Consider the following 42365-nt stretch of genomic DNA (forward strand, 5'->3'; position numbering starts at 1 on the left):
TCTGCATGGGATGCTCCATCGGTTCACATCAGCGACGATGGATGCAATATCCTCGCCGCCGCCCCATAGCATCTCCCTTGGAGGCTTTCGGACGCCGGCCGCCCGGAATGTGCCGCGCCGTCAATCATGCGGCCGGCATCCGAAACCCTTCACACTAGCGGTCCTCGACCGGCCGCGCTCCGCAGGTCAGCTACGGGCCAATCGCGTCGATTTGGCGCTGCGACGGGCGCTCAACGCAGGAACGTCCTCGTAGCTGCCAAGTTGAGCCGCCAAAATCACCTGTGAGGGAGACAAAGTCATGGCCCGCGCAACAGCCCACCCGGATCATCACTGCATCTCGAGCGAAGACATTCAGGGAACCGAGGTGTATGGAGCAGATGGAAAGAATATCGGTGAGATTGATCACCTCATCATCGACAAGGTGTCAGGCCGCGTAGCTTATGCAGTCATGAGCTTCGGCGGATTTGTTGGCTTGGGTCACAGCCACTACCCCATTCCATGGAGCGCTCTGACGTATGATACGTCGATCGAGGGCTTCCGAACCAATATCACAGAGCAACAGCTCAGGGATGCGCCGGAGTTCAGCGATGACTCCTGGCAGGATCGAGATTGGGAAACGCGAACCCACCGGTATTATGGGACACCCACTTACTGGGAAGCGCGAGGTGGCCTATAACGCCAGACGACGCGCCGGAATTTTCCAATCGTGAGTGTCAGCTGAATTGATCGGCGACCCTCGTTGGATGCTGTCGGATCGATCTTCCAATACTAGCATTGAGCTTCGCTGGAAACCGTCCAGCGAAGTTCAGGCGGTTTTGATTGATGAGCCTTGCAGCGAACAACGCCTGCCGCCCGCATCGGAGGCGGAGATGCCGCTCATTGGTTTTGCTCAGCTTCTCTCTAGAGTCAGCCATGGGTCCAAGCGGCCCCCAGCGGGCATTACCGTGAAGGTCCGCTGCGGACCAATTACGGAAGTCCCCAAATTGGGCGCGGCGCTGGGCACTGATCAGGGCGCAGTGGTACCACTCCGTTTGATGATGCCGCGCTCCACGAAGTTCGCTGCATCCTCAGCAGTCATGTTCTGACTACAGAGTCGCCGCACTACGGGGCTTAGCCGCTCGGCGAAGATAACAACCATCATGTTATCCCCGGTGACCTCCCGTTGGCCCATTTGCTCCGCGTGCGACACAGCACGTTGCTCGACCCGCCGGACGCCTCGCCTACGCCGTCCGCAACACCGGCGCCGGCGGCTGCGACGGCCGGATCAGCGCGAATGCGACCTGGATGATGCCGCCGGCCAGCCCCAATGCGACGCCGATGCGCCAGGCCATCGTGTACGAGCCGAGCGCGTCGTAGAGCAGCCCGCCTCCGTACGCACCGAGGAAGCTGCCGATCTGGTGGCTCATGAAGGCGAGGCCCTGGATCATCGCCTGCCAGCGCAGGCCGAACATTTCGGCGACCGCGCCCGCGACCAGCGGTCCGACACCCATCCACAGGAAGCCCATGATGGCGCCGAACAGCAAGGTCGAGGCAGGCGTCGCCGGCAGCATGAAGTACCAGGCCAGCGCCAGCGAGCGCAGGACGTAGATGCCGCCGAGCAGCGCCAGCTTGTTCCAGCGCTGGCCGGCCCAGCCGAAGAACAGCGAGCCGAGCACGTTGAAGCCGCCGATCATCCCGAGCGTCTGCGCGCTCAGCATCGGATCGAGGCCGCAGATCGCGAGATAGGACGGCAGGTGCGTGGTGAGGAACACGAGCTGCATGCCGCAGACGAGATAGGCGCAGGTCATCACCACGAAGGACGCATTGCCGAAGGCGGTCTTCGCTGCAATCATCGCCGTGGCATCGACGATTTCGTCACTCGCGGGCTTCGGCAGCGGGACCGCGTCGACGCGCCCGGCATACCAGGCCGCAGGGATCATCAGCACCGACATCACCACGAAGCCGGCGAGCCCGATGCGCCAGCCAAAGCCCTCGTTGAGCATCTGCCCGATCGGTGCCGACAGCAGCGCGCCGAGCGAGCCCGCGCCGGAGACGATGCCGAGCACGGTAGAACGCACCGTCGCGGGTACCGCGCGCGCCGCCACCGACATCGCGATCGCAGCCGCGGTGCAGGCGAGCGAGGTGCCGATCAGCACGCCAGCGCCGATCATGATGGCGACGAGGCCGTTCGCGGTTGCCATCAGCACCAGGCCCGCGATGTACATGAACGAGCCTGCGATCATGATGGGACGGAAGCCGTAGCGCGTGGTCATCGCGCCTGCGAGCGGCTGGAGAAAGCCCCAGGCGAGGTTTTGCACGGCCAGCGCCAGCGTGAAATCGGAGATCGACAGATGGATGTCGTGGGTCAGCGGCTGCATGAAGATGCCGAGGCTCTGCCGCAGCCCCATGCTCAGCGTCAGCATGATCGAGGCGCCGATCAGGATGGGCAATGTCGGGCGCAGGACCTGCAACAGGGGCATTTTTGTCTCCCTCATCGGCGCGGCGCGAGCGCCGTCGTCTGCAATATCAGTTGATTTTGGTTACACAGACCTGTGTACTTAGGCTATGAATAGCGTGCGCTGTCAAGCAAACAGGACATTCACCGCCGCATGGCTCCCCCGCCCGCCCCACAGACGATGAAAGAGCGGATTCTCGAGACCGCCGACAAGCTATTCTATCTGCAGGGCATTCGCGCCATCGGCGTCGACACCATCGCGGCCGAGATCGGCATCTCCAAGCGCACGCTCTACAACCATTTCCCCTCCAAGGACGCGCTGATCGCGGCCTATCTGGAGCGCCGCTTCGTGCAGCCCCGCCCCTCGGACAAACCCGCGGCCGAGCAAATCCTTGCCACCTTCGATTCGCTGGAGCGCCGCTTCGCCGCAAAAGACTTTCGCGGCTGCCCGTTCGTGAATGCGGTCGCCGAGCTTGGCCCGGCCGACCGCGCCGTGAAGAAGATCGCAATCGCCTTCAAGGAAAGCCGCCGCATCTGGTTTCGCGACCGCCTCAACGAGCTCGGCGTTGCGAACGCGGAGGCGCTCGCAACGCAGCTCGTGCTGCTGGTCGACGGCTCGATCGCGCAGGACCTCGTCCGCGACGACCCCGCAATGGCCCGCGCCGCGAAGGAAGCGGCGACGGTGCTGCTGCGGAATGCGGGGGTGCCGGTGGGAGATCAGACTACGGTGAAGCGAGGCAAGCGGCCGGCCCGGCATCCCTGAAGCAGCTGCAACATCAGAACCCGCCGCTCGCCGCAAGAAGCCCGGATCGGAAAGCACGCACCGCAAGGTCCGTTTGCCGTGCTTCACCTTCGATCTCTTGAAGCGAGTGGACTGAGAGGAACCATCGTCATTTCGGCGTAGTTGACCTTCTTTACACCGGAGAAGGTCATGAATCGAAAATCGCTTCTTCTTACAGCCGCACTGTCCTTCGCTGTTGCCGCTCCCGTCTTCGCACAAGGCGGCGGCGGAGGTGGTGGCGGCGGTGCCGGCGGAGGCGCGGGTGGCGCAGCTGCGAGCGGCGGCGCGTCCGGATCATCCGCCAGCTCAGGCGCAGGCACTGGCACGTCTGGCGCCGCCAATGGAGGCCCCTCGGCGCCATCCGGCATGGGCACAAACGGAACCTCAACCGGCGCTCACACCAACAGCTCTCCAACCAACCCGAACGTTCAGCCCCCGACGCCGAACGGGAATACTGCGAGCACACCGACCACCACCGGCGCGGGCAACACCGCGTTAGGATCGACACAGGCGGGCACGCCAAACGGGACCGACAGGTCCGGTATCACGGCCACCAACGGCGCCAACAGCGACAACAAGGGCCAGATGAGCCCCGCGGAGCAAGCAAGAACGGGGATCAAGACGCTGCCACAGGATCAAACTCCAGGAGCCGTCAGTGCGCCGGGCGTTGGCGTCGGTCATGCGGCGAACGGCTTGCCGATCGGCACGCCCGGTTCGGGGACCAGCAACGTCGATCAGAAGTGACCCGGACTTTCTCCATCTCCACAAGGCCCGCTACGGCGGGCCTTTCGGTGACGTCGTGAAGGGAGTGGACGAGGCCTAGGGCTGCGAGGGCGAGACATGGGGTAAACTTGGCATCAGGCGGCCCTGCCGATACACTGGTTTCTTTTTGGGGCGTGCCCATGATTAGATTTTCGTCGTTGCTGCCAATTTCATTTCTGATCATCTGCACCCCGGCCTGGGCCGACGAGATGAAGATCCAATTCACGTTTGGACCTCCGCGGCCCTGCACCACGGTCTTTCCCAATCCCGAAATCAAGATGAAGAGTGTTCCGCCCGGCACGCGCACGATCGTCGTCAAGTTTCGCAGTGAGAAGAACTACGAGATGGGCGGCCAGGAGATCCCATTTCCCTCAGATAACATCGTGAAGCCGGAGAGCTTACGAACCTGGGGCCCCTGCAATTCCGGCCTGTACACTTACGAGATCATCGCAAAGTCCAGCACCGGCGCGGCCCTGGCCAAGGCAGAATGGTCGGAACCGTATCCTCCCTGACGCGAAGGTGGACGCCCGCTTGTCCGTCGTGGTGTGCGGATTCCTCGCTTGCGGGATGACAGCAGAGTTTGTGGATATTCGGGATGCTAGCAGGATGCTCCTGTTTTGCCCGCCGAGTCAAAGGGCAATGCTGTGCGCATCAGCCGTTTTACAACCGCGTAAGTCATTGATCCGACTAGTGTCGGCTACTGTGCATGGGGTTGTTTTCGCGTTTTTTTTGCGTCGGCCGGTGCGAGCGGCCTCACGCCGCGTGCGACACCACGCGATTGCGGCCGTCGTGCTTGGCGCGGTAGAGCGCGGTGTCGGCGCGCTTGAGCACGTCGCCAACCGCCTCGCCCTTCTGCTCCAGCGTGGTCAGGCCGATCGAGATCGTGACCTCGATGCGCTTGGTGCCCTTGTGGATCGCAAAGGGCTCGCCGGCGATCGAGCGGCGCAGGCGCTCGGCGACCATGCCGGCGACGTGGAGATCGGTCTCCGGCATCACGATGACGAATTCCTCGCCGCCGTAGCGACAGGCCAGGTCGATGCCGCGGATCGACTTGCGCACCCGCACGGCGAATTCGCGCAGCACGTCGTCGCCGGCGTCGTGGCCGTAATTGTCGTTGATCGACTTGAAGTAGTCGATGTCCAGGATCATCAGCGCCAGCGGCTTGCCGCGGGTCGCGGCCTGCTCGGCCAGCGTCGCGAGATGGCTCTCCATGTAGCGGCGATTGTGCAGCCCCGTGAGCGCGTCCGTGATCGCCATCTCGATCGAATTCTGCACGTTGTCGCGCAAATGGTCGGTGTAGCGGCGGCGGCGGATCTGGGTGCGGGCACGTGCCAGCAGCTCGATCTGGTCGATGGGACGCAGGAGATAGTCATTGACGCCGATCTCGAGCCCGCGCAGCAGCCGCGTCGCGTTCTCGGGGTCGGCGATCGCCAGGATCGGCACATGCCGCGTGCGCTCCAGCGAGCGCGCCTGGCTGCACAGCCGCAGGCCGTCGAAATTGTTGAGGTCGAGCGAGACGATCAGCAGATCGTAGTTGCCCTCGGCGGCGTGGAACAGCGCCTCCGTCGGGTTCGGCTCGACGTCGATGGTGTGCTCGGCGGCGAGGATCGTCGCCAGCCGCTCATAGGAGGACTGGCGGTCGTCGACCAGCAGGATACGGCCGCCCTTGCCGGTGTCGGAGATCGCACTGCGCTCGGGCGCCTGCATGCCGATCTCGAGCGAGGTGATTGCGCGCATGCGCAGCTCGTCCGTCATCATCTTCAGCCGGGTCAGCGAGCGCACGCGCGCGATCAGCACGACATCGGAGACGGGTTTTGTCAGGAAATCGTCGGCGCCCGCTTCCAGCCCGCGGTTGCGGTCGGACGGGCTGTCGAGCGCGGTGACCATCACGACGGGAATGTGATGCGTGGCCGGATCGGTCTTGAGGCGGCGGCAGACCTCGAAACCGTCCATGTCCGGCATCATGACGTCGAGCAGGATGATGTCGCATTCGGCGCGGGCGCAGATCGCCAGCGCCTCGGTGCCGTTCGCGGCGGTCATCACGTCGAAATATTCGGCGGACAGGCGGGCTTCGAGCAGCTTGACGTTGGCAGGGACGTCATCGACGACGAGAATACGCGCGGACACTGTGAACTCACTTCCTATCCGATGAAACGTCGGACCGTCTCAATGAATTTGCCGACCGAGATCGGCTTGGACAAATAGGCCTCGCAGCCGCCCTCGCGGATGCGCTCTTCGTCGCCCTTCATCGCGAACGCCGTGACGGCGACGACGGGAATGCTGCGCAGCTCCGGATCGTCCTTGATCCAGCGCGTCACCTCCAGGCCCGAGACCTGCGGCAATTGGATATCCATCAGCACGAGGTCGGGCCGCATCTTGCGAACGAGGTCGAGCGCCTCGTAGCCGTTGCTGGTGCCGGTGGTCTGGTAGCCGTGCGCCTCCAACAGGTCGCGGAAGAGCTTCATGTTGAGCTCGTTGTCTTCCACGATGAGGACGGTCTTAGCCATCCCGCCCTCCTGATTGGTCCGCAGACCGATGCATATGACGCCTCAGGCGCCGGTCGCCGGCGCTTCGAAAACTGGATTCAAACTAGCCTCGAATTCGCTTGAGTTTCGTTAAACCCGAGGGCCGACTTTCTGCGATGTGGTTTCCAGTTGCTTGTCGGGGGTCGCAAGACTTGGGCAAGAGACTTGGGAACGAGACTCGGGCATGGTGGCCCCAAAGTAGACACCGAAAGTTAACGGAAAGGCAAACCGGCCACGTGAAAAAGCCTGTTCACAACCCGCGCGAAGTCGCTGAAATCGTTGCGCTTCAGGCGCTGTCTTTCGTCGCGGGCGAACCCGAGCGGCTGGGCCTGTTCCTGGCCGAGACAGGGGTCGGCCCGGAGATGCTGCGCAATGCCGCCTCGGACCCCAATTTCCTGCTGAGCGTGCTCGATTTCGTGATGCGCGACGACGCCACCGTGCAGGCCTTTGCCAGCGCTGCGGAACTGCATCCGACCAACGTTGCCGCAGCGCGGCAGGTTCTCGGCGACGCGCTCGGCGACCCCAATTGGGAGCGCGACGTGCCGTGACCTCCCTGGAGAGGGCCGGGCCCCGCTGCTTCTGCCGGGATTGTTCGGCCGATCTGGATATGGGCGTGCGGCGCTGTTCCGCCTGCGGTTCCCCCCGCCTCGCCCGCCACCGCGCGCTCGCAAGCCTGACCATCGCCCATATCGACTGCGACGCCTTCTACGCGACCGTCGAGAAGCGCGACAATCCCGACATCGCCGACAAGCCCGTCATCATCGGCGGGGGCAAGCGCGGCGTGGTGTCGGCCGCCTGCTACATCGCCCGCACCTACGGCGTGCGCTCGGCCATGCCGATGTACAAGGCGTTGGAAGCCTGCCCGCATGCCGCCGTGATCCCGCCGGACATGGCGAAATATGTCCGGGTCGGGCGCGAGGTGCGCCAGGCCATGCAGGCGCTGACGCCGCTGGTCGAGCCGCTTTCGATCGACGAGGCGTTCCTCGATCTCTCCGGCACCGAGCGGGTGCACGGCATGATCCCGGCCAAGGTGCTGGCGCGGTTCGCACGCAACATCGAACGCGACATCGGCATCAGCGTCTCGGTCGGCCTCTCCTGCAACAAGTTCCTGGCGAAGATCGCCTCCGACCTCGACAAGCCGCGCGGCTTTGCCGCGCTCGACCAGGAGGAGGCGCGCTTGATGCTGGCGGAAAAGCCGGTCGGCTTCATTTTCGGCGTTGGACCCGCGACGCAGGAGCGTCTGGTGCAACGCGGCTTCCGCATCATCGCGGACCTGCAGAAGGCCGACGAGATCGAGGTGATGCGGCAGTTTCCGAATGACGGCCGCAGGCTGTGGCGACTCGCGCGCGGCATCGACGACCGCCGCGTCGAGCCCGATCGGGGCGCCAAGACGATTTCGAGCGAGACGACGTTCGAGACCGACATCCGGGACTTCGCGACGCTGGAGAAGATTTTGTGGCGGCTGTGCGAAAAGACGTCGTCTCGCCTTAAGAGCAGCGAGCTCGCCGGCCTGACCGTCACGTTGAAGCTGAAGACCGCCGATTTCCGCCAGCGCACCCGCTCGCAGTCGATCACGGCCCCGACGCAGCTTGCCGCGAAGATCTTCGCGATCTGCCGCGAGATGCTGGCGAAAGAGATCGACGGCACCGCCTTCCGCCTGATGGGCGCCGGCGTCAGCGCCCTGCGCGAGGGTTCAGTCGCCGACGACACCGACATGCTCGACCGCCGCGCCGCCCATGCCGAGCGCGCGGTGGACAGCTTGCGCAAGAAATTCGGCAGCGCCGCAGTGATCCGCGGCATCGCGTATGAGGGGCCGGAAAAGGCGCAGGAGTGATGACAGGCGAACGCGACCTCCACGCACTGCTGAGACACATGAAGCCGGAGATGCGGCCGGGCATCTTCGTGTTCTGCACGATCCCGACGAACGAGCCAGTTCCCGCAGCGCTCAGTCCACTGCTGACGTTTTGCGAGCAGGAAGGAACGACGCTGGTGCTCCTGCGCGAAGAGGCCGAAGCGGCAGGACTACGCCACGCATTTGCATCGTGCCTGATCACCCTGACCGTTCACTCCGCACTCGATGCGGTCGGCTTCCTGGCGGCGATCACGGCACGTCTCGCCGCAGCCGGCATCAGCGTGAACGCCGTGTCGGCGTTCCACCACGATCATCTGTTTGTGCCGGCTGACAGGGCGGACAACGCGATGGTTCTTCTGCAGGAGATGTCGCGCACGAGGGAAGTGTAGCCGGATGGAGGATCAATCCGCGACAGCCACCGCTTCGATCTCGATCATCCATTCCGGCGCGGCGAGCGCCGAGACGCCGACCAGCGTGCTCGCCGGCGGCTCCATACCTTCGAAGAAGGCCGAGCGGGCCTTGCCGATGATCGGGCGCAGCTCCGGCTTGTAGTTCACGACGAAGGTCGTGATCTTCACGATATTGGCGTAGCTCGCGCCGGCCGCCTTCAGCGCATGCCCGAGATTCTGCATCACCTGCGTGGTCTGCGCCGCGAGATCGCCCTCGCCGACAATCCGCCCCTCCTCGTCCACCGACACCTGGCCGGAGATGTAGATCGTCCGCGCCCCCGTGGCGGTGACGACATGCGAATAGGCGGGATTGTGATGCAGGCCGCTGGGACGGAGATGATCGAGCTTGGGCATGACGAGCCTCCCGGATGTTTGTGTGGGAGGAGCGTAGCCAGAGACCGCGTTGCAGGCCAGCCCTCAATTGCAGGGCTTGCTGTCCTTCGCGTCGAACTTGCCCATCGCGCCCGAAATCACAAAATCGTTGTAGTCCAACACGAGCTGGCGCGAGACGCCGTTCTCGTAGAGCTCGAACGCCATCGCATAGACCGGCGTCTGCTCGCCTTCTTTCTGCTGGGCCTCGCGGTCGAAATAGCTGACGGTGACGGGCCAGCGCTTGAGCGACTTCATGTGCTCGTCGGACGTCGAGGGATCGGGCGAGCCTTCGCGTTCGGCGGGGATCGGCTGGCCGATCACGGTCAGCGTGTTGTAGACCTTTTGGCCATCGTCGGAGCCGTCATAGACGGAGAGTTCGAGCAGCGACTTGCCGTCCTTGGCGGCGGCAATGATGCGCTGGATCTGTTCGGTCGGGAATACGATCTTGCCGTCGAGCGTAAAGCTCTTCGGGGCGGGCAGCTTCAGCTTGACGTTGATGTGGTCGCCGTCGCGCTCAGCCGAGCCGTCGACCCGGCCGGCATCCGCCTCGTTCATCCGCGTCTCGATCTTGAAGCGGTAGCTTTTGCCGCCGGCGTCCTCCCAGGAATTGGAGCGGAGGTCGCTGAGCGTGACCTTGCCCTCGCCGCTGTCGAGCTCGGAAACCTGGCGGAATTCGGAGGTGTAGCCCTCGCACGAACTTCCGGTGAAATTGTAGAGGATGCGGCCGCGCGCGCTGTTGATCGAATTGGAGCGCGATTTCACCAAGCTCAAATCATAGAGTGCCTGATGCGCGAGAAACGGACCGTTCGCGGCCAACGCCCCGCCTCCGGGGCCGAGAGCGGCCGCCGCGAGCACCGTCACACCGAGCGAAGTCCGGAAAAGGTGCAGCATGTCTGGTTCCTGAGGAAAGCGCAGATTCGACATTTTAATGACCGTTCCATTGCGTCGCAACTGAGGCCGTTTCACGTAAAGTTGCGGCCTTTGCGTTGAACCTCCTGCCCTGCCTCAACAAAATGCCACCCCCGACGGTTGCTTGCATGTGGCGGCACGATGGGCGAAACAGGGCCCGCCAGGCTGCGACGGATTGCCCGGCGGATGGATTTTTGGACAATGAGGTCGGACATGGCGGGCACGGTCGAGCAGAAGCTGGCGGAACAGGGCATCAAACTGCACGAGGCCCCCACCCCCGTGGCCAATTACGTCCCGTTCGTGCGCACCGGTAATCTGCTGTTCGTCTCGGGCCAGGTTTGCTTCGATCCCGCCGGCAAGCTGATCGCCAAGGGCAAGCTCGGCGCCGGCGTGACCGTCGAAGACGGCGCCGCGGCTGCCCGCGGCTGCGCCGTCAACCTGCTGGCCCAGGTCAAGGCGGCGCTGGGCGACCTCGACAAGGTCGTGCGCGTGGTGCGCCTCGGCGGCTTCATCAACTCGGCGCCGGACTTCCTGGATGGCCCGAAGGTCCTCAACGGCGCCTCCGACCTGATGGTCGCCGCCTTTGGCGACAAGGGCCGTCATGCCCGCACCACTGTCGGCGTCGCCTCCCTGCCCGCGGATGCGGCGGTCGAGGTCGAAGGCGTGTTTGAGGTCGCCTGAGGCGAATGCGCGCTCCTGATTGGCTGACAGCCCGCCCGGTCGCCCATCGCGGCCTGCACGACATTTCCCGCGGCATCGTCGAGAACATGCCGGGCGCGGTCCAGGCTGCAATTGCGGGCAATTTCTCCATCGAGGTCGACATCCAACTCGCCGCCGACGGCGAGGCCATGGTGCATCACGACCATGCGCTCGGCCGCCTGACCGAGGCCACCGGCCCGCTGGTCGAGAAAACCGCCACTGAACTGAAGGCGCTCACGTTCAAGGACACGGCCGAGCGGATGATGTCGCTCAGCGACCTCTGCGCCCTTGTTGGCGGCCGCGTGCCGCTGGTGATCGAGGTTAAGAGCCGTTTTGACCGCGACCGCAAGCTGGTGAAGCGGATGGCCGAGGTGCTCGCGTCCTATGATGGCCCAGCGGTCGGCATGTCGTTCGACCCGGACCAGGTGCTGGCGCTGCGCGAGCTGCTGCCATCCCGCCCCCGCGGCATCGTCGCGCAACGGAGCTATCAGGACGACTACTGGGCTCACCTGACGCAGCAGCAGCGCGACAGCATGCTGTACCTGCGCCACGGCTTTCAGACCCAGCCGCAGTTCGTCGCCTTCAGGGTCGACGACCTGCCCGCCCCCGCCCCCTGGATCGCCCGCAATGTGTTCGGCTGCGCTCTACTGGGCTGGACCGTGCGTACGACCGAGCAGCGGACGCGGGTCGCGCAATATGCGGATCAGATGATCTTCGAGGGCTTCGTACCCTAGGCTTGATGTTTCCCACTCTTGAAGTCGCTGCTGCAATGCACGATCTTGGGCACGATGGCACCATCCGAAATCACCCTTGAGGCCGTACCTTCCATTGGCGAAGTATCGCCGGACGACTGGGACGCCTGCGCTAATCCCGGCGGCAAGTCTTGTAATGGGCATGGCAAGGGAACCTCATCCGGACTTCCAGGGGATTCCCTCGGCCTCTCAAAGCCCGGCTATAACCCCTTCGTCTCCCACGCGTTTTTATCGGCCGTTGAGAAATCGGGTTCGGCCACGATCCGCACCGGCTGGGGACCGCGGCATCTCGTGGCGAAGGTCGACGGTCGCGTCGCCGGCGTCGTGCCCTGCTATCTGAAATCGCACTCGCAAGGCGAATATGTCTTCGACCGCGGCTGGGCCGATGCCTATGAGCGCGCCGGCGGGCGGTACTATCCGAAGCTGCAGGTTTCGGTTCCCTTCACGCCGGCGACGGGACCGCGGCTGCTGGTCCGCGACGGCGTTGACCGCGAGCACATCATGGAAGCGCTGGCGAGCGGGCTGGTGGCGCTGTGCGGTGTCAGCAAGGCTTCCTCGGTGCACGTCACTTTCGCCCGCGAGGCGGAGTGGAAGCTGCTCGCCGAGCACGGCTTCCTCCAGCGCACCGACCAGCAGTTCCATTGGCACAACGAAGGCTTTGCGAGTTTCGACGATTTCCTGGCGACGCTGAACTCCCGCCACCGCAAATCGATCAAGCGCGAACGGCGCGATGCGCTGGCTGCCGGGGTCACCATCCGCTGCCTCACGGGCAAGGACATCACCGAAGATGCCTGGGACGCCTTCTTTCAATTCTACATGGAGACCGGCTCGCGCAAATGGGGCCGCCCTTATCTGACGCGGGAATTCTTCTCGCTGATCGGCGAAACCATGAGCCAGGACGTGCTGCTGGTCATGGCACGCCGCAACGATCGCTGGATCGCAGGCGCGATCAACTTCATCGGCTCGGACACGCTGTTCGGCCGCAACTGGGGTGCGGTCGAGCATCATCCCTTCCTGCATTTCGAGGTCTGCTATTACCAGGCGATCGACTTCGCCATCAAACGCGGTTTGGCGAATGTCGAAGCCGGCGCGCAGGGCGAGCACAAGATCGCACGCGGCTACCTGCCGCGGACCACCCACTCCGCTCACTTCATCGCCGATCCCGGCTTGCGCCGCGCCATCGACGATTACCTCAAGCGCGAGCGCGCCTATGTTGCGGAAGCCGGACGGGAGCTGGCCGAGCTCGGCCCGTTCCGCAAAGGCGCCGACGAGGCGCCTTGACGGTTCGTTGCGGCTGGTGACAGTAAGCGCAAAATTCCAGGGAGCCGCCGCCATGACCGCCTACGACCCCGACAACATCTTCGCGAAGATCCTCCGCGGTGAATTCCCCTGCCACAAGGTTTACGAGGATGAGCACGTGCTCGCCTTTCTCGACATCATGCCGCGGGTACCGGGCCACACGCTGGTGATTCCAAAAGCTCCTGCCCGCAACATCCTCGACATCAAGCCGGACGACTACGCCCACGTCGCCCGCGGCGCACACAAAATCGCTGCCGCAGCGATGACGGCGTTCAAGGCCGACGGCATCACCGTGCAGCAGTTCAACGAGGCGGCCGGCGGACAGGTGGTGTTTCATCTCCACATGCACGTGATGCCGCGCCACGACGGCGTGGCGATGCTTCCGCCCGCCAGCCGCAAGGAAGACGTCAAGGTGCTGGAAGAGAACGCGACCAAGCTGATCGCGGCGTTGAAGGCGGGCTGACGCTCTCCACTCGTCATTCCGAGCGCAGCGAAGCAATCCAGACTGCCTCCGCGGCTACAGTCTGGATTGCTTCGTCGCAAGAGCTCCTCGAAATGACGGAGGAGACACTTCACTCCGTCTGAAAATCTCCCGGCTGCGGGGCGGCCAGCGGCGTGAACTCGCAACGATCTGGTTTGATGTCGATCAGCGGCGTGTTGTCGAGGCAATCGAGCCCGCGCACCAGAATCGCGTTGCGTTCGATGCCGACCAGCTTCACGATCGACGTGCCGATCGGATTAGGGCGTACCGGCGAGCGCAGCGAAAACGTGCCGCGGGTCTTCTCGTTGTTCTTAGGGCTTTGCAGGACGATGTCGCGGCGCGACTTGTCGAGCCAGTAAAGCACTTCGAGATTGCTGTAGAAATCGACGCCCTTGATCGCCGGCACGAACGGCTCGAAGATCTCGAGCCGACATATCGGGCCGTCTGTCCGGCCCTGCCGCGGGGTCTCCATCCGCGAGCTCCAGGGCGTGCGGATGCGGCCGATGAAGACGAGGCCGGCATCTTGCGTCGGCGGCAGCTCGATGGAGACTTCACCCTCGCGGAGCTGGTTTTCGCGAACCATGTGTCCAATTCCCTGCTGTTCGCCGGCGGTTTTAGCCCAACCACCACTTGCCGGCCAGCATGAAGACTTCGCCCGCGACCACGCCCGCGAAGATCGAGCGGCGGGCCAGCAGGAAGACGACGAGGCCGGCGCCGACCGCACCGTAGCGCAGGGCGTCCGGCACGCTCGCAAGCGCCCCGGGGGGCTCGACCACGATCTGGGCGATGACGCCGGCCAGGATCGCCGTGGCGACCGCCCGTACCCAGACCAGAAGCTCGGAGCCCTCGTCGATGCCGCCGCCGAACCACAGGCCCAGCATGCGCCATATCTGGTTGGGAACAACGCCGGCGACGAACAGCACCGCCAGCGCGTGCCAGTCGCCGATGAGCTGCGCAAAGTTCATGCCCGCACCTCCCGCCACCAATGCACGCCATAGGCAATCGTGCCCGCTACGAGCCCGCTGACGAGGATGTCGAGGCCGGAATTGATCTTCGCGGCCAGTGGATACAGCAATATGCCCAGCGCGAGGGCGACGACATCGGCGACCTCGCGGCTGTTGCGTGCGGTCGAGAACAGGAAGGACAGCGGCGTCAGCAAAAGGATCGCCGCGCCAAGCGTCTGAGTCAGATTGGCGGCAAGGAAATAGCCGACCGCATTGGCGGTGAGACACACCGAGACAAGACCGAAGCCAAGTCCGTTGACGAAGGCGATCCGGCGTTCACGCGGTACCTGCGGCAGGAAGCGATGGCATTCGACCCACAGTGTCACCGCGGTGAGATGCGCCGCGAAAAACAGCTCGCGCCGTTTCGTCGTCGGCGTGCGCATCAACGGCAGCACCGAGACCACCATCGGAAACAGCCGGATCGCACTGACGGTGACCGCGATCGCGGACTGGACGATCGTCGCGCCGGAGCCAAGCGTGGTGATCAGGATGATCTGCGCCGGACCTGCCCAGACGAACAGCGTCGAGCAGAGCGCCCAGAGCAGGCTGAAATGTGTGTCGTGGGCGAGCGCGCCGATGCCGAGATAGGTCACGAACAGCACGAGCGTGAGGATGGTCTGCGTGATCGAGCGCAGCCCCCACGCAAAGGCGCGCCAGGGACTTTGCCATTGAGGTGAATCGAGCGGAGGAAGCGCCACGGGGAGTCTTGGCCGGATGAGGAATCGTGCCCGCATAACGGGCAATGCGGCGCCTCGCGTCAAGAAAGCGCACGGCGGGGCTGGCATGCACGCTGGGACAGATGCCCTACCCGCTCACACCGCGATTCTTCAGCACGAAGCACGCCCCGCCGGCCTTGCGGATGCGACCGCAGAGTTCATCCGCCTCGCTCCGCGTATCGGCGCCGATGCGCACCTGGTAGAAGGCGCGCGTGCCGCGGCTGCGCATCACCGAGCTGAGCAGGCTCGGATCACGTTCGCCGATCGCGGCGCTCAGCCGCGTGACCGCGCGGGAGTACATTGCCAGCGCCCGGTTGCGGTCAAAGCCCGCGGCGAGCTGCACGCCCCAGATCTTTGCAGCCGCAAGCTCCACATGCTGCTCGAGCTCGGCGACGAAGGCATTCGGCGCGCGCTTCAAAAGTGCCATCAGATCGCGGCAGCTTGTCGGTGGCGCGCTCGGCGGCCCCTTGCCGGTCGCGCCTGCCTTGGCCCACGCATCGACGCTCGTGCCGGTGATCGCAAGAACGTAATTGCGGGTCTGCTCGGGCATGCCGCCGGTGCCGGCGAGCCATTCCTGCACCCGGCGCGGCCCGGCATTGTAGGCGGCCGCCGCCAGCCCGAGATTGCCGAACTGGTTGCGCAGCTCGTTCAGGAATTCCGCCGACTTCGGCAGCGCCTGCACCGGATTGAAGGGATTGAGCAGCCCGCGCTCGCTCGCGGTGCCCGGCATGAATTGCGCGATCCCCTGCGCCCGCTCGCCGCTGCGCGTCACCGGCCCGACCGCATCGGTCTGGAAGTGGCTTTCCTGCCAGATCACGCGGGCGAAGAACTCCAGCGGAAGATTGGCATCGCGCGCCGCGGCCTCGATGATCAGGCAGATCGATTCCCGCGTGTCGCTCTCCCGCGCACCGGGCTTCTCCGGCTGCACAGCGAGTTCTTCGACGCTGGGGATGGCAACGTCGGTCTTGGCGGGCGAACTGTCCCATGCCGCGGCCTGGGTCGACGAGACAAGCAGCGCGGAGATGATGCACATCGCAATCTGCACCCATCGCGCGCAGGCACGGCGGTAGCGCGCCTCGGCGCGGCATGCGACAGTGTGATCAACAATGTTGTGGCATCGTGCCATGGTTCGAGGGTCGCCAATATTATGCTGCCTGACCTGCTTCTCCCAATGCGTTACCCCGCCAAACGGATCCGCGCGATCCTTGTCCTCGCCGCGCTCATCCTGAGCGTCGCGCCAGCCGCCGCGCAGGTGACGTCTCAAGTCGCGTCTCAAGTCAATTGGCGGATGACCACGGAATACCCTGAGAATAACATCTCCGGGATTGGGCTGGCGACTTTCGCCAGCCGCGTCTCCGACCGTACCCACGGCTTCGTGACCGTGACTAACGCCTTCGACAACCAGCTCAAGATCAACTCGGGCGAGATGCCGCGCGCGGCGCTGGACGGCCGGATCGCGGGCGGCGATGCCTTCGCGGGCGCGCTCTCGGGCCTCGACCCTGTGCTCGGATTGTCCACCCTGCCTTTTCTCGTGCAATCGGTGGATCTCGCCCGGGCCACCAATCTGCGGGCGCGACCGCTCTATGAGAAGGCGCTGGCTGCGCGCGGCCTCAAGCTGCTCTATGTGACGATCTGGCCGGCCACGGGCCTCTGGTCGGAGCAGTCGCTCGACGGTGCTGACGACCTGCCGAAACTGAACCTGCGAACCTACGATGCCAATTCCACCGAGGTCATGCGCGCAGCCGGCGCGAACGCGCAATTCCTGCCGATGGATGCGGCGCTCGCCGGACTGAGGGAACACCGGCTGAATGCCTTCCTCACCTCCGGCGACGGCGGCGCGGGACGCAAATTGTGGGACTTCCTGCCGCATTTCACGGCCATCAACTACGCGATGCCAATCTCGATCGCCTTCGTCCGCAGCGACGCCTTTGCCGAACTGTCCGAACCGATGCAGCGCGAGGTGCTGGCGGCGGCGGCCGAGACTGAGCAGAGCCAGTTGGCGCTATTGAGCCACCGCACCATCGAGAACTATGCGCGCATGCGCGACAATGGCGTCCATATCGCCGAGCCGGCGCCTGCGTCCCTTGTCACGGAGCTGCGGAAGGCAGCAACGGGCGCGATCACCGCCTGGGAAACCCGGGCAGGCGCGGAGGCGACCGCCATCGTTGAATGGGCGAGACAGCAATGAGGGAGCGGTAGCGGCGCTCCGCTGGTCTCGCTGCCTACCGCCTTAGTTTTTGACCGCAACCGGGATTTCGCCCCGGATGGCGCGGTCGAGGGCATCAATCAGCGCCTGGATCTCGATAAACTTGTTGCGCGCTCGCTCGGCCGTGTCGCGCACAAAGGGGGCGGCCAGCACTTTCGCATGCGCGTCCCTGTCCTCGATCATGCGCTCACGGGCCTTCTTCAGGGTTTCAAGTCGCTCGCTCATCCGGCCTCTCCTGAAAAAATCGTCTCGATCCCTCGTCCGGACTCGTTGATCGACGAGCGCGGCGAACGAGCAACCCTCAACAGCCCCGGCAGATGTTCTTCAGCTTCGCCGCGGTTCTGGCCTCTTCCGCCACGAACGGGTCCTTGTAGGCAGCACGGGACCCATCGCCTTCCGCAGCAGCGGGCTTTTTTTCCTTCGGAGGAAACGCAGCATCGTAGCAGGCGAGACGTCCGCTCGTGCTTTCGATCGCCCGGCAGTCCGGTCCTGCCGCGACAGCGCCTTGCGACAGTGTGCCAAGTATCAATGTGCCAAGCATCAATGCGACGAGAAGCGCTCTCCGGCGGATCCAGTCGACCAGACGAAATCGAGTCATGCACGCTCCTGCTCAGTCGGCGGGAGCGCTGGTGACCCTCAGTCACCGGTCGATGCCAATGGAAGGCGGTGATGGCGCGACTGTACGCTTCCCTCCCGCGAATAGCGAGCTTTAAGGGATACGCGGTATCGGGGAAGGCGATTTTCGGCGTGACAATGGTTGCGCGTTTGCCTTGGCCCCCGGCCTCGTTTAGGTCAGGCAATAGGCGGCGGTATCAACACAGGCGCGACAATATGGTGACCATTTATTTCGATCTCGACGGCACGCTGACCGACCCGAAGCCCGGGATCACGCGCTCGATCCAGTACGCCCTGGAGCGGCTCAACGTTGCGGTTCCGAGCGAGGACGAGCTGACCTGGTGCATCGGGCCGCCACTGCATGCCAGCCTGCAAAAGCTCACGGGCAGCGCGGAACTCGCCGACCGGGCGCTGCTGCTCTATCGCGAGCGCTTCAGCGACGTCGGCCTGTTCGAGAACGAAGCCTATGCCGGCATCACAGACACCCTGACAACGCTTGCCGCGACAACACCGCGCATGTTCGTGGCGACCAGCAAGCCCGCGGTCTACGCCACCCGTATCGTCGAGCATTTTGGCCTGAAACCGTATTTCGAGCGGGTGTTCGGCTCCGAACTCGACGGCACGCGCGTCGACAAGCGCGACCTGCTGCGCTACGCGCTCGACGAAGCCAGGGTCGATCCCGCCAGCGCGATCATGGTCGGCGACCGCAGCCATGACGTGGTCGGCGCCCGCACCAACGGCATGACCGCGATCGGCGTGCTCTATGGCTACGGCAGCGAGACCGAGCTGCGGGACGCCGGCGCGCATCACATCTGCGCCGCGCATCCCGAGCTGCTCGGCCATTGCGTGATCTAACTCTATCAAGCGGCGACGCTCTCCACCGCCGCCAGCATGCCGGTCTTGGCGTGACAGTTCAGGTACTCGAAGAACTGCTCGTCGGCAGCAGCCACGGTGACCTCGTGGTAGAGCCGCAGTTTTGCCGAGGGGCCGAGCGTCGACAGGTACTTCATCGCGGCTCCGAATATCTTGACGTGAGTCGGATGCGACTCCGCCCACCGCTCCAGCGCCGCCAGGCTCTTCCACCAGCTTTGACCGTAGGACTTTTCACTCGCGTCCCCGCCGGCTGCGAGCACGCGCATGTAACGGTTGGTGTAACAGCCGATGCCAAGCCCCTCATCGCGCAGGAAATCCATGCCCTCGCGCAACACCGGTTCGACCTCGTCGAGATAGAGCTTTCGCTCCGAGGCCTCGGTATCGCTCCAATCCTGGCCTGATCGGATCAGGCAAAGATTGTCGTGCGCCTGCACGCGCAGTCGCGCGCCATCGCGGATCAGCTCGGGATTGCCGCCCGGCGACATCGGATCGGTCTGTGACAGCGGGATGCGGTCGCGCATGCCGCCCCAATAGGCGTGCTCCTGCACCTCGCCGCTCATGCCGCCGGCGATTGCGGCGACGCCCTCGGGCCGGCCGAGCGAGGAAAACAGCGTCTCGTGCCGCGCCACCGTAGGGCGCAGCACCTCGATGAAAGTGCCGATGCCCTCGGGCTGCGTTCCGGTCCATGCCTCGCGCGCCGCTGCAAACCATTTGTCGAACCGCGCAATGTCGTCCCAATAGGCCACCGAGATGACGTTCTCGTAGCCTGCCTGATCAACATATTGCGCCCGGTCCCAATGCGAAGGACCGCCTTCCGCGGCAAACCGCGCCGCGATTTCGGCGAGAGCGTCCGTTGCAGCAGCTACCGCCGTGCCGCGATATTGAAGGCCGAAATAGGCCATCACGACCCGGTTCACGGCAGGCTTATAGCGCGCCACGAAAGACGGGTATGGCGGCTGGTAATCGTCGGGCACGCGCTTGTGGCGCGTGCGCGGGCTCTCGAGATGCAGAGGAATTGCGGATTCCATGATCGTGCCTCCCCTCGATTGCGGCGATCAGCTCGCCGCCGCGGCAATGTCCGTGGGCTCGACGGTGTCGACCGGCAGCGCAAACTGCTCGACGCGCTGGTATCGCTTCTTGTTGAGCAGGAGCCGCGTCACGTCGGGGCGCGAATAGTGCCCGGCTGGATCAGCGGCGTTCTTGGCGACGCCGATGGCGCCAAGATCGATCTCGGCGATCAAGAGGCCCTCCTGGTCCGGCGCGAGCTTGTCGCCGATCTGGCTGCCATCGGGGCCGTAGATCGCAGCGAAGCCGCCGCCGGCATGCAGCAGCGCGTGCTTGTCCGGCCGATCACAGAGCTCGTCGATCATGGCTTGCGAGACCGTCGCGCAAGGCGCGAGCACGAAGCAGGAGCCCTCGACCGCATAGACGCGCGAGGCGGCGTTATTCACCTCGGCGCCGAGCGCCGGCGCGAAAGGATCGTAGAGCGAAAAGCTCGGCCAGGCCGCGACATGGACCTGCTCGTTCTGGGCATACATGGCGTATTTCGACAGCGGCTGGAGATGCTCCCAGCAGCACAGGGCGCCGATGCGGCCGATGTCGGACCGCGCGTGCACGGCGAGATCGCTGCCGTCGCCCTCGCCATAGACCGTGCGCTCGGCATGGGTCGGCCGCAACTTGCGGCGCTTTGCGATGGTCTCGCCATCGGGCCCGATCAGCCATTGCGCCAGATAGAGACTGCCGCCGTCGCGCTCGGACAGACCGAGCACGGCAGTGAGCTTGGCCTTGCGCACGGCGTCGCGCAGCCGCTCGGCCTGCAGACTGTCATAGGACAGCGAATTGTCGAAATAGCGCTGCACGAAGCCACGACCGATCGCCCAAGCCGGCGAATCCATCCAGATGTGCCAGGGGTAGCCGGGGATGAAGGCTTCCGGAAAAGCGATCAGCTTGGCGCCCTTCTCGGCGGCGTCCCTGATCAGGGCGATCGACTTGTCGATCGAGGCGTCGAGATCGAGCCAGGCGGGCGCCGCCTGCACCACCGCGACCTTGTATTTCGGATGTTCGATGCCCATTCCCGCCTCCCTTGCCGGTTGATCGGAAGCCAGGTCCGATGCAGTCTATTTGACCAAGCCGGGCGGCGGGCGCTCGACCGCGGCGGAACAAAAACTCGACCGGACGGGATTCACCGACCCGGTACGGGATTTGCCTTCGTCAGTCGGGACCAGCGCCGACACGCGATTTTGCGGGATGTGAAAGGGAGGCTCTGCAGATGCCAATCCAGTTCACCACGGACGACAGCCCAGGCCACCGCCGGCTTGCGCTCTGGCAGGATATCGTTTGCGACGTCTTCGTCGGGCTCGACTGCAGGTCCGATCTTGGCAGCGCCTTTCGCGGCACGGTCACCCGGGCGCCACTGGGCAAGGCGGAATGCTCCGAGGTCTGCTCCGACCGTCAACACGTGTTGCGCACGCCGTCGCGCATCGCGCGCTCGGATCAGGACTTCATCCTGATCGCGCTCGGCAATCGCGGCGCCGGCGGCGTGGTGCAGGACGGCCGCGAGGCCGTGGTCAGTCCGGGAGAGTTTGCGCTCTATGACACCACCCGTCCCTACGAGCTGAAATTCGACGGCATCTTCACGCAGACCATCTTCAAGGTGCCGCGCGAGATGCTGCAGCGCCGGCTCGGCGCGACCGAAACTCTTACTGCCACCTCTTTCGGGCCGGACTCGCCACTGCAGAGGATCGCCTACGATTTCATCTACCGGCTCTGCCAGAGCGCGGATCAGATCGATCCGCACCACGCCGCCGCTCTGTCGGAACAGGCCGTCGATGTCCTGGCGATGGCGCTGGGCGAGCGGCTGGGCAAGACGCCGCTGCCGTCCTCGACGCATCGCTCCGCCCTGCTCTACCGATTGAAGGCGCATATCCGGGCTCATCTTGCCGATCCCGACCTCTCGCTGTCAGAGACCGCAGCGGCGCTCGGCATCTCGTCCCGCTATGTCAACGATCTCCTCGCTGACGAGGACACCTCGTTCCAGCGCTACGTCCTCGGTGAGCGCCTCGCTCAATGCAGGCGCGACCTCGCCTCCCCCGTGCTCGCTCACCGCCACATCAGCGAGATCGCCTTCGCCTGGGGCTTCAACGACCTCTCGCATTTCGGCCGCGTCTTCCGCGAGCATTTCGGGATGTCACCGCGCGACTTCCGGCAGAGCCAGTCGCGGCATTGACGTCCGGGCAGCCAATGGCCCGAGCCTTCGCTTCAGGCGAAGGCCGTGCTCGTGAATTCCAGATTGTCAGGTGCTGCAGCCGGGATCAGGCTCTGCACATGAGAACCAACGCCACGATAAGCGGATCGGAAGTCTTGCTCGGCGTGATCGCGATCCGGCTCGCGGTGCTTGTTGCGGTGGGCTGGAGCCTGACGCTCCTGCCGCGGCCGGCGCGCGAGAGCGAGGCCACCTGCCTTCAATCACCAGTAACGAGGGGCGCGGCTCGGCTTCCGGCGACGACGGCCAGCCCGCGCGTGACTGACGCGGCATTCGATGACATGCGTCTGCACGACTAGGCCGTTTCCAAGCAAGGCCGGTATGTGAGCGCGAGGTAGGACACGGCGCAGCCTTGCATTACGATCCGGCACAGAGGTCGCGGGGATCAATCAGCGGCCAGCCGAGGAGCAAATCGATGGAATACCGACGCTTGGGCCGCTCGGGCCTCATGGTGCCCGCCTTGAGTCTTGGGACCGGCACCTTCGGCGGCGTGGGCCGCCTCGCTGCGTGGGGCACCACCGACGCGACCGAAGCCCGGCGCCTTCTGGATATCTGCCTCGATGCCGGCGTGTCGATGTTCGACACCGCGAACGTCTATTCGCTCGGCGAGTCCGAGCGCGTTCTCGGCGAAGCCATCAAGGGCCGCCGCGACAAGGTTTTGGTTTCGACCAAGGCGACGTTCCGCTTCGGCGACGGCCCCAACGACATCGGGTCGTCGCGGCAGCATCTGCTTACAGCCATCGACGCTTCGCTGAGCCGGCTCGGCACCGACTACATCGACCTGTTCCAGCTTCACGGCTTCGACGCCTTCACCCCGCCTGAAGAGGTGCTCGCGACTCTCGATGTGCTCGTGCGCGCCGGCAAGATCCGCTACGTGGGCGTGTCGAACTTTTCGGGCTGGCACCTGATGAAATCGCTTGGCGTTGCCGACAAGCATGGCTTCCCGCGTTACGTCGCCAACCAGACCTATTATTCACTGATCGGGCGCGACTACGAATGGGAGCTGATGCCGCTCGGCCTCGACCAGGGCCTCGGCGCGGTGGTCTGGTCGCCGCTCGGATGGGGACGCCTCACCGGAAAGATCCGCCGCGGCCAGCCAAAGCCTGACGTAAGCCGCTTGCCCAAGACGGCCGAGTTCGGCCCGCCCGTGCCGGACGAGCACGTCTATCGCGTCGTCGATGCGATCGACGAGGTCGCCAGGGAAACGGGCAAGAGCGTCTCGCAGATCGCGCTGAACTGGCTGCTGCAGCGTCCGACCGTCTCGACGCTGATCATCGGCGCGCGCAACGAGACGCAGCTGCGCGAAAATCTCGGCGCGGTCGGCTGGTCATTGACCAAGGACCAGATCGCCAAGCTCGATGCGGCGAGCAAGGTGACGCTGCCCTATCCTTACTGGCACCAGCGCACAACTTTCACCGACCGCAATCCGCCGGCGGTGTAGAGACCGGCACGCCGGCGCAGTCCGGCTTGAGCTGCATCAAGCCGGCCCGCGCCGACAGTGGCATCGTGCGCTCACGCGAGGCAGCCGATGCGCCGATTTGCCATGAAGGCCCTGTTCACCGCTCTCAATCTCAACCGCGCCGAGCGGAGCGGATCGATTGGGAGCGCACCATCCTGATCGTCTCGACCGCGGTGACGGTTGGGCTCGGCGCGCTCTATGTGTTCGGGAAGTCGACCTCCCGCTGGTGAGCCGCGAGGCCGTGCCGACCCATGCCCGCGGTGCCGGGAGACCCGCTCCCGGCGCAGGAACCGCCCGTATCCTGCCGGGTTGCGATGCATCTCGCAATTTCCTAATCCGGAGACGAACCACGGCTCGAATCAAGCACGCCGCCATCATGTTGCCAGCCTCCATGGAGCACGCCGACGGCCTGCCGCAGCCGCAGCGTGGCCAGGCGGTCCTGACCATTGCGCTCGGCATTATCATGGCAGTGGTCGACAGCGCCATCGCCAACGTCGCGCTGCCGACGATCGCGGCCGACCTCGACGCCAGCCCGGCGTTCTCGATCTGGATCGTCAACGGCTACCAGCTCGCGATCACGATCTCGCTGCTGCCGCTGGCTTCGCTCGGCGAGATCGTCGGCTATCGCCGCGTCTATCTGGTCGGCCTGGTGCTGTTCACATTTGCCTCCGCACTCTGCGCGCTGGCGCACACGCTGCCGCTCCTCACGATTGCACGCATCGTGCAGGGGTTCGGCGCGGCCGGCATCATGAGCGTCAACGCAGCGCTGGTGCGTTTCACTTACCCACGCAGCCAGCTCGGCCGCGGCATCGGGCTCAACGCTCTCGTCGTCGCCTTCTCAGCCGCGGTCGGCCCGACGCTCGCCGCCGGTATCCTGGCGTTCGGCAGCTGGCCCTGGCTGTTCGCCATCAACGTTCCGCTCGGCGTGGTGACATTGGTGCTGGGCCTGCGCAGCCTGCCGCACACCAGGCCTGCGAGCCATTCCTTCGACTGGCAGAGCGCGGGGCTGTCCGCGATCACCTTCGGCGTCGGCATCGCGGCCGTCGATAGCGTCGGTCATGGCGAAGCCGCGATCACCTGCCTCGTGCAGTTCGCCATTGCGCTCGTCGCCGGCGCGCTGCTGATCTACCGCGAGACCCACATGGCCTCGCCGCTGCTGCCGATCGACCTATTGCGCATCCCCGTGTTCGCATTGTCGATTGCGACCTCGATCGCCTCGTTCTGCGGGCAGATGCTGGCCTTCGTCGCGATCCCCTTCTATCTCCAGAGCCGCTTCGGCTATTCGGCGGTGCATATGGGCCTCTTGATCACGCCGTGGCCGATCGCGGTGGCGTTCGCAGCCCCCCTCGCCGGCCGCCTGGTGGAGCATTATCCGGCCGGCCTGCTCGGCGGCATCGGCCTTACGCTGTTCGCCTGCGGCCTCGCTGCGCTCGCCTTGCTGCCGGCTGCGCCCACGCCGCTCGACGTAGTCTGGCGGATGGCGCTGGCCGGCGCCGGCTTCGGCTTGTTCCAGACCCCCAATAACCGCACCATGATCGCGGCCGCCCCGCGCGAGCGTGCCGGCGGCGCCAGCGGCATGCTGGGGACCGCGCGGCTGCTTGGGCAGACCACCGGCGCAGCGCTGGTGGCACTCTTCCTCGGCCGCTATCCGATCGAGGGAACCAGGATCGCGTTGCTGACCGGCGTCGGCTTCGCGCTCTGCGGCGCGGCGCTGAGCATGTTGCGGCTGTCGTCCGCGGGTGCGCGCGGCGCCGAACATGTTCGCGTGCAGGACGACCAGCGCCTGCGCGGCGAATAGCGCGCGACCATTTGGGAAGGCCGATTTCGGCTGCGTTCGCCGCGCCTCATATCTTCACCATCTCGGTGCGATATTTCGGCAGCAGTGCTGCGATCAGCTTGCCTTTCTCGGCCATCTCTTCCGGGGTCGGCTTCGGCGGTGGCGATGTGCGGCCTTCGACGGGAAAGCCAACCGCCAGGAAGAATTCGTCCTGTCCCGCTGGCGCGCACATGCAGAGCATACGGGCCGTCTTGCCGGACACGTTCTTGAACGCGTGCGGCGCGTTGGCCGGGACGTTGACGGTCGACCCCGCACTTACGGTATGGGACTTACCGCGAAAGGTGAATTCAAGTTCGCCTTCGAGCAGCGTGAACATTTCCTCGAAGTCGTGGCGGTGCGGCGGGGGCCCGCCGCCGGCGGGCACCAGCATGTCGACCAGGCAATAGCGTCCTGCGGTCTGCGCGCCCGACACCAGAACCGTGTAGGTGCCGCCGGCCACAGAGATATGCGGCACGTCAGCGCCGTCGGGATCGGCGACCGTCAGGGCGCGGCCGGGATCGTCGGCGGGGATCGAGGAAGCTGACGACGAGTTTGCAGAAGGCGTGTTGGTCATATCGGATCTTCTTGCTTATATTTGGCTGCCAATGAGAAAGGCCGGCTTCTCAGCCGGCCTTTTCAATTCATCGCGCGCAGATCAAGCCTTGACCAGCGGGCTCTTGGTCGGCCCCTTCGAGCCGCCGGGGCCACCGGGCTTGGACTTGCCCGGCGGGCGCTTGCGGGCACCGGGGAGCTTCTCCTGCTTCGGCGTGACCGGACCCTCGACGAACTCGAAGCCGATCTTGTCCTTGGTCTCGTCGGCCTCGTCCTTGACCAGAACGACGCGGACATGGCCGCCACCCTTGAGCTTGCCAAACAGCACCTCGTCGGCCAGCGGCTTCTTGATGTGCTCCTGGATCACGCGAGCCATGGGACGTGCGCCCATCTGCTCGTCGTAACCATGCTTCACCAGCCAGGTCTTGGCGGGGTCGGACAGCTCGATGGTGACGTCGCGATCGCCGAGTTGCGCTTCGAGCTGAAGCACGAACTTCTCGACCACCGTACCGATCACCTCGACGCTGAGATGGCCGAACGACACGACGGCATCGAGACGGTTGCGGAATTCCGGCGCGAACTGCCGGTTGATCGCCTCGTGGTCGTCGCCTTCCCGCTTCGAGCGCGTGAAGCCGAACGCCTGCTTGGCGAGATCGGACGCGCCCGCATTCGTGGTCATGATCAGGATCACGTTGCGGAAGTTGACCTGCTTGCCGTTGTGATCGGTGAGCCGACCGTGATCCATGATCTGGAGCAGGACGTTGTAGAGATCGGGATGCGCCTTCTCGATCTCGTCCAGCAGCACCACGCAATGCGGATGCTGGTCGACACCGTCGGTGAGCAAGCCGCCCTGATCGAAGCCGACATAGCCGGGAGGCGCGCCGATCAGGCGCGAGACGGTGTGCCGCTCCATGTATTCGGACATGTCGAAGCGCAACAGCTCGACGCCGAGCGACGCCGCGAGTTGTTTCGCGACCTCGGTCTTGCCGACGCCGGTCGGACCCGAGAACAGGTAGCAGCCGATCGGCTTCTCCGGCTCGCGCAGGCCCGCACGCGCCAGCTTGATCGAAGCGGCGAGCGATTCGATCGCCTTGTCCTGACCGAACACCGTGCGCTTCAGGGTCTGCTCGAGATGCTTGAGCACCTCGGCATCGTCCTTCGACACGCTCTTCGGCGGGATCCGCGCCATCGAGGCGATCGTGGTCTCGATCTCCTTGATGCCGATGGTCTTCTTGCGCTTGTTCTCGGCGACCAGCATCTGCGCCGCGCCGGATTCGTCGATCACGTCGATCGCCTTATCCGGCAGCTTGCGGTCGTGGATGTAGCGCGAAGAGAGCTGCACCGCGGCCTCGATCGCCTCATTGGTGTATTTCAGCCGGTGGTAGTCTTCGAAGTACGGCTTGAGGCCCTTGAGGATTGCAATCGCGTCCTCGACTGTCGGCTCGTTGACGTCGATCTTCTGGAAGCGCCGCACCAGCGCGCGGTCCTTCTCGAAGTGCTGGCGGTATTCCTTGTAGGTGGTCGAGCCCATGCAGCGGATGGTGCCGGAAGCGAGCGCGGGCTTGAGCAGGTTCGAGGCATCCATCGCCCCGCCCGACGTCGCGCCAGCACCGATCACGGTGTGGATCTCGTCGATGAACAGGATGGCGTTGGGATGCGCCTCGAGCTCCTTCAGCACCTGCTTCAGGCGTTCCTCGAAGTCGCCGCGATAGCGCGTACCGGCGAGCAGCGTGCCCATGTCGAGCGAGAACACGGTCGCAGCCGCCAGCACCTCCGGCACCTCGCTGTCGACGATGCGCTTGGCCAGGCCCTCCGCGATCGCGGTCTTGCCGACGCCGGCCTCGCCCACGAACAGCGGATTGTTCTTCTGCCGGCGACACAGCACCTGGATCGCGCGGTTGATCTCGGAATTGCGTCCGATCACCGGATCGATCTTGCCGTCGCGCGCCTTCTTGTTGAGGTTGACGCAATAGGTCTCGAGCGCCTCGCCCTTCTTCTTGGCGTCCTCGCTGCCCTTGGTCTCGGTCTCCTCGTCGACACCGCGCACCGGCCGCGCCTCGGAGACGCCCGGCCGCTTGGCAATACCGTGGCTGATATAATTGACGGCGTCGTAGCGCGTCATGTCCTGCTCCTGCAGGAAATACGCGGCATGACTCTCGCGCTCGGCAAAGATCGCGATCAGCACGTTGGCGCCGGTCACCTCTTCGCGACCGGACGACTGCACGTGGATCACCGCGCGCTGGATCACGCGCTGGAAGCCTGCAGTCGGCTTGGCGTCATCGGCGCCGTCCGTCACCAGGTTCTCGAATTCGGTCTCAAGATAATTGACGAGGCTCGTACGGAGCTTGTCGAGGTCGACGCTACAGGCGCGCATGACGGCGGCTGCATCGGAGTCGTCGATCAGGGAGAGCAAAAGATGCTCGAGCGTCGCGTATTGGTGATGACGCTCGTTTGCGATCGCCAGTGCACGATGCAGGGATTGTTCAAGGCTTTGGGAAAAAGTCGGCATTCGCGTCCTCTATGGCCCCCACCATCATGATCGCCATCGCCCGGTCAGGCAACAACAACCTTTGTCACATATAGTTATACAAGATCGCGGCGAAAGACCGGTTCCGCGACTCAGGCGGCTGCACAGCTGCGGTATTTTCGATGCAAAACCCGTTCCGGTTTGGGCACGATCAGCACCGGTCCGAAATTCCGTGGTTTTGCCGTCTGCAACGAACATCGCCCGCAGACATCACGCGGCAATCACACTGCGACATGCACAAGAACCGGCTTCGAACGTGCCGTAACGTGTCGTGTCTTACTTCTTTTCCATCACGCATTGCAGCGGATGCTGGTGCTTGCGAGCGAAATCCATCACCTGCGTCACCTTGGTCTCGGCAATCTCGTAGGTGAACACGCCGCACTCCCCGATCCCGTGATGATGAACGTGCAGCATGATCTTGGTTGCGGCCTCGGCGTCCTTCTGGAAGAATTTCTCCAGCACATGAACGACGAATTCCATCGGCGTGTAGTCGTCGTTCAGGATCAGCACACGGTACAGGTTCGGCCGTTTGGTCTTCGGCTTGACCTTGGTGATGACGGACGTGTTTGGCGCGGAAGGACCGCCGGAACGGTTCTCGTCGTTGCTCATCAGGGCAGCGTGGGCGGCGGCGGCCGCGGACGGATCTGGTCTGGAAGACAGTTGCGGCATGGCTCAGGCGTTCAAATTCCCCACGGAAGCGTATGACGGTTCGCCGCGCAGCCCCGGCCTTCGGAGCTTCGCACAGGCGCACCGCCTTGTTGGATCGCCGCTTCCAGCCGGTCCGGTCCAAGCCGGATCGGCCTCACCGAATATGGGCCTGCCCCCGGCTCGCCGCAAGCGTGCGGCAGCTCGGCCGATGCGGCCATGGCGCTCCCGATTCCCGGTCCGGGCGATCCTCACCAAGGTTAATCAATTCGGACTGATTTGACAAAAGCTTCCGCCCCGCCGGTTTAGAAGATGTTGACCAGGAACCCGGCCAGCAACGCGGCTGCGGCGGTTTCGCGCGGGCTATCTCCGGTTTTCTACGGACCAATTTACCCTGCGTTCAATGGCGTGGCGCGAAAACGGGCAAAGTCACAGATTCCGGGGATCGTCACGTCTGGCCTGACCCTCGTCAGCCGTATTGTTGGTCGATACGTCGCCCGGTTTGCAGCGGCCGAACAAGGCAATATCGCCGTGATCTTCGCCATCGCGCTGCTCCCGGTTTTGGGCTTCGTCGGAGCCGCGGTCGATTACAGCCGCGCGGCCCAGGCTCGTTCCGCAATGCAGGCGGCCCTCGATTCCACTGCGCTGATGGTTTCCAAGGATCTGTCGTCCGGCACCATCACGACGTCGCAGATCAGCACCAAGGCGCAGGCTTATTTCAACGCCCTGTTCACCGCCACCAACGCCCTGCCGTCGGTCAGCATCGCGGCCACTTACACCGCAAGCACCAGCATGGGCTCGACCATCGAGGTCACCGGCACCGGCACCTACACGACGGCCTTCATGAAGGTCGCAGGCTTCCCGACGCTCGACGTCGGCGCCAATTCCACCAGCGCCTGGGGTCTGGTGCGAATGCGCGTGGCCTTGGTGCTCGACAACACGGGCTCGATGGCTGACGACGGCAAGATGGCGGCGATGCAGACCGCCGCGAAGAGCCTGGTCGACCAGCTCAGCCCACTCGCCAAGACCAATGGCGACGTCTACATCTCGATTGTTCCGTTTGCCAAGGACGTCAACGTCGGCGCCAGCAACTACAACAAGTACTGGGTCGATTTCAGCGATTGGGACGCGGCCCGCGGCACCAGGTCCGCCAACCACAACACATGGACAGGGTGCGTGGTCGACCGCGACCAGGACTACGACACCAAGAACACGACGCCCACGAGCGGCAACGCGGGAACGCAGTTCCCGGCCGAACAGTACTCCTACTGCGACACCGGCAGTTCGTCCTATCTGCAGCCAATCATGCCGCTGAGCTACGACTGGAACTCACTGAAGAGCCGTATCGACGCCATGAAGCCCACCGGCAACACCAACCAGGGCATTGGCCTCGCCTGGGGCTGGATGACGCTGTCGACCGGCGATCCCATGAACGCTCCGGCCAAGGACACCAACTACACCTACAAGGATGCGATCGTGCTGCTCTCCGACGGTCTCAACACGCAGAACCGCTGGTACAGCAACGCCTGGCAAATCGACGCGCGGCAGAAGAAGCTGTGCGACAACGCCAAGGCGGCGAACATCACGATCTATACGGTGCAGGTGAACACCGGCAGCGACCCGACCTCCAGCGTGCTGCAATATTGCGCGAGCGGCAGCGACAAATTCTATCTGGTGACGAAGGCGGATCAGACCGTCTCGGTGTTCAAGGACATCGGCACGTCGCTGTCGAAGCTGCGCGTGGCGCGCTGAGATCGACACGCCGCGACAAACAAAAAAAGCCCGGCTACTGCAGCCGGGCTTTTGATTCCAGGACGTCAGGAAACGTTAGCTGGCGGCCGGGGTGAACTTCGACACGATGGTCTCGACCGGCTTGAACGCCTGCTTGGCGAGGTCGCTGTAGAGGCCGGCGATCTTCTGCGATTCCGCGACGAAGGACTCGTAGGCGGAACGGGCGAATTCGGTCTGCGCTTCGACGGCCTTGTCCAGCGACTTCACGCCGGAAAGCTTCTCGACGAAGGACTTGGTGTCTTCGAACGACTTCTTGGTGTAGTCGCCATAAGCGCTGGCGATCGCCTGAAGGCCGTGCTGCATCGAGGTCGCGGAGGCGACGTACTGCTCGAAGTGCTCTTTCCCGTAGCCTTGAAAGTCTTCAACCTTGAACATTCGGAATCCTTTTCCCTAGCCTTGTCGGAAGCCCCGGCTCCCTGACTCTGCTCACAATTAGTGCAACGCACAAAAAAGTCAAGAATTTTGTGCGTCGCACAAAATCGCAGGCAAATTTGCCAAGATTCCCGGGGTTTCCCGCAATGGTTCCTTAAGCTTTTGGAAACCGCGGCCCCCTACCTTGATTCCCTGGACGTGTTCAACTTCCACAAGCGGCCAAAAGCCGTTGGGGAACATCACCTTAGCCAGAACAGCGGCTCAGGTCCAACGTCCCCCGCGGCGAACATCTGCGGAGGACAGCCTGAGCAGGTAATGATCCCGGGTCCCTTGGGCACAATTTCGCCTCACGAGCCGGTGATCAAGTCAGAAACGGGGACGGGGTTTCATGCTTCGTAAAAACTTGTCTTCCTCGCGCTTGGCGCGGGTTGGCGTTTTTGGGCTTCTTGCGGTCACGAGTGCAGTCATCTTCACCACCGATGCTGCCGAGGCGCGGCGCCACCGGCGTCACTACGCGCAACACCGCGTGCAGCGCGATGTGTCCGAGAGTTCCAGCCCGAAATTCGCGTCGATCATCGTCGACGGCAACTCCGGCTCCGTGCTTCAGGCCACGAGTCCCGACGGGATCCGCCATCCGGCCTCGCTGACCAAGATCATGACGCTCTATCTCCTGTTCGAGCGCCTCGAGTCCGGGAAGATGAAGCTCGACACCGAGATGCCGGTGTCGCAGCACGCCGCCGATCAGGATCCCACCAAGCTGAACCTGCGTGCCGGCCAGACGATCCGCGTCGAGGACGCGATCAAAGGTCTCGTCACCCGCTCCGCCAACGACGCAGCCGTTGTGATCGCGGAAGCGATTGGCGGCGACGAGGACGACTTCGCCCAGATGATGACGCGCAAGGCGCGTTCGCTCGGCATGTCCAGGACGGTTTACCGCAACGCCAACGGTCTTCCCAACGACGAGCAGGTCACGACCGCGCGCGACCAGGCCACGCTCGGCCGCGCCATCCAGGAGCGCTTCCCGCGCTACTATCGCTATTTCGCGACCTCGACGTTCAACTGGCGCGGACAGTCGATCCGGAACCACAATCATCTGCTCGGGAATGTGGAGGGCGTGGACGGCATCAAGACCGGCTATACTCGCGCCTCCGGCTTCAATCTCGTGACCTCGATGCGCCGCGGCAACCGCCACCTGATCGGCGTGGTGCTGGGCGGCCGTAGCGGCGGCTCGCGCGACGCCATCATGCGTAACCTGCTCGCGGAGAACCTCGATAAGGCCGCGACCACCCACACCGTCGCCGCGGTCACCGAACGCAACGGCTCCGACGCCGCTGCCGAAGTCGCCGATACATCGGACACCCCGGCCCGTTCCGCTCCGCAGGTCCAGGCGTCGGCTGCCCCTGCTCCCGAAGCAGCCCCGTCGCGTCTCGCCGCGCGCCTTTCGACGCTTGCGGCTGCGGCTGCCGCGGTGCCGCCGGCTCAGCCCAGATCTGAAGCCAATAGGCCTGAAGTTCGGCCGATAGAATCCAAGATCGAGCCTGCGCCGCTCACCAATGGCGTGATCTCGAGCCAGCCGCTCTCGATCATCCCCGGTTCGTCCGAACCGATGAAGCCGGTCCGGGTCAAGACCGTCCAGGTCAAGGCCGGCGCGGTGAAGGTCGCCTCCGCCGCCCCGGCTCAGATCGCACCGCAGGTCACGAGCACGATCGCATCCCGCTCCGAAGTCGCCGAAACCTCCGGTGCCGTCGTCGCCCGCGCAGACCTCATCAACAAGCCCGAGGCCAGCCAACCGGAAGCTCCGAGAGCCGAGATCACCCGTGCCGAGCTGCCGCGGCAGCCGGCGGGCTTCGGCACCGGCAACGGCATCCTCGGCGTCTTGCCGGCCGCCGCCGCACCCGCCCCGGCTGCTGCGAAGCTCGCATCAGCCGACCCGGCGCTGCAGCCGATCCAGATGAGCGCCACCACGAAGCCGGTCGCTACCCACAGCGGCTGGATCGTTCAGGTCGGCGCGCTCGAGAGCGAGAACGAAGCCCAGCAGCGTATCGACGCGGCGCGCAGCTCGGCTCGCGGCCTGCTCAGCAAGGCCGACCCATTCACCGAGCCGGTCGTCGCGAAAGATAATCGCAAGCTCTACCGCGCCCGCTTCGCCGGGCTCGACCGCGACCAGGCCGAAGCCGTCTGCCGCACCCTGAAGCGCGCCGATATCTCCTGCATGACCGTCCGCAACTGAACTTTCGCACCGCTCCAATGAAAATGCCCGCGCCTTGCGCGGGCATTTTCATTTTCGGGATGCGGTGACCGACGAGGCTGTTCCACGACAACCTCTCGTCAAGGATTTACGGTTAAAACTTTACGCAAGGGATCGACCACGCCGACAATGGCGGGCATCGGGGCGACGGCAAACAGAGCAAGCAGAGCTCACACGGGACGAGCGTTTGTAGCGTGGTGCCGGAGTTAGCCGTTATGCGTGCGAAGCAGAGTATCCTTGGCCTCGTTTACACGGGCAGCGAGATACGTCGAGCCCCCCTGGTCGGGATGCAGTTTCTTCATCAGGGACTTGTGAGCCCGGCTGATGTCGTCACGCCCCGCCCCCGGCTGCAGGCCAAGGATCTGATAGGCCTCCTCCGTCGTCATTTTACCGCTCGCCACCGTGCGGCGCTGCCCCCCTGCCGCGTCGCCCTGCGCGTTCTGACGCCAAGCGGGAAACCGGCGGTCCAGATAGCTTTCAAGTAGGGCCACGCTCTCGGCGTCGAACGCCGGGACCATTGCCAGCAGGGCCGCGAGATCAAACTCATCGAGATCGCGCCCGGCGTGAGGCCCGGCGACGATCTGGCCTCCGAGCTGGCCGGAATCGTGATCGAGCCGCATATCCAGGAATTGCGAGCGCACGCGCGAGGCCTGACCGGCCGGGCGCGTCGCGCCCCCGCCGAACAGCCCGCCGATATTGCCGAAGCCGGCGTTTGCCATCGGTGTCCAGCCCAAGAGCCCGGCGCCGAATATCCCGAGCGGGATCGCCACCACCAGTTCGCCCTTCAAGCCCGTGAACGCTGCGACAGCCAGCGCCACCACGCCGCCACCGAACCTGATCGCGCGTGCCAGCACGGCCGGATTGGCCGAACGGAACATCTGGAGCAGCAAATAAAGGGTGATAATTGCGATAGCGCCGGCGATCAGGGTCATGGCCGGAATATAGTCGGCCTACCGCCAAAAAGCATCGTGTCCTTGCGCCAGCGCTACTTCATCTGGCCGATCAGCCTGGCCGCGCCACTGGCGCTCTTCGCCAATTGCAACAGCGCCTCGCGTCCGCCGGCCGCGTAGGCGGCGGCTGCGCGCAACAGCTCGCGCAACTGCGCCGCCGCGCCCGGATCGAACCGGCACCAAGCGCCGCCGGTCAGGCGCGCGATCTCGCGAAAGGCCTTCTCGGCCACCGCGTCATGGCCTTCCTGAAAGATGAACACAGGCACTTTGAGCATGCCGAGCTCGCCTGCCTTGGCGCAGAGCTGGTCGACGTTCTCCTCCATGGCGTCGCCGACGAAGACGACGGCGCGCACGCCGGATGCGACGGCCTCGCGCCGGGCCTCGCTCAGCACCTTGCCGATCTGGGTGTCGCCGCCACGGCAATCGATCTTGCTCATCAGCGCCGCCAGCCTGGCGCTGTCGGAGATCCATCCCGTGGCGCGGCACTCGTCGAAGCCGCGATAGTAGACGAGCCGGATGTCGAGACTGCCGAGCGCGGCGGTCTCACGGAACATGTCGGCCTGAAGCGCGCAAGCCATGTCCCAAGTCGGCTGCCGGCTCATCGTCGCATCCAGCGCGAAGATCAGCCGCCCTTTTGCACCGGGCGCATGCGGTGACAGCGCGCGCGCGTTGGCAACGAAGGCGGCGATGTCCTCCGAGGTCGAGGTCCCCGCCTGCGGCACAGCGTCGCCTGGTTGCGCCGAGACGGCATCGCGGCCGCGCGGTTTGATGGGTTCGCCGGACATTTCCTTGACCCTTGCGTGAGCGGCTAATGTGGTCAGCGGATGTAGCCCGGTCAATGTGCAAAGCCCCCGCAGGCGGCAGCCGGCGGAGGCTTTGAAAATCGGTATCGACGACGAGGAAGGTGTCAGCTCTTGGCAGGCGCCATCAAAGCGACCGGCCCGGGCTCGAGAATCTTGGGCGGGGACGATTGCGTGTCGACCGGCGCCACTTCGCTGTCGGTCGCGCTCAGGAACTTGTCGAGCATGCCCTGGATCGAGTTCTTGGCAGCGTCCGGACCCGTGTCGCGCATGTCGTTGTGCTGGAATTCGGTCTTCACGACCTGGATGCCGGCCTTCTCGCATTCTTCGTCGGTCGGGATCACACCCGCATCGGCCTTGAACTGCGGATCGGTGGAGCGGAACGACAGGATCTTGAACTTGCCGGCGGTGACGAAGGGCACGCGAAGATTGTCGAGTGTGACGACCTTCTTGACCTCATCCGGATACTGCTTGGCGAAATACATCGTGATGTCGCCGCCCATGGAGTGGCCGACCATCGTCACCTTTTCATAGTCGGCGTTGGGCTGAACCTTCTTCATTTCCTGCATGGCGAGATGGATGTTGGCGACGCCGCGCAGGATCTGCGGCAGCCGGCCGACATAGATCTCGCCGGGCTTGGTCACCATCGGTGGATCGGTCGGCAAATCATGCTGCGGGCTGACGACGAGGTAGCCGCGCGCGGCGAAAATGTTGGCGAGGAAGCCGTACTCGGTGTTCTTGACGGTGTTGCCGTGGTTGATCACGGCGACCGGCATCGTGATCATGCCGGCATTGGCCTGCATTTCCTTGTCACGACGGATCGCGACATCGACGGGCACCGCACGGTTGTCGCGCGAGGCATCGTAGAAGGTGATGGTCTCGTGCCTGATCGCCCACTTGCTCGCCGTGAAATAGGCGACGCCACAGAGGGCACTGACCGAAACCAGAACGGCAATTCCACGCTTCATTTTCGTCCTCAGCCTCAGGCTCTTGCGGCCTGAATCCCTGTTGAAAATCGTGTTCTTCCGGAACTCTTCGGCCCCTGGTCGCCTATTCCCTAATATATGTCACAGCCGCGTGACAGGAAGGCCAAATATTGTCAACCGGCAGCCCTTTCATTGTGCGGCGCACACGTTTCTTGGGCATCTCGCTCTCACACGGCTACGTCAGGGTGCACGTCACCATCCGACGCAACCTGTCTCGATCGGTTCCGTTTTGCAGTAAACACGGGGTGAAAACGGTTGAGCGCGGGCTCGGTTCCCCGGGGAGACCGGCCTCTTGATCGACTGGAAGTAGCGATGTACCGCCGCCTCAAGCGCCGAGGATGTCGTGGACCTCGAGCGGCTTGTCGACCTGGTTGAACCACTCGGCGCGATTGGCCGCGCGGCGACGTCCGCGCTCGTCGAGCGGAAGCTTGAGCTGGCGGAGCAGGCTCGTCACCTCCTCCCGTGCGGTGAGATGGCCGAGATTTGGCCGCATGCCGAGCGTGGCCTCGTCGATCTCGTCCAGCGCGGTCAGACCGCGCGGGAAGAACTCGCGATAGACGACCCGTTCGGCGAAGCCGTCGACGTAGCGGAAGCCGAGCCGCAGCGACAAATCCTTCAACCCATCGGCAACGAGCTGCTTGTTGCGGGAGCCGAGCATCGACAGGCGGTTGCGCACCACGATCCAGTCGGTGGTCGCACCGTCGAGCTGGCGGCGCTTGCGCCTGACATCCCGCACCATCTCCGCGTAGTGGCTCTCGCCTGTCACCGCGTAATTGGCGGGATCGACAGTGCCGAGCACATCGAAATCGAGGAAGCTGTCATTGATCGGGGTCACCAGCGTGTCGGCCATCGAGTGCGCAAGCCGCATCAGGTAGCTGTCGGTGCCGGGCGTATCGATGACGATGAAGTCGAAGCTGCTCTCGACCGCCGAGACCGCCTCCATGAACTGAAGGAACTCCGAATTCTCGTTCTCGGCAACCTGCATCGTTTCGCCAAGCTTGATGCAGCGATGCAACGGCAGTTCGAGGTCGAGCTTGGTTCGGCGCGCCCAGGCGGAACGGTTGTTGATGTAGTGAGTAAAGCTCTGCTGACGGCAGTCGAGGTCGATGGTGGCGACGCGCTGGCCGGCTTTGAGAAGCGCGACTGCGATGTGCAGGGCGGTGGTCGACTTGCCGGAGCCGCCTTTCTCGTTGCCGAGCACGACCACATGCGCCGAGCCGGACTGGCCTTGGCTAGCTTGCACAAGCATCGCGATCCTCAACACCCCTAACGAATATCTTCGAGTTGGCCGCGTCTGCGGTCAAGTGAAATGCGTGACAGGCAAGACAAATCGCGGCGCGCTGACCTTCATCATGAATCGCGGCGCCGCTTCGCGTCTGTGATCCAGCCCACAATGCCGCGACGCTTGCGCGGCTTTGCGCGGGATGCTGTGCCGCATCCGGATGCATGGCGTCCATGGTCGCCGCTTGTTAAGGTTAGCCTGCCGGGCGCCGGAACGCGCCCGTCGATTCCCGATCGCGTCGAGTTCTGATGTCACGCAGCCCCTTGATCGCCCGCACGGTCCCCGCCTTGCGACGCGCCGTCGACAATCTTCGCAAGCGAAAGGCGACGATCGCGCTGGTCCCGACCATGGGAGCGCTCCATGACGGCCATGTGTCGCTGGTACGCCTCGCCAGGCGGCGCGCGAGCCGCGTCGTGGTGTCGATCTTCGTCAACCCGACCCAGTTCGCGCCGACCGAGGATTTTGGCGCCTATCCGCGAACCTGGAAGGCCGATCTCGCCAAGCTAGCCGCCGAGGACGTCGATATCGTCTGGCATCCCGGCGCCGAGGCCATGTACCCGGAGGGCTTTGCCACCCGCATCGTGCCGGAGGGACCGGCGCTGGCTGGCCTCGAAGACCGCTTCCGCCCGCATTTCTTCGCCGGCGTCGCCACTGTCGTCGGCAAGCTGTTCACCCAGTGCCGGCCGGATGTCGCGATCTTCGGCGAGAAGGATTTTCAGCAGTTGCGGGTGGTGGCGCAGATGGCTCGCGACCTCGAGCTCGGCGTCAAGGTGATCGGCTCCCGCACCGTGCGCGAGCGCGATGGGCTCGCGATGTCCTCGCGCAACGTCTATTTGTCGCCACAGGAACGGCAGACCGCAACCACGCTATACCGCGCCATGAAGGAGAGCGCCGGGCGCATTCGCGCCGGCGAAGCGGTCGCGCCCGCAATGGCGCGCGGTGCCGCGATGATCACGGCGGCCGGCTTTGAGCTCGACTATTTCGAAGTGCGCCATGCAGCGACCCTGGCACAGGTCAGCTCGCGCAACGACGGACCGTTGCGCATCCTGGTCGCGGCCAAGCTCGGCACCACCCGGCTGATCGACAATATCGCGGTTTAGAGCAGCCCGAGATCGCGCAGCTCGCGCCGCATCGGCTCAGGCATCGCCGCGATCGAGCCGGCGGCGGACCTGCCGAGATCGGGCGGCACCGAATCGTCGGCAAGATAGCGCCAGCCCTGGAACGGGCGCATCGGCCGCGGCGACACCGGGATCACCTTCGGCTGCATAACGATCCGGCAGCGCCCGATGCCGTCCTTGTCGCGGAACGGCTCGATGCCGATGATCTTTTCGCGCGCGGCGACCTCGCCCTTGATCACCCAATAGAGCGACCCGCCCGACAGGATCTCGGCGTCGCGCTTGGGCACCATGCGGGTGATGTGGATGTGATGTTGCGGCAGCCCCTTCTTCTTGGCGGTCTGCATCCGTTCGGCGGTCCACTCCTTCAATTCCTTGACGGATTCGCAGCCGACGGCGAGCTTGATCAGATGTAGTGGCATGCCCCAGCATTAGCCGGACAGCCACGCATTTGGAATGCCGATCTACTCGTTATCCGCAGCCGGGGCAGCCGCGGCCGGCGGCGTGAGCGGAACCGGTGCTGCCGCCGGCGCCCGCGCAGCCTTCGGCGCAGGCGGCTTCTTCGCGGCGGGAGCTGCGGCCTGCGCCGAGGCCGCTGCGGGGGCGCGCGGAGCCGCCGCGTTTGCGGTGGGCGCCGCCTGACGCGTCGGCGGCTCGGGATTCATGATGCTGACCGGCGGCGTCGACGAGGCACTCGGGAACTCCGCATTGGTCGGCTTGCCCGTCGGCATCGACGGCGGCAGCCCCGCAAGTGCGGCAGTGGCCGGCAACGATTGCGCTGCTGCAGGCGCATTCCAGGTCGGGGCGTAGCGCGCGACCAGCGTGTCGTAGAGATGGGAATCCATGTTGGCGGCGACCCGCTGCTGGTCGGTCAGCGAGCGGAAGGCCGCGCAGTCAAACTGCGTGCAGCCATCGCGCGCGACCAGCACATGCGCGACCAGGCCGTAGCGATCACGCTCCAGCGACTTGCGCAGCACCTTGATGTCGGGCGTCAGGCTCTTCTCGGCGGTCGCGGCATCGCCGAGCGCCGTCAGCCGGTCGATCCTGGCCGCGGTCGTGGAGACGGCCGCAGCCGCCGCGTCAGGCGCGCCGAACAGCGCCTTCTCGCAGCCCATGGCCACGGCATCGCCCGCGAGATCGTCGAGACAGGACAGCGCCGGCAGGCTCGCGGTCATCGCCGCCTGTGCGCGCGCCTCGGTCGGCGTGGTCTGCCCCGCCGGTCCATCGACGCGCACAACAGCAGCCAGCGCGATGGCAATGGCGAGCAGCGCAATGACGGTCAGCGCGCCGTTGGCGACCGATCGTTCGGCGCGCAGCAGCGTGACCAGGAGAATCAGTCCGAAGAAGCCGGCAGCCGCCAGCATCATCCACATTGGAAGGGCCGGCGAGCTCCAGATTTGGTCAAACGACGAGGCCCATGCCCAGTTCATGCGCGACGTCCCCTCACGCGAGCAGAGAGCGAATGGTCAAAGCGAGTACCGAGAGTCGGCAACTGCCCCCGGCCCACCTTTTGAAGGTGAAGCGGGCCTTTTGACGGCGGCAGAATACAAATTCCCGGGGACGCGCCGATGCGCGGATAGCGTCGGCCTTCAGGACAGCGCGAGCTGGCTTTCCTTGGCGACGCGTTCGAAGGCTTCGGTCGAGCTCTTGATCCGGTACTGACAGTCGTCACCATCGGTCGGCAGGAGGCGGATGACCTCATACGAGCCGCTGGCAGCGGGGCGTGCGACATTGCTGGCGGTGAACAATACGCGCGCGCCAATAGGGAATTTGTGCTTCAACACCCTCTCCATCACTCAAACAACGCCTGCCACGCCCGTGGTCCCACTGCGTCGGCCGGCCGGAAACCCGGCCGCTGTATAGCATGCGACGAGCGTTTTTGGCCAGCAGTATGCGACATGGCAAACGTGCGAATTTTGCAGTTATTTCAGAGTGATGCCGTCAGCCGACGATACCGCTGGAACCGGTTCTTCCGGGGGGTATGGGGCAAACGGCCGTCGGGGCTGGCGTGATCCACCACCTTGGGCGGTTCCTGGGCCGTGAGGTCCCTCTCCCTGCCGACCATCCTGGCATGGAGCGCCGCCGGCTTGCTCGACGTCGAGCGAGGCCGATCACCGCAGATTACACGTTCTCGAACTTTTCGATGACCAGCGTTTCGGCGAGCGCGTCCCGGGTCCATTCCTGGAACGCCGGAAGCGCCAGCATTGTGTCCATGTAGGCCTTGGTCTCCGGCGTGACCTCAATCGCGTAGGTGCGAAAGCGGTGCACGACCGGAGCATACATCGCATCCGCCGCGCCGAAGCGCCCGAACAGGAACGGTCCATTGGCGCCATACCGGGCCCGGCATTCGCGCCAGATCTCCTGCACGCGCGCGATATTGGCCTCGGCGTCCGCCGACAGCGTCACGGGGCGCACCGGGCGGTGCAGGTTCATGCCGCATTCGTTGCGAAGGGCCATGAAGCCGGAATGCATCTCGGCGCACACCGAACGGGCATGGGCGCGCGCGGCGGCCTCGTCCGGCCACAACTTCACTTCCGGATAGCGCTCGGCGATGTATTCGATGATGCTGAGCGAATCCCACACCGTGATGTCGCCATCGACCAGCACCGGCACCTTGCCGGCGCGGCTGAACGAGATGATCTGCTCCTTGTCCGCGGGATTGTCGGTGTAGAGCGGGATGAGGGTCTCCACGAACGGAATGTCGTTGGCGCGGAGCGCGAGCCAGGGCCGCATCGACCATGACGAGTAATTCTTGTTGCCGATTGCGAGTTTCAGCGCAGCCATGTCATCAGTCCTTCTCGATACGCCTTGAAGAGAGCCGCTTTTAACGCCATCGCCTGCCGCCAATCAATCGTTGCTGCACCTCGCCATGCGTGGCAAGCGTTGCGATCCTCTCCAGGAGACTGACATGAGCAGGCATTGGGTCGACATCACAGCAGTCGGCTTCTTCATCATCGAATGGCTGGTCTACGCCCTGACGCTGGAGCATTCGGCCTATGGCCGCGACAGCCTGTCGGCGCGCATGAACCGCTACCGCGAGGTGTGGGTGCGCCGGCTGCTCGACCGCGACGCGCGCATGGTCGACATGCAGATCATGGCCTCGTTGCAGAACGGCACCGCCTTCTTCGCCTCCACCAGCCTGATCGCGCTCGGCGGCGCGCTGGCGCTGCTGCACGCGACCAACGACGCGATCACGATCTTGAGCAAGCTGCCGATCGATCTCAGTACCTCGCCGGCGATGTGGGAGCTGAAATGCGTCGGCCTCGTCCTGATCTGCGTCTATGCCTTCTTCAAATTCGCCTGGTCGTACCGCCTGTTCAACTATGTCGCGATCCTGTTCGGCGGCATGCCGGCAGCCTCGCAGCGTGACACGCCGGAGGCCGAAGCTCATGTGATCCGCACCTCGCGCCTGTTCGAATCCGCCGGCCGCCATTTCAACCGCGGCCAGCGCGCCTTCTTCTTCGCACTCGGCTATCTCGGCTGGTTCGTCAGCCCCTGGGTGTTGTTCGTAACCACGGCAACCGTGGTAATCGTGACTTGGCGGCGGCAATTCGCCTCGAGCGCGTGGGAAGCGATGGCGCCGGAGGTGGTGAATGGCGAGGAGACGCGGCGCGGTCCCTGACGCGCTCGTGTTGCGGCTCTGCAGTGCACCGCTGAGTAGCGGTGCGTCCACAAGAGCGAATGTGGCGCACCCTCTCTCCACATCGTCATTGCGAGCGCAGCGAAGCAATCCAGAATCCCTCCGCGGCGGCAGACTGGATTTGGTAGCTGCGCGCGCAAATAAGGGGCAAGAGGCGGCCGCGCCACATTTTCACCACGCAAAACGAAATT

General features: G+C 64.6%; 47 protein-coding genes. 22 read left to right on the forward strand and 25 right to left on the reverse strand.

The window, feature by feature from the left end:
• The first annotated feature begins 298 nt into the window (after positions 1-298).
• A complete protein-coding gene (locus AC0L23_RS17790; protein WP_018455153.1) occupies positions 299-676 on the forward strand; it encodes a PRC-barrel domain-containing protein in 378 nt (125 codons plus the stop codon).
• Positions 677-1220: 544 nt separating this feature from the next.
• Here AC0L23_RS17790 and AC0L23_RS17795 read toward each other — a convergent pair.
• Positions 1221-2459: an MFS transporter gene (locus AC0L23_RS17795; RefSeq protein ID WP_018455154.1), complete on the reverse strand. Its 1239-nt coding sequence runs from the start codon at positions 2457-2459 to the stop codon at positions 1221-1223.
• 129 nt (positions 2460-2588) lie between these two features.
• Between AC0L23_RS17795 and AC0L23_RS17800 the strand changes: the two genes are divergently transcribed.
• The 3 genes from AC0L23_RS17800 to AC0L23_RS17810 all read left to right on the forward strand — a co-directional run bounded on the left by AC0L23_RS17800 (position 2589) and on the right by AC0L23_RS17810 (position 4489).
• A complete protein-coding gene (locus AC0L23_RS17800; RefSeq protein WP_026232890.1) occupies positions 2589-3197 on the forward strand; it encodes a TetR/AcrR family transcriptional regulator in 609 nt (202 codons plus the stop codon).
• Between the two features lie 168 nt (positions 3198-3365).
• Positions 3366-3959, forward strand: a complete 594-nt coding sequence (locus AC0L23_RS17805; RefSeq protein WP_473357174.1) for a hypothetical protein — start codon at positions 3366-3368, stop codon at positions 3957-3959.
• 158 nt (positions 3960-4117) lie between these two features.
• Positions 4118-4489, forward strand: coding sequence for a hypothetical protein (locus AC0L23_RS17810; protein WP_473357175.1), 372 nt, complete (start codon positions 4118-4120; stop codon positions 4487-4489).
• A gap of 241 nt (positions 4490-4730) precedes the next feature.
• Here AC0L23_RS17810 and AC0L23_RS17815 read toward each other — a convergent pair whose 3' ends face one another.
• The gene (locus AC0L23_RS17815; protein WP_085360959.1) at positions 4731-6104 is read right to left on the reverse strand and encodes a PleD family two-component system response regulator; all 1374 of its coding nucleotides are present in this window, start codon (positions 6102-6104) and stop codon (positions 4731-4733) included.
• A gap of 14 nt (positions 6105-6118) precedes the next feature.
• Entirely contained in the window at positions 6119-6484 is a 366-nt protein-coding gene (locus AC0L23_RS17820; RefSeq protein ID WP_007603272.1) for a response regulator, read from the reverse strand.
• A gap of 254 nt (positions 6485-6738) precedes the next feature.
• On the opposite strand from AC0L23_RS17820, the gene AC0L23_RS17825 reads away from it, so the two are divergent.
• From AC0L23_RS17825 to AC0L23_RS17835, 3 genes are read left to right on the forward strand one after another with little or no spacing between them, the layout of a single operon-like run.
• Positions 6739-7050 (forward strand): DUF3572 domain-containing protein, encoded by a 312-nt coding sequence (locus AC0L23_RS17825; RefSeq protein ID WP_018455159.1) that lies wholly within the window; start codon positions 6739-6741, stop codon positions 7048-7050.
• Positions 7047-8336, forward strand: a complete 1290-nt coding sequence (locus tag AC0L23_RS17830) for a DNA polymerase IV (protein WP_026232892.1) — start codon at positions 7047-7049, stop codon at positions 8334-8336. Before AC0L23_RS17825 ends, AC0L23_RS17830 begins: the two co-directional genes overlap by 4 nt.
• Positions 8336-8743, forward strand: coding sequence for an ACT domain-containing protein (locus tag AC0L23_RS17835; RefSeq protein ID WP_018455161.1), 408 nt, complete (start codon positions 8336-8338; stop codon positions 8741-8743). Before AC0L23_RS17830 ends, AC0L23_RS17835 begins: the two co-directional genes overlap by 1 nt.
• Before the next feature lie 12 nt (positions 8744-8755).
• Here AC0L23_RS17835 and AC0L23_RS17840 read toward each other — a convergent pair whose 3' ends face one another.
• The gene (locus AC0L23_RS17840) at positions 8756-9157 is read right to left on the reverse strand and encodes a RidA family protein (RefSeq protein WP_007603265.1); all 402 of its coding nucleotides are present in this window, start codon (positions 9155-9157) and stop codon (positions 8756-8758) included.
• Between the two features lie 63 nt (positions 9158-9220).
• On the reverse strand, positions 9221-10066 hold the full coding sequence (locus tag AC0L23_RS17845) for a cell envelope integrity EipB family protein (RefSeq protein WP_161494861.1): 846 nt from the start codon (positions 10064-10066) through the stop codon (positions 9221-9223).
• A gap of 231 nt (positions 10067-10297) precedes the next feature.
• Here AC0L23_RS17845 and AC0L23_RS17850 point away from each other — a divergent pair, with 231 nt between their 5' ends.
• From AC0L23_RS17850 to AC0L23_RS17865, 4 genes are read left to right on the forward strand one after another with little or no spacing between them, the layout of a single operon-like run.
• On the forward strand, positions 10298-10765 hold the full coding sequence (locus AC0L23_RS17850) for a RidA family protein (protein WP_085360953.1): 468 nt from the start codon (positions 10298-10300) through the stop codon (positions 10763-10765).
• 5 nt (positions 10766-10770) lie between these two features.
• Entirely contained in the window at positions 10771-11517 is a 747-nt protein-coding gene (locus AC0L23_RS17855) for a glycerophosphodiester phosphodiesterase (RefSeq protein ID WP_085360951.1), read from the forward strand.
• Positions 11518-11571: 54 nt separating this feature from the next.
• A complete protein-coding gene (locus tag AC0L23_RS17860; RefSeq protein WP_085360971.1) occupies positions 11572-12816 on the forward strand; it encodes a GNAT family N-acetyltransferase in 1245 nt (414 codons plus the stop codon).
• Between the two features lie 52 nt (positions 12817-12868).
• On the forward strand, positions 12869-13297 hold the full coding sequence (locus tag AC0L23_RS17865) for an HIT family protein (protein ID WP_018455165.1): 429 nt from the start codon (positions 12869-12871) through the stop codon (positions 13295-13297).
• A 109-nt stretch (positions 13298-13406) separates the two neighbouring features.
• Here AC0L23_RS17865 and tsaA read toward each other — a convergent pair whose 3' ends face one another.
• From tsaA to AC0L23_RS17885, 4 genes are all read right to left on the reverse strand, one after another.
• Positions 13407-13898: a tRNA (N6-threonylcarbamoyladenosine(37)-N6)-methyltransferase TrmO gene (gene tsaA / locus AC0L23_RS17870; RefSeq protein ID WP_085360949.1), complete on the reverse strand. Its 492-nt coding sequence runs from the start codon at positions 13896-13898 to the stop codon at positions 13407-13409.
• A 31-nt stretch (positions 13899-13929) separates the two neighbouring features.
• On the reverse strand, positions 13930-14280 hold the full coding sequence (locus AC0L23_RS17875; protein WP_085351380.1) for an AzlD domain-containing protein: 351 nt from the start codon (positions 14278-14280) through the stop codon (positions 13930-13932).
• On the reverse strand, positions 14277-15017 hold the full coding sequence (locus tag AC0L23_RS17880) for an AzlC family ABC transporter permease (RefSeq protein ID WP_085351379.1): 741 nt from the start codon (positions 15015-15017) through the stop codon (positions 14277-14279). The genes AC0L23_RS17875 and AC0L23_RS17880 overlap by 4 nt, the downstream gene beginning before the upstream one ends.
• A gap of 106 nt (positions 15018-15123) precedes the next feature.
• The gene (locus AC0L23_RS17885; RefSeq protein ID WP_162496523.1) at positions 15124-16068 is read right to left on the reverse strand and encodes a lytic transglycosylase domain-containing protein; all 945 of its coding nucleotides are present in this window, start codon (positions 16066-16068) and stop codon (positions 15124-15126) included.
• 114 nt (positions 16069-16182) lie between these two features.
• Here AC0L23_RS17885 and AC0L23_RS17890 point away from each other — a divergent pair, with 114 nt between their 5' ends.
• Positions 16183-17223, forward strand: coding sequence for a TRAP transporter substrate-binding protein (locus AC0L23_RS17890; RefSeq protein ID WP_085360945.1), 1041 nt, complete (start codon positions 16183-16185; stop codon positions 17221-17223).
• A 42-nt stretch (positions 17224-17265) separates the two neighbouring features.
• On the opposite strand, the gene AC0L23_RS17895 is transcribed toward AC0L23_RS17890, so the two are convergent.
• Together AC0L23_RS17895 and AC0L23_RS17900 are read right to left on the reverse strand one after the other, a co-directional pair.
• The gene (locus AC0L23_RS17895; protein ID WP_018455171.1) at positions 17266-17466 is read right to left on the reverse strand and encodes a hypothetical protein; all 201 of its coding nucleotides are present in this window, start codon (positions 17464-17466) and stop codon (positions 17266-17268) included.
• A gap of 76 nt (positions 17467-17542) precedes the next feature.
• Positions 17543-17839, reverse strand: a complete 297-nt coding sequence (locus AC0L23_RS17900) for a hypothetical protein (protein ID WP_085351377.1) — start codon at positions 17837-17839, stop codon at positions 17543-17545.
• A 233-nt stretch (positions 17840-18072) separates the two neighbouring features.
• Here AC0L23_RS17900 and AC0L23_RS17905 point away from each other — a divergent pair, with 233 nt between their 5' ends.
• Entirely contained in the window at positions 18073-18711 is a 639-nt protein-coding gene (locus AC0L23_RS17905; protein WP_018455173.1) for an HAD family hydrolase, read from the forward strand.
• Between the two features lie 5 nt (positions 18712-18716).
• On the opposite strand, the gene AC0L23_RS17910 is transcribed toward AC0L23_RS17905, so the two are convergent.
• Together AC0L23_RS17910 and AC0L23_RS17915 are read right to left on the reverse strand one after the other, a co-directional pair.
• Positions 18717-19757: a phenylacetaldoxime dehydratase family protein gene (locus AC0L23_RS17910; RefSeq protein WP_085360943.1), complete on the reverse strand. Its 1041-nt coding sequence runs from the start codon at positions 19755-19757 to the stop codon at positions 18717-18719.
• Between the two features lie 27 nt (positions 19758-19784).
• Positions 19785-20801, reverse strand: a complete 1017-nt coding sequence (locus AC0L23_RS17915) for a carbon-nitrogen hydrolase family protein (protein WP_018455175.1) — start codon at positions 20799-20801, stop codon at positions 19785-19787.
• A 197-nt stretch (positions 20802-20998) separates the two neighbouring features.
• On the opposite strand from AC0L23_RS17915, the gene AC0L23_RS17920 reads away from it, so the two are divergent.
• From AC0L23_RS17920 to AC0L23_RS17940, 5 genes are all read left to right on the forward strand, one after another.
• Entirely contained in the window at positions 20999-21955 is a 957-nt protein-coding gene (locus tag AC0L23_RS17920; RefSeq protein WP_085360941.1) for an AraC-like ligand-binding domain-containing protein, read from the forward strand.
• Positions 21956-22053: 98 nt separating this feature from the next.
• Positions 22054-22290 carry a hypothetical protein gene (locus AC0L23_RS17925; protein WP_026232896.1) on the forward strand — a complete coding sequence of 79 codons (237 nt, stop codon included), beginning with the start codon at positions 22054-22056 and terminating at the stop codon, positions 22288-22290.
• Positions 22291-22406: 116 nt separating this feature from the next.
• The gene (locus AC0L23_RS17930; RefSeq protein WP_085351373.1) at positions 22407-23432 is read left to right on the forward strand and encodes an aldo/keto reductase; all 1026 of its coding nucleotides are present in this window, start codon (positions 22407-22409) and stop codon (positions 23430-23432) included.
• 26 nt (positions 23433-23458) lie between these two features.
• Positions 23459-23680 carry a hypothetical protein gene (locus AC0L23_RS17935; protein ID WP_162496372.1) on the forward strand — a complete coding sequence of 74 codons (222 nt, stop codon included), beginning with the start codon at positions 23459-23461 and terminating at the stop codon, positions 23678-23680.
• 146 nt (positions 23681-23826) lie between these two features.
• A complete protein-coding gene (locus AC0L23_RS17940) occupies positions 23827-25248 on the forward strand; it encodes an MFS transporter (RefSeq protein WP_051112982.1) in 1422 nt (473 codons plus the stop codon).
• A gap of 46 nt (positions 25249-25294) precedes the next feature.
• Here the strand turns inward: AC0L23_RS17940 and AC0L23_RS17945 are convergent, their stop codons facing one another.
• From AC0L23_RS17945 to clpS, 3 genes are all read right to left on the reverse strand, one after another.
• The gene (locus AC0L23_RS17945; protein ID WP_085360939.1) at positions 25295-25840 is read right to left on the reverse strand and encodes a cupin domain-containing protein; all 546 of its coding nucleotides are present in this window, start codon (positions 25838-25840) and stop codon (positions 25295-25297) included.
• An 81-nt stretch (positions 25841-25921) separates the two neighbouring features.
• On the reverse strand, positions 25922-28327 hold the full coding sequence (clpA, locus tag AC0L23_RS17950) for an ATP-dependent Clp protease ATP-binding subunit ClpA (RefSeq protein WP_018455181.1): 2406 nt from the start codon (positions 28325-28327) through the stop codon (positions 25922-25924).
• 294 nt (positions 28328-28621) lie between these two features.
• Positions 28622-28954 (reverse strand): ATP-dependent Clp protease adapter ClpS, encoded by a 333-nt coding sequence (gene clpS, locus AC0L23_RS17955; RefSeq protein WP_018455182.1) that lies wholly within the window; start codon positions 28952-28954, stop codon positions 28622-28624.
• Positions 28955-29302: 348 nt separating this feature from the next.
• Here clpS and AC0L23_RS17960 point away from each other — a divergent pair, with 348 nt between their 5' ends.
• Positions 29303-30742: a vWA domain-containing protein gene (locus tag AC0L23_RS17960; RefSeq protein ID WP_473357176.1), complete on the forward strand. Its 1440-nt coding sequence runs from the start codon at positions 29303-29305 to the stop codon at positions 30740-30742.
• A gap of 75 nt (positions 30743-30817) precedes the next feature.
• On the opposite strand, the gene AC0L23_RS17965 is transcribed toward AC0L23_RS17960, so the two are convergent.
• Complete coding sequence (locus AC0L23_RS17965; RefSeq protein ID WP_007603238.1) at positions 30818-31156, reverse strand: phasin family protein; 339 nt, start codon at positions 31154-31156, stop codon at positions 30818-30820.
• Between the two features lie 385 nt (positions 31157-31541).
• Between AC0L23_RS17965 and AC0L23_RS17970 the strand changes: the two genes are divergently transcribed.
• Positions 31542-33383: a serine hydrolase gene (locus AC0L23_RS17970; RefSeq protein WP_473357177.1), complete on the forward strand. Its 1842-nt coding sequence runs from the start codon at positions 31542-31544 to the stop codon at positions 33381-33383.
• 224 nt (positions 33384-33607) lie between these two features.
• On the opposite strand, the gene AC0L23_RS17975 is transcribed toward AC0L23_RS17970, so the two are convergent.
• From AC0L23_RS17975 to AC0L23_RS17990, 4 genes are all read right to left on the reverse strand, one after another.
• Entirely contained in the window at positions 33608-34333 is a 726-nt protein-coding gene (locus AC0L23_RS17975) for a DnaJ domain-containing protein (protein ID WP_018455184.1), read from the reverse strand.
• 53 nt (positions 34334-34386) lie between these two features.
• The gene (locus tag AC0L23_RS17980) at positions 34387-35136 is read right to left on the reverse strand and encodes a vWA domain-containing protein (RefSeq protein ID WP_085360935.1); all 750 of its coding nucleotides are present in this window, start codon (positions 35134-35136) and stop codon (positions 34387-34389) included.
• A gap of 122 nt (positions 35137-35258) precedes the next feature.
• On the reverse strand, positions 35259-36119 hold the full coding sequence (locus tag AC0L23_RS17985; protein WP_085360933.1) for an alpha/beta fold hydrolase: 861 nt from the start codon (positions 36117-36119) through the stop codon (positions 35259-35261).
• A gap of 343 nt (positions 36120-36462) precedes the next feature.
• Positions 36463-37386 carry a division plane positioning ATPase MipZ gene (locus tag AC0L23_RS17990; protein ID WP_018455186.1) on the reverse strand — a complete coding sequence of 308 codons (924 nt, stop codon included), beginning with the start codon at positions 37384-37386 and terminating at the stop codon, positions 36463-36465.
• 281 nt (positions 37387-37667) lie between these two features.
• On the opposite strand from AC0L23_RS17990, the gene panC reads away from it, so the two are divergent.
• Positions 37668-38519 carry a pantoate--beta-alanine ligase gene (panC, locus tag AC0L23_RS17995; protein ID WP_026232898.1) on the forward strand — a complete coding sequence of 284 codons (852 nt, stop codon included), beginning with the start codon at positions 37668-37670 and terminating at the stop codon, positions 38517-38519.
• On the opposite strand, the gene AC0L23_RS18000 is transcribed toward panC, so the two are convergent.
• From AC0L23_RS18000 to AC0L23_RS18015, 4 genes are all read right to left on the reverse strand, one after another.
• Positions 38516-38956: a DUF1489 family protein gene (locus tag AC0L23_RS18000; protein WP_018455188.1), complete on the reverse strand. Its 441-nt coding sequence runs from the start codon at positions 38954-38956 to the stop codon at positions 38516-38518. The two genes, panC and AC0L23_RS18000, sit on opposite strands and share 4 nt — an antisense overlap.
• Before the next feature lie 42 nt (positions 38957-38998).
• Positions 38999-39964: a hypothetical protein gene (locus tag AC0L23_RS18005; RefSeq protein WP_085351366.1), complete on the reverse strand. Its 966-nt coding sequence runs from the start codon at positions 39962-39964 to the stop codon at positions 38999-39001.
• 159 nt (positions 39965-40123) lie between these two features.
• Positions 40124-40327, reverse strand: coding sequence for a hypothetical protein (locus tag AC0L23_RS18010; RefSeq protein WP_007611353.1), 204 nt, complete (start codon positions 40325-40327; stop codon positions 40124-40126).
• Positions 40328-40655: 328 nt separating this feature from the next.
• On the reverse strand, positions 40656-41318 hold the full coding sequence (locus tag AC0L23_RS18015) for a glutathione S-transferase family protein (RefSeq protein WP_018455191.1): 663 nt from the start codon (positions 41316-41318) through the stop codon (positions 40656-40658).
• 124 nt (positions 41319-41442) lie between these two features.
• Between AC0L23_RS18015 and AC0L23_RS18020 the strand changes: the two genes are divergently transcribed.
• Positions 41443-42156 (forward strand): DUF599 domain-containing protein, encoded by a 714-nt coding sequence (locus AC0L23_RS18020; protein WP_085351440.1) that lies wholly within the window; start codon positions 41443-41445, stop codon positions 42154-42156.
• Positions 42157-42365 lie beyond the last annotated feature (209 nt).

The sequence above is a fragment of the Bradyrhizobium sp. MI1.4 genome, from assembly GCF_055811315.1.

What these genes read in the sequence shown, in the direction of transcription:
- AC0L23_RS17790 (WP_018455153.1), top strand. Translation starts at nt 299, where the DNA reads ATGGCCCGCGCAACAGCCCACCCGGATCATCACTGCATCTCGAGCGAA.
- AC0L23_RS17795 (WP_018455154.1), bottom strand. Translation starts at nt 2,459, where the DNA reads ATGCCCCTGTTGCAGGTCCTGCGCCCGACATTGCCCATCCTGATCGGC.
- AC0L23_RS17800 (WP_026232890.1), top strand. Translation starts at nt 2,589, where the DNA reads ATGGCTCCCCCGCCCGCCCCACAGACGATGAAAGAGCGGATTCTCGAG.
- AC0L23_RS17805 (WP_473357174.1), top strand. Translation starts at nt 3,366, where the DNA reads ATGAATCGAAAATCGCTTCTTCTTACAGCCGCACTGTCCTTCGCTGTT.
- AC0L23_RS17810 (WP_473357175.1), top strand. Translation starts at nt 4,118, where the DNA reads ATGATTAGATTTTCGTCGTTGCTGCCAATTTCATTTCTGATCATCTGC.
- AC0L23_RS17820 (WP_007603272.1), bottom strand. Translation starts at nt 6,484, where the DNA reads ATGGCTAAGACCGTCCTCATCGTGGAAGACAACGAGCTCAACATGAAG.
- AC0L23_RS17835 (WP_018455161.1), top strand. Translation starts at nt 8,336, where the DNA reads ATGACAGGCGAACGCGACCTCCACGCACTGCTGAGACACATGAAGCCG.
- AC0L23_RS17840 (WP_007603265.1), bottom strand. Translation starts at nt 9,157, where the DNA reads ATGCCCAAGCTCGATCATCTCCGTCCCAGCGGCCTGCATCACAATCCC.
- AC0L23_RS17845 (WP_161494861.1), bottom strand. Translation starts at nt 10,066, where the DNA reads ATGCTGCACCTTTTCCGGACTTCGCTCGGTGTGACGGTGCTCGCGGCG.
- AC0L23_RS17850 (WP_085360953.1), top strand. Translation starts at nt 10,298, where the DNA reads ATGGCGGGCACGGTCGAGCAGAAGCTGGCGGAACAGGGCATCAAACTG.
- AC0L23_RS17855 (WP_085360951.1), top strand. Translation starts at nt 10,771, where the DNA reads ATGCGCGCTCCTGATTGGCTGACAGCCCGCCCGGTCGCCCATCGCGGC.
- AC0L23_RS17860 (WP_085360971.1), top strand. Translation starts at nt 11,572, where the DNA reads ATGGCACCATCCGAAATCACCCTTGAGGCCGTACCTTCCATTGGCGAA.
- AC0L23_RS17865 (WP_018455165.1), top strand. Translation starts at nt 12,869, where the DNA reads ATGACCGCCTACGACCCCGACAACATCTTCGCGAAGATCCTCCGCGGT.
- tsaA (WP_085360949.1), bottom strand. Translation starts at nt 13,898, where the DNA reads ATGGTTCGCGAAAACCAGCTCCGCGAGGGTGAAGTCTCCATCGAGCTG.
- AC0L23_RS17875 (WP_085351380.1), bottom strand. Translation starts at nt 14,280, where the DNA reads ATGAACTTTGCGCAGCTCATCGGCGACTGGCACGCGCTGGCGGTGCTG.
- AC0L23_RS17885 (WP_162496523.1), bottom strand. Translation starts at nt 16,068, where the DNA reads ATGTGCATCATCTCCGCGCTGCTTGTCTCGTCGACCCAGGCCGCGGCA.
- AC0L23_RS17890 (WP_085360945.1), top strand. Translation starts at nt 16,183, where the DNA reads ATGCTGCCTGACCTGCTTCTCCCAATGCGTTACCCCGCCAAACGGATC.
- AC0L23_RS17895 (WP_018455171.1), bottom strand. Translation starts at nt 17,466, where the DNA reads ATGAGCGAGCGACTTGAAACCCTGAAGAAGGCCCGTGAGCGCATGATC.
- AC0L23_RS17900 (WP_085351377.1), bottom strand. Translation starts at nt 17,839, where the DNA reads ATGACTCGATTTCGTCTGGTCGACTGGATCCGCCGGAGAGCGCTTCTC.
- AC0L23_RS17905 (WP_018455173.1), top strand. Translation starts at nt 18,073, where the DNA reads ATGGTGACCATTTATTTCGATCTCGACGGCACGCTGACCGACCCGAAG.
- AC0L23_RS17910 (WP_085360943.1), bottom strand. Translation starts at nt 19,757, where the DNA reads ATGGAATCCGCAATTCCTCTGCATCTCGAGAGCCCGCGCACGCGCCAC.
- AC0L23_RS17915 (WP_018455175.1), bottom strand. Translation starts at nt 20,801, where the DNA reads ATGGGCATCGAACATCCGAAATACAAGGTCGCGGTGGTGCAGGCGGCG.
- AC0L23_RS17920 (WP_085360941.1), top strand. Translation starts at nt 20,999, where the DNA reads ATGCCAATCCAGTTCACCACGGACGACAGCCCAGGCCACCGCCGGCTT.
- AC0L23_RS17925 (WP_026232896.1), top strand. Translation starts at nt 22,054, where the DNA reads ATGAGAACCAACGCCACGATAAGCGGATCGGAAGTCTTGCTCGGCGTG.
- AC0L23_RS17930 (WP_085351373.1), top strand. Translation starts at nt 22,407, where the DNA reads ATGGAATACCGACGCTTGGGCCGCTCGGGCCTCATGGTGCCCGCCTTG.
- AC0L23_RS17940 (WP_051112982.1), top strand. Translation starts at nt 23,827, where the DNA reads ATGTTGCCAGCCTCCATGGAGCACGCCGACGGCCTGCCGCAGCCGCAG.
- AC0L23_RS17945 (WP_085360939.1), bottom strand. Translation starts at nt 25,840, where the DNA reads ATGACCAACACGCCTTCTGCAAACTCGTCGTCAGCTTCCTCGATCCCC.
- clpA (WP_018455181.1), bottom strand. Translation starts at nt 28,327, where the DNA reads ATGCCGACTTTTTCCCAAAGCCTTGAACAATCCCTGCATCGTGCACTG.
- clpS (WP_018455182.1), bottom strand. Translation starts at nt 28,954, where the DNA reads ATGAGCAACGACGAGAACCGTTCCGGCGGTCCTTCCGCGCCAAACACG.
- AC0L23_RS17960 (WP_473357176.1), top strand. Translation starts at nt 29,303, where the DNA reads ATGTTGACCAGGAACCCGGCCAGCAACGCGGCTGCGGCGGTTTCGCGC.
- AC0L23_RS17965 (WP_007603238.1), bottom strand. Translation starts at nt 31,156, where the DNA reads ATGTTCAAGGTTGAAGACTTTCAAGGCTACGGGAAAGAGCACTTCGAG.
- AC0L23_RS17970 (WP_473357177.1), top strand. Translation starts at nt 31,542, where the DNA reads ATGCTTCGTAAAAACTTGTCTTCCTCGCGCTTGGCGCGGGTTGGCGTT.
- AC0L23_RS17975 (WP_018455184.1), bottom strand. Translation starts at nt 34,333, where the DNA reads ATGACCCTGATCGCCGGCGCTATCGCAATTATCACCCTTTATTTGCTG.
- AC0L23_RS17980 (WP_085360935.1), bottom strand. Translation starts at nt 35,136, where the DNA reads ATGTCCGGCGAACCCATCAAACCGCGCGGCCGCGATGCCGTCTCGGCG.
- AC0L23_RS17985 (WP_085360933.1), bottom strand. Translation starts at nt 36,119, where the DNA reads ATGAAGCGTGGAATTGCCGTTCTGGTTTCGGTCAGTGCCCTCTGTGGC.
- AC0L23_RS17990 (WP_018455186.1), bottom strand. Translation starts at nt 37,386, where the DNA reads ATGCTTGTGCAAGCTAGCCAAGGCCAGTCCGGCTCGGCGCATGTGGTC.
- panC (WP_026232898.1), top strand. Translation starts at nt 37,668, where the DNA reads ATGTCACGCAGCCCCTTGATCGCCCGCACGGTCCCCGCCTTGCGACGC.
- AC0L23_RS18000 (WP_018455188.1), bottom strand. Translation starts at nt 38,956, where the DNA reads ATGCCACTACATCTGATCAAGCTCGCCGTCGGCTGCGAATCCGTCAAG.
- AC0L23_RS18005 (WP_085351366.1), bottom strand. Translation starts at nt 39,964, where the DNA reads ATGAACTGGGCATGGGCCTCGTCGTTTGACCAAATCTGGAGCTCGCCG.
- AC0L23_RS18010 (WP_007611353.1), bottom strand. Translation starts at nt 40,327, where the DNA reads ATGGAGAGGGTGTTGAAGCACAAATTCCCTATTGGCGCGCGCGTATTG.
- AC0L23_RS18015 (WP_018455191.1), bottom strand. Translation starts at nt 41,318, where the DNA reads ATGGCTGCGCTGAAACTCGCAATCGGCAACAAGAATTACTCGTCATGG.
- AC0L23_RS18020 (WP_085351440.1), top strand. Translation starts at nt 41,443, where the DNA reads ATGAGCAGGCATTGGGTCGACATCACAGCAGTCGGCTTCTTCATCATC.